A 56,972-nucleotide genomic window follows, 5' to 3' on the forward strand; every position below is an offset into this window, starting at 1 on the left:
GCGCCCGCCGGCACCGCCGAGGTCTGGGAGCCGCCGCCCGAGAACTGGCCGATGGCAAGCGGAATCGCCACCCCGGCCAGCAGCACCACAGCTGCTGCGACCGGCAGCCAACGCGGCAGCCTGGGCCGTCCGCGGGCCGCGGTCGGCAGCGTCAAGGGCTCGAAATCAGGTTCGTCGGCATGGTGCCGGAGTCCTTCGCGGAACGCCCGTTCGGCGCGGTCGTCGCGGGTTTCGTTCGGCTCAGTCATCGGTGCCGTCCTCGATCAGTCGGGTGCGCAGCCGGGTCAGCGCGCGGTGCACGTGCGAGCGGGCGGTCGCCTCGGGACAGCCCAGGATGGCGGCGATCTCGGCGTACTCCAGGTCGTCGTAGAAGCGCAGCGCGACCGCGGCCCGCTGCAGCGGTGGCAAGCTCTCGCACAGCTGCCAGGCGAGCTCGGCGTCCGTCACTCCGGCGGCGTGGTCGGGGGTGACGGCATGCAGCTCGTCGCTGACCTGTTCGCGACCGGTGCGGCGCCAGCGGCTGATGCTGGCGTTGACGATGCTGCGTTTGACGTAGGCGTCGACGCCGCCGCCGGCGCTGACCCGTGCCCAGCGCGGGTACAGGCCGAGCAGGGCGTCCTGCACCAGGTCGCGGGCGTCCTCGGCGTTACGGGCGATCAGGTAGGCGAACCGCTGCAGCGCGACCGACCGAGTGGCCACGTAGTCCTCGAACCGACCCACGGTCACCGGCGCCTCCTGTACCAGCGTCATCACCTGCACACGCGGCAACCGAGTGCGGCGTTGCAGCGACCGGGCATGATTCTGCCATCCAGTTTCGCACCGCCACGCTCACATCCGGGTCGAAGGAGACGCCATGCTGCTGGCCGAGGACATCCTGCTGCTCGCCACCGAGGACGCCACCGGCAAGAAGCTGGCCCGCTACACCGACCTGCTGGTGGCCGGCGGGTTGCTCAGCGACCTGGCATTGGCCGGCAACGTCCGGCTGACTGAGCCGGGCGAGTCGGTCCGGAAGAACCGGATGGTCGTCGTTCCGGACGCCGCCTGGCCGGCCGATCCGCTGCTCGGCGAGGCCCTGACCGCGCTCGGCGGCAAGCCGGCCTGGTATCCGTCCATGGCGGTGGAGCGGCTCGGCCGCAAGCTGATCGACCACAAGCCGGTGGACGAGTTGTACCAACGTCTGGCGCGGGCGGAACTGGTCAGCCGGACCTCGCACCGGGTGCTCGGCCTGGTGCCGACCACCCGCTGGATCAGTGTCGACGGACGTTACGAGGCGGCTATGCGGGAGCAGTTCGACGCGGTGCTGCTGTTCGACGCCGCCCCGGACCCGCGGATCGCGGCGCTGGTCGCCCTGCTGACCGGTGCGGGCGTGCTGGTTCCGGTCGTCGCTCGCGGACGCAACGTCGACCGCCGGGCGCTCAAGCGGCAGGGCAAGGCGCTGCTCACCCAATACTGGGCCGCCCAGGCGATGCAACGCGCATTCCAGAACCGGGACGCCGCCGCGGCCGGCTGACTCCCGCGCCCCGCTCGCCCTGAAATCGGCCACCCACGAACCAGTGCCGCGAGGGATCCCGAAAATCCACTGGTCGATGCCAAGGAAGCGGGCGACACGCCGGCGCCGAGCAATCGACCCGTGGATTTTCGGGATTGCCTTCGACCGCCGCCCAGCCTGGGGCTCAGTGCCCGGCCAGCGTGGCCACCAGGATCGCCTTGATGGTGTGCAGTCGGTTCTCGGCCTGATCGAACACCAGGGACGCCGGGGACTCGAAGACCTCTTCGGTCACCTCGAACACCTCGCTTCCGGTCTCGGCCAGGATCTGCTGCGAGACCGTGGTGTCGAGGTCGTGATAGCTGGGCAGGCAGTGCATGAACTTCACGTCCGGGTTCTCGGTGCGCTCCAGCAATTCGGTGGTCACCCGGTACGGGGTGAGCAGTTCGATCCGGTCGGCCCAGACCTGTTTCGGCTCACCCATCGACACCCAGATGTCGGTGTGCACGAAGTCGACGCCCTTGACCGCCGCGACGTCCTCGGTGACGGTCACCCGGGCACCGGTGGTGGCACCGATCCGTCGCGCCGTGGCGACCAGTTCGGCTTCGGGCTGCAACCCCGCGGGTGCGACCATCCGGACGTCCATGCCCATCATGGCGCCGGCGATCAGCAGCGAGCGGCCCTGGTTGAACCGGGCGTCCCCGATGTAGGCGAAGCTGATGTCGCGGTCCTCCAGTCCGGACGACTCACGCATGGTGAACATGTCGCACAGGCTCTGGGTCGGGTGCCATTCGTCGGTCAGGCCGTTCCAGACCGGCACGCTGCTGTGCTCGGCCAGGGTTTCCACGATCTGCTGGCGCGAACCCCGGTACTGAATGCCGTCGTAGAACCGGGACAGCACCCGCGCGGTGTCGGCGATCGATTCCTTGTGCCCCATATGGGCGCCGGTCTCGTCGAAATAGCTGACGTTCGCGCCCTGGTGATAGGCGGCGACCTCGAATGACGACCGGGTCCGGGTGGACGGCTTCTCGAAGATCAGCGCGATGGTCAGGCCGTCCAGCCGCTTGACCTCGCGCCGAGCATTCCGCGCCCGCTTCAGCTCGGTGGTCAGGTCGAGCAGCCCGCGCCATTCGGCGGGGGTGTAGTCAAGCTCCTTGAGGAAATGACGCTGGCGCAGGTTCACGGCGAGCCCATCTGTCGGTCGATTCGATAGGAGAACTCTGCCATGACAGAATTGCGTCATGCTCATGCGATTCCTGTTCAGTGCGGCCGCACTCGCGTTCGCCACCTGGGTGTTGCCGGGAATCAGCATGACGGCGAGCGAACCCTCGACCGCGTTCCTCGGGATCCTGGCCGTCGCGATCATCTTCGGCGTGGTGAATGCGCTGGTGAAACCGCTGTTCGCGTTCGCCTCCGCGCCGCTGCTGCTGCTCACCCTCGGGCTGTTCCTGCTGGTGATCAACGCGCTGATGCTCTGGCTCACCTCGTGGCTGGCCGGGCAGCTCAACCTGGGCTGGCATGTGGACGGCTTCTGGTCGGCGTTCTGGGGCGCGATGATCGTCTCGATCGTGTCGTTCATCCTGAACTCGTCGTTCACCTCCCGCAGCGAAGTCAATCGCTGACGTGGTCGAGGTCGTCTTCGTCTGCTGGGGCAATATCTGCCGTTCGCCGATGGCCGAGCGGGTCGCGCAGGGCTGGGCCGAGCGGGAGGGCCTCCACGGCGTCCGGTTCACCTCGGCCGGGACGTCCAGTGAGGAACTCGGGGAGCCGATCGACAGCCGCGCCCAGCGCGTCCTGGCCCGGGCCGGCTACTCCGCCGGCGGGCACCGGGCGCACCGGATCAGCGCCGCCGAGATCCGCGACGCCGACCTGGTGATCGCCCTGGAGGACGTGCACCTGCGGATCATGCAGCGGCTCGTCCCGGACGCCGGCAACCTGGCCCTGCTCACCGACTTCGACCCGGACGCCGAGCCCGGCTCGGGCGTCCCCGACCCCTGGTACGGGTCCGCCGACGGCTTCAACGGCACGCTGGCGGCGATCGAGGCGGCCATGCCCGGCGTCCTCGACCGGGTCCGGGAGCTCCAGGGCTGACGCCCTCCGGCCGGTCGCCCTGCCGGTGACGGCGCGGCGTGGCAGGCTGATCCCATGCACATCCTCGTTGTCGACGACGATCAGGCCGTCCGGGACTCGCTGGCCCGCTCGCTGCAGTACTCCGGCTACGAGGTGACCGCCGCCGGAGACGGCCTCGAGGCGTTGGCCCGGCTCTCCGCGCTGCGTCCGGACGCGGTCATCATGGACGTGATGATGCCGAGGCTGGACGGCCTGGAGACCACCCGGATGCTGCGTTCCACGGGAAACGATGTGCCGATACTGGTGCTGACCGCCCGGGATGCCGTGAACGACCGGGTGGACGGCCTGGACGCCGGCGCCGACGACTACATGGCCAAGCCGTTCGCCCTGGACGAGCTGCTGGCCCGGCTGCGTGCGCTCACCCGCCGCTCCAAGCCGGCCACCGAGGAACCGGCCGACAGCGAGCTGCTGACGTTCGGCGACCTCTCGCTGGATCCGCAGACCCGGGAAGTGCAGCGCGCCGGGCGCCGGATCAGCCTGACCCGCACCGAGTTCGCCCTGCTGCAGACCTTCCTGGAGCATCCGCGCAAGGTGCTCGAGCGCGGCTGGCTGCTCAACGAGGTCTGGGGTTTCGACTTTCCCACCACCGCGAACTCCCTCGAGGTCTACATCGGCTACCTGCGACGCAAGACCGAGGGAGAAGGTGAAAGCCGGCTGATCCACACCGTCCGCGGCATCGGATACGTGCTGCGCGAGACGCCCCCGTGACCAAATGGCTGAACCGGCTGCTGGCGATTCGCGAGTGGCCGCTACGGGACCGGCTCGCCGTTCTGGTGGCTGCGGCGGTCGCGTCCGCCGTCGCCCTGACCGGCGTCGCCGCCTGGCTGATCACCCGGGTGACCGTCTACAACCAGCTCGACAGCGAGCTGGTCGATGTCGCCGCGGTCACCGCAAACTGGGTTGCGGTCGACATCGAAGGCATGGGCGGACTTGACACCAACGCCCTGAAGGCGGCCAACGTCACCGTCATGCTGGTGCGGGCCGACAACCGGGTGAGCACGCTGCCCGGTGCCACGGTCAGTCTGGTGGCCGGTCCCGAGGAGTTCTCGGTCGCCCGCCGGCAGCAGGGCTCGTCCGCACGCACCGGAGTGGCGTCCAACGGCCAGCCGTACCGGATCGTCGCGGTGCCGCTGAAGGCCGGTACCGAAAGCTACGCCCTGGTGCTCGGCCGCCCGCTGGAGGCCACCAACAACATCATGGCGACGCTGGCCTGGTCGCTGGCGATCTTCGGCCTGCTGGGGGTCGGGGTGTCCAGCGCGATCGGCTTCGTGATCGCCCGGTCGGCGCTGCGGCCGATGCGGCGGCTCAGTGAGGCCGTCGCGCATGTCACCGACACCGGCGAGCTGACCCCGGTCGCGATCGAGGGCAGCGGTGAGGTGGCCGACCTGGGTCGCTCGTTCAACACCATGCTCGACACGCTGCAGTCCTCCCGCGAGCGGCAGCGCCGGTTGATCGCCGACGCCGGGCACGAGTTGCGCACCCCGCTCACCTCGCTGCGGACCAACGTCGAGTTGCTGGTGGCGGACGAACGCAGCCGGATGCTGCCCGAGGGCGCGCGCACCGACATCCTGCGCGACATCGCCGGCCAACTGGGCGAGTTCACCACGCTGGTGGGCGACCTCGTCCACCTCAGCCGCGAGGACGTCGTCCAGCCGCACCCCGAGCCGATCGACCTCAGAGACGTGGTGCGCAGCGCCATCGCCCGGGCCAAGCGCCGCGGACCCGCACTGAGCTTCGATGTCGAACTGAACCCGTTGTACCTGGTCGGCGAACCGGATTCGCTGGAGCGGGCGATCACGAACCTGCTGGACAACGCGGTGAAATTCTCGCCGCCGGGCGGCACCGTCCACGTCCTGCTCGAGGGCGACCGGTTGCGAATCTCCGACCAGGGCCCGGGCATCCCCGACGACGAACTCCCGCACGTCTTCGACCGGTTCTGGCGTTCGCCGTCCGCGCGGAACACCCCCGGATCGGGCCTCGGCCTGTCGATCGTGGCGCAGACCACCAAGGCACACGGCGGCTGGGTGAAGGCCGGCCACTCCGCCGAGGGCGGTGCGGAGTTCATCCTGCGGCTTCCCGGCAGCCCGACGCCGCCCGAGGACGAGGTCTCCGATGACGAATCGACCATCCTGTTGCCGAAGGTCGCCCAGTAGCGCTGCGGCAGCGATTCCGGTCCGTGGGGGACGGTTCTTTCGGTCCATTCGGACGCCGCGGCACGCACGCCGTTCGGTGGAGGTCCCCCGGGGAGGCGCTAGTCGTCGGTGTCAGCCTCGGCCGGCGCGACCGGACGCCGGACGGCACCGAAAGTGAAGCTGTGCACAGCGACCTTCGCGGTCGGCGGTGCGGACGCTGCCGCCGGTTGGGACGGCTCCGGCCGGCTGCCGGGCTGGACGGGACGGACCGGCTCGCCCAGCGCTGCCCGGACGGCGTCCCCAACCGCACTGTTGGACGGCTGGAATTTGCGGGTCTCGGCCATGCTCCGAATCCTAACCCCGACGATCAGGGCAACCGGACGCCGTGCCGTGCGGCGGCGTCCGCCACCGCGAAGCGCGAAGCGACACCGAGCTTGGCCAGGATCGCCGACACGTGGTGACCGGCGGTCTTCGGCGAGATGTGCAGCCGGGCGGCCACCCCGGCGTCGGTGAGGCCGGCCGCGATCAGCGCCGTCACCTCGAGCTCCCGCTGGGTGAGCCCGGCCGGGTTCGCCACCGTCTCGGGACGCGGCCGTCGCGGCATCCGGCCCGGGTCGAGCGCACGCAACCGCGCCGCCGCCGCGTTCGCCGCCGGACGGGCACCGAGGGCGTCCAACCGGATGAGCGCGGCGACCAGGTCGTCCGGGCCTCCGTCGGCGAGTGCCAGCGCCGCCTCATAGGGGACGCCGATCGCGTCCCAGGCGGCAGCCGCCGCGGCCAACTCGCCTCGGACGTGCGCGGCGAACGGCTCGGCCGCCCGGCCGGGCAGCTCCATCAGCTCCCCGGCTCGCCACAGCCAGAACCCCAGTTCGCCGATCGGCCACCGCTGACGCAACTCGACCGCGCGCCGGTAGGTGTCGGCGACCAACTCACCGATCCGCTCCGGCTCGGATCTCAGCCATGCCGACTCGGCTTGCGCCGCGGCCACCGGCCACAATCGCTGGAGGTCGCCGGTTCGCTCAGCCAGCTCGCCCGCCTCCCGCAGCAGCTCCTCGGCACCCGCCGCGCCGGAACGGGTGGCGACCCGGCCCAGGACGACCAGCGCGACGATCCGAGCAATCACGTTCGGATCGTCTCGGACCGAGTCGGCCAGCGCCGTCGCGGTCGTCCACTCACCCTGCTCGAAGAGCGATCGGGCGAGCCAGGCGGTCGCGTAGGCGGCACTGTGGTCGAGGTCACGGTCGGCACACCAGTTCAGCGCGGTGCGAAGCCAGCCGTCCGCCTGCCGGTACCGCCGCACCTCGCCGGCTCCCGATCCGAGGTTGATCAGCGCGTTCGCGACCCCGATGTCGTCGCCGAGCCGCTCGGCGAGCCACCGGCTCTGCACCAGCGGCTTCTCGGCGGCGTCCGGGTCGACGAACCACAACGCCGAACCGACCGCGTTGAGCGCACCCGCCCGGGTCCGATCGTCGCCGAAACGGTCGGCGATCTCGGCAGCCCGGTGACCCAGCTCGATCGCCTCGTCCACCTCGCGGGCCAGCATGTGCAGCTGCGCGCCGATGCTCAACGCCACGGCCAGCGCCGCACTTTCCGCCCGATCGTCGAACCCGCCGATCGCTTCCCGGACGGCAGCCCGGGCAGCCTCGCCCCGGCCCTGGGCCCACAGTCCCCGGGCGGCCATCGCCAGCGCGCGGCCCTCGTCGTCGGGACGCCGCAGGTCGCGCCAGATCGCCCGGGCCCGCCGGCACGCGTCCACGGCGCTTCCGTCGTCGACGAACGCGGCCCGCTCGCGGGCCAGGGACTCCCAGGCGAGAGCGGCCGTCTCGGCGGCCAGCGCGCCGGAAGCGAGGGCGCGTTCGTACTGACCCGCCGCGGAGCGGTGTGCACCCTCCCGCGCGGCCGCTCCCGCGGCGTCGATCCCGTACCGCGCCGTCCGGACGTCGTCGCCGGCCCGTTCGGCGTGATGGGCCAGCCGGGCCGGGTCCGCGCCGCGTTGTTCGAGTTCGACGACCAGCCGCCGGTGCAGCTGTGCCGCGGCGGCGGGCGGCACCGAGTCCTCGACGGCGCGGCGGGCGAGTTCGTGGCGAAACGCGATCCGACCCGGACGGCCGCGCAGCAGCCCGCTGCGTAGGCACTCGTCGAGCGCTTCGGCATCGACCTCCGCCGCACTCAGCACCAGGTCGACCTCGACCTCTGCCCGCGCGATCAGCGCGGCCGCATCCAGTGCGTGCCGCGCGTCCCGGCCGAGCGCGCCGGCCCGGGCCAGCACCGCCGCCCGCACGCTCGACGGCACCGCCGCGGCCGAGTGCGCCTCGACCAGTTCGGTCACGAAGAATGGGTTGCCGGCGGTCGTCGCGTAGATCGCGTCGGCGTCCAGGCCGCCGGCCAGCATCGCCACCGAGGCCCGTCCGAGCGGTCCCAGCTCGATCCGGCGCACGGCCGGGATCGTGGCCAGCCGGCCGAGCGTGCCGGTGAGCGGATGATCGCGATCGAGCCCGTCATCGCGTCCGGTGACGATCACCGCGGCCCGGGTGGCATCGATCCGGCGGCCGAGGAAGACCAGCAGGTCGCGGGTCGCGTCGTCGGCCCAGTGGACGTCTTCGATGACCACGACGGCGGGTGGACGCGGGGCGGTCAGCTCCGCGAGCGCCGCCGCGAACCTGTCGTGCTTGGCCACCTCGGCGGCCATCACCGCGGCGAACTCGCTGCCGGCGGCGAGCGCGATGTCGTGCAGCGGGGCGAGCGGACGCGGTGTGCTCAGCGCGTCACAGGCGCCCCAGAGCAGCCGGAGACCCGCCGGGCGGTGCCGGGTCGCGGCCCGGACCAGCGAGGTCTTGCCGATGCCCGCCTCGCCCAGTACCAGGGTGAGCGATCCCTCACCGGCCCGCGCCTGGTGCATCCGCGTCCGCAGCGCATCGAGCTCAGCCGTCCGCTCCAGTAGTGCGGGGGCCTCCCCGCCGCTCGCCCGCGCACCGGCCACGGTCAGTTGCCGAGCGTGAGGTAGGCCATCGAGCCTCGCCGCCGGACCGGTACGCCGAACAGGTCGGCCAGCTCGTCCGCCGTCCGCGGCCTGGCCAGCTCGCCGAGTCGATGCAGCACGCCCAGATAGCGCGTCCCGACCGGGGTCGCCGCGACCAGCGAACTGGCGAACAGCCGCCCGCCCGGCCGCAGCTGGGCGCGCAGACCGTCGACGAACGGCGCCACGTCCTCGACCAGGTGCAAGAAGCCCAGGCAGAGCACGGTGTCGAACCCGCCCGGCGGGAACGGCAGCGCGAAGGCGTCCGCCTGGACGAGCCGGGTGCCGGACCGGGGACGTCCGGCCACGGTCAACCGCTGGGCGGCCAGCGCGAGCATGCCGCGGGACCGATCGGTGATCACCAGCGGACGCGGGCTCGCCAGGTAGGCCTCGGCGGACGCCGCGCACGTCCCGGCTGCGACCTCCAGCAACGGGCCGTCAGCCGACGCGACCGCCTCCCCGGCGAACGCCGCGTAGTCAGCCGGGTCGGTGCCCCAGGCCAGCCGGTTGTAGAGCCGCGATCCCACCATCGCGTCATAGGTCGCCGCACCGCGGTCGTAGACCGTTTCCGGAGCGTCCCAGGCCGACTCGATGATCGGTTCCGAACCCATCGCGCCACCTCCCGTCGCCCGTCGCGGCGTCAGCCTACGCCGCTGCCATGACACCATGGCTGCGATGACCGACCTGCCCGGCAACGCCGACTGCCCGTGCGGCGGCGGACGCTACGCCGACTGCTGCGGACCCTATCTCCGCCGCGAATCCTGGCCACCCACCGCCGAGGCCTTGATGCGGTCCCGCTACACCGCATTCGCGCTTGTGGACGCCGACTACCTGATCCGCACCTGGCACCCGCGGACGCGTCCGGACGCCCTGGAGCTCGATCACCGGGAGTGGACCGGGCTGGAGATCACCGAGCGGGTGGACGGCGGCCCGGACGACCTGATGGGCATCGTCGGCTTCATCGCGCAGTGGCAGGCCGGCGGACGCCGCGGCAGCCAGTCCGAACGCTCGGCCTTCGTCCGGCGCGGCGGACGCTGGGTGTACCTGGCCGCCACCCCCACCGACGAGTAGGACGGCGGCCACCGCCCCGGTGGTGCAGCCGACCGCGCTGACCGGTGGCCGGGGGCCGGCTGACCGTCACCTGAACATTTCCTTGCCGCCCGGGGTGCGCGGCGGGTCGCCTGCTACCTTGTGCCCGGGTGACGGGATCAGTTCGGGGGACCGTGACCTCCGCCTGATGCCATGCTGCGGTCCGGCCCCTCCTGATCCACCCCCTCCCGAACAGGACAGGAAGCGACCGATGGCTGATCCGACCATTGCGGCGCGCCATGACGAGCACATCCGCCGGCCCGGGTTCCGCTGGGCGCGACGGGCCGGAGCACTGCTGATCACCGGTGCCCTGGGCCTCGGCCTGACCGCTGCCGCCACCCCCGCCCAGGCGGCATCCCCGGCATTCTGCAGCGACGGCTCCCAGCCCTATGTCCCGGTCAGCGAGGTCCGCGGCTGGGCGGAGGGTCACGCGGTGCGCGGCAAGACGGTGACCCAGGGCACCACCCCCGAAGGATTCACCGGCAGCTACATCGGCTTCGTCGCCGACGCCCTCGGCAAGGGCAAGGACCTGCTGGTGTTCCGGTTGAAGAACCCGACCATCGACGGCAAGGCCGGGATCAAAGGCGCCGGGATCTGGGAGGGCATGTCCGGATCTCCGGTCTACGACAAGGCGGGACGCCTGATCGGCGCGGTCGCCTACAGCTTCAACGCCGAGAATCTGCCGATCGCCGGAGTCACTCCGGCGGAGTACATGAAGACCATCGGGAGCACCGCGCTCGAGCAACCCGCCCAGGTCCGGCTGACCTCGGCCAACCTGGCCGCCTCGCCGGCCGCCGAGCGGCTCGCCGGCACGGCTCTGACCGGACGTGCGCTCAGTCAGCTGAAGACCGTCAACCTCGCCGGTGGCGCCGGGGCCAAGCAGAACGCGTTCGTCAATCGGACTCTGGCCCGGACGCCGAAATCGGCCGCCGCGGCGTCCCGGCTGCGCAGCGGCTCGTTCATGGCCGCGCCGCGGCAACTCGCCGCCGCCAAGCCACTGGTGGCCGGGGGCAACATCTTCGTCGGATACACCAGCGGCGATGAGCCGGTCGGCGCACTCGGCACGGTGACCGCGATCTGCGGCAAGACGGTCTGGGCGTTCGGGCATCAGATGGACCTGGCCGGCAAGGTCACGCTGCTGATGTCGAACGCCTCCGCCGCGATGATCGTGCCGGACGGTGCCGGCATCAAGGGCTCCTACAAGCAGGTCTCCGAGATCTACGCGCCGGTCGGCATGATCACCCAGGACCGCAATGCCGGCATGCGGGGCAGCATCGGCGCAACCCAGGGATTCCCGCTGACCGTGCGGGTGAAGAATCCGGGCGGAGCCGTCGTCGGCGACTACGCCGCCACCATCGCCGACCCGGACGCGGCCGCGTCCGCCGTCGCCACCCTCACCGGCCAGGCCGCCTTCGAGCAACTCGACCAGGTGGGTGCGGGAACCGGAACGGTCAACTGGACGATCGGCTACCGGCGGGCAAACGGGCAGACCGGCACGATCGCCAACTCCCAGGTGATCAGCGACCGGTTCGCCTTCCTCGACGCCATCGGCACCCCGCCGGCGGACGACGTCTGGGCGATCACCAACCAGAACCACGAGAAGGCCTCGATCACCCGGGTCGACATCACCGTCACGCTGCTTTCCGCGGACGCCATCGCCTATCGGGCGGTCAAGATCCAGCGGCTGAACAACGGCACCTGGCGCGATCTCGCCGGCACGACGATCAAGACCCGGACCGGCTATTCGCTGCGTCCGGTATTCCAGGTGCTGCGCAACGGCAGGCCGGACGGCACCGCGGCGGGCAAGCCGTTCGAGGTGACGCTGCCTGCCGGGGCCCGGACCAAGGGTTCGCTGAAGGTGGTCGCGGGCAGCCTGGCCGACGGCTCTGCCGGTTGCGGGACCGACGAGGACGGCGAGATCGTCTGCCCGGACTGGTCGGAGCCGCCGAGCCGCAGCTTCGCCGAACTGGTGGCGATGCTCGATTCGCAGACCTCGAACGCCGAACTCACCCGCCGGCTCACCTACCAGGTGAAGAAGGGCTCCAAGAGCATCGTCCGGCACTGGGGCGGGCTCGGCGTGACGATCGGGAGCACGTCCGCTTCTTTCACCATCAAGAAGTAGCGCGCTCGCGAGCCAGCGGATATGGGCGAGGCGTAGTTGCTCTTGCTACTACGTCCGCCTAGACTTCCCTCACGTGATCGAACGTCTGGTCGAACTCGGCCTGAATCAGTCCGAGGCACGGTGCTACCTCGCGCTTCTGCAGCACCCTGAGGCCACCGGGTATGAGCTCGCCAAGTCGGCCGGACTGCAGCGGGCGAACACCTACGCGGCTCTGGAATCCCTGTGCGAGAAGGGGTTCGCCAGCCGGACGACGACCGACTCGCCGGCCCGCCATGTCGCGGTGCCGCCGGCCGAAACCCTGGGCCGGCTGAAGCGGCAGACCGCCCGCCGGGTCGACACCCTGATCGCCGACCTCGCCGTGTGGGCCGCGCCCCAGCCGACGACGGCGATCACCGCCCTGCACGGCCACGACGCGGTCGCAGACCGAGTCCTGGCGCTGGTCGACGCAGCCCGCGAGCGGGTGGCGTTGTGCTGCTGGTCGGACGACCTGGGCTGGCTCACCGACGCCCTCCGTGCCGCCGCGAACTCGGGCTGCCGGGTAGTGGTGAATGTCTTCGGTGACGGCGATCTGGACGTCGGCGAAGTGTTCCGGCACGAGAGCCCCGATCGCACGGTCGGCGGACACCTGCTGTTGCTGGCGGTCGACTTTCGCACGGCACTGGTGGCCACCCTCGACGAACACCCGCAGGCCTTGCAGACCGATCAGCCGGCGCTGGTCCGCCTGGTAGAGAAGCTGATCCGCGACGAGGCCTACCTGGCCGCCATCTTCGAACACCACCGGGACGCCCTGGAGCAGAGCTTCGGGCCGCACCTGGTCGATCTGCGTTCCCGGCTACTGCCTCCTGACGAGGCCGATCGGCTGGTCTCTGTGGTCGGCTTCGGCGCGGCCGACCACACCCTTTCCTGACCATTCCGTTCCCCACCGTCACCCTTCCACGAAGGAGAACCATGCCTGCCATCATCGTTGTCGACGCCTTCTGGGGCGATTCCGGCAAAGGCAAGGTCACAGCCCATCTGGCCCGTCGGCTGGACGCCGCGCTGGCCGTCCGGGCCGGCGTCGGAACCAACGCCGGCGCCAGCTTCACCCTCGACGACGGCACCCTGGTCAAGCAACGCCAGCTGCCCACCGCCTGGGTCAACCCCCGCACCAGGCTGGCCGTCGGCCCCGGCGTGCTGGTCGATCCGGCCATCCTGGCCGACGAACTCCAACGTTTCGGTGTCGCCGACCGGACGATGGTCGACCCACGCTGCGGGATCATCACCACCGACGATCTCGCCGAGGACGCCGCCGACCCCTTCCTGCGCAAAGTCGTCGGCACGTCCGGTAGCGGCGTCGGACCGGCCCGCGCCCGTTACGTCAACCGCAAGGCGCAACAGGTCCGCGAACTCACCGAGTTCACCGGGCTGTGCGGAGATGTGGCGTTGGAAGCGAACACCCGCTCGGCCGCCGGCGAGGTGGTGCTGATCGAAAGCGCGCAAGGCACCCAGCTCTCGCTCTCGTTGAGCTTCGAATACCCCTGCACCACCGTGAAGAACTGCACCTCCGCCGCCGCGATCGACGACGTGGGCCTGAGCTGGCGACAGGTCGGCGAGGTGGTGCTGGTGGTGAAGGCACTACCGACCCGGGTCGGGGAGGGCCCGCTCCCCCACGAAATGACGCACGAGGAGGCCGTCCGCCGCGGGATCGCGGAGTACGGGGTCAACACCGGACGCCCACGGCGCAAGGCCACCCAGATCGACGCCGACCTGCTGCGCTACGCGACGATGGTGAACGGTCCGACTCAGATCGCGCTCACCTTCGCCGACCACATCGACCCGGCGGTGAAGGGTGTCCGAAGCCCCGAGGGGCTGACCGCCGAGGTGCGACGAGTGATCGATGAGGTGGAGCGGATCACCGGCTGCCCGGTCACCATGGTCGACACCGGGCCGCTGCTGAACGACATCGTCGACCTGTAACCCCAGCCGGGTTCAGCCGGCTCGGGCGGCCCGCTGGCCGCTCACCATCCCCTGGTCAGTTCCTTCACGACCGCGAGCAGCAACGTCTTGGCCTTCGCCCGGGTGGGTGCGGTCACCGACACCTGGATTCCGGTGACTCCGTTGACCGCCGCCGCCCGACCCATCACCTTGCCACCCGCAACGGGCCTGGTGACACCGGCACCCCGCCGTACACCCAGGTCAACGGCCTTCGCCGTAGAGGTCCCGCCGGCAGGCACCAGCGCCGGCTCCACTTGGATCTCGCGAATGGCCGACTCCGTGTTGAGCCCGCCCATCTCCACCGTGTAGGTGAGGACGCCATTGCTCAGCGTGTAGCTGCAGTGGTCCAGGATCGGGGAGAAGCCGCCCCCGGGCTCGGCTTCCGGAGCGGTTTCGGTCACGGTCGCACCCGACAACGTCTCGGCGAGCGCCTCATCGATCAACCTGCAGTGCGTCTGGAGTGCGGTCGGACTCGCGGAGGGGCTGGACGTCGGCGAGGAGCTGGACGCCCGGACGTTCGGCGCACCGCTCGCGGCTGGACCGGACGAGGCGACGAACCCGCAACCGGCCACTGCCAGCAGGGCCGTGGTGCACACCAGGGCACTGAAGCCGCGACTGACGCGACGCCCGGGGGTCGCGACCGAAGGTCGAATGAAGGCGATCATCTGGACTCCAAACCCTCTGCGCTGCCCACCTGGGAACCGACACTATTGCATCGGTGCACCTCGGTGGGCAGCCTCGACTCCGCCGCCACGAACTGTCATCTCGACGAGACTGTTCAACGGCGGTACTGGCACGGCGGTGCACCCGGACTGGATGTCGGCACTGCGCTGCTCAACCGCATCGACGCCGTGCAGCGGAACAGTGACCTCACGTTCCACGACCGGCCGGCTGACCACCCCACCCCGGTACGGCATGATCATCGGCCTTCGTCGAGGCAAGATCGGCCAACGCCAGTCGCCGCCCGGCAACCTCGGCGGCGCGGCGATCCAGTTCGGTGAGTTCGTCATTGATGCTCTGCACCTCACGCCAGACCTGGGTGCTGCGCGGCCACCGCATTCCGCTGAGTCGGCTCTGGTGGCGGGCTGCGGCGAGAACCTGCGCAGCGAGCCTCCGATCGCCTTGGGCGCCGAGTAGCAGTCCGTGCAGGGTGAGGGTGCCGGCGGCCTCTCGGACGCCCAAGGCCAGGTGGTGATCGATGGCTCGCTGCGACCAGATCAAACCGTTCTGGGGCTGTTGGGTCAGCAAGCCGAGGGTGGCACCCACCGCGGCCACCAGCCAGGCCACATAGAGGTTCGACAGCTCCAGCGCCCGGGCGTAGGCGGCTTCGGTGCGCGGAAGTAGCAGTTGCGGGTCGGCCTCATCGAGGCTGACCAGCAGTTGCGCGACATCCGCCATCAGGTCGTGCAGCGGGTCTTCCGTCGTGGCCGCGACCCGTCCGACGCCAGCGGCCGCGCGGCGGCCGAGTTCGACATCGCGGGTTCCGCGGGCCGTTGACGTGACGGCAAAAAGAGCGTCCCCCAGCACCAACGCCTGGTCCGCGTCGAACGCGTCGAGGGTGAGCTGGTCGACTTCTGGCACGAATTGCACGGCGAGGTGACCGCGTCCGGTCAGGCCCAGTGCGCAGGCGTGGCTGAGACCGGCCAACAGACGCTCGGCCTCGCCGGCGACCGGGGATCCGGCTGCCAATCGGGTGTTGCGCGCCCACTCTGCGACCAGGCCGCGGTAGTACCAGTAGAAGCCGAGCCGGGTTGCGGCCCGCACCCCCAGCGCGCTCGGGCACCGGACCAGCTGTTCGTCGAGAAGGTGTCGGACGACTGCCAGGTCGGCATCGATCCGTGCTGACCAGGCCCGCTCCCCAGGTGTACCGACCCGGGGGCGGCTGCCGATGAGTTCGCCCGCGTAGGCGTCGGCGCGGTGTGCCTGAGCGCTGCGCAGCCCAGGCTCGGTGCCACGACGGGCGTGCGCACGGATCGGGCTGAGTTGCTGAAACCTCGTCGGCTGCGCGCCCGAACCATGCAACGGAATCAAGAGCGAGCGGTGCACCAGGGTCGCCAGCTGGTCGTGGACGTCGGCCGGATCCTGCCCGCTGATCACGGCGGCCGCGTGCGAAGTGATCGGACCCGGCACGGTCGCCAACGCCAGGTGAAGGAGGTGCGCCGGCTCGTCCAGCCGCGACACGCTCTGCTCGATCAGGTCGCCGAGACTCGCGCCGGCAACGGCGTTCGGCCCGATCCTGCGCAAGCCGGACGCGTCGGCTCGCACCTGGAGGACGATCTCACGCAGTCCGAACGAGCGAGTGCGGGCCGCCGCCAGTTCAATGGCCAGCGGGAGACCGTCCACCGCCGCACAGATCTCGGCCACGATCGCCCGCTCGCCCGGCTGGACCGGACGGCCCAACGCCTGCGCCCGGTCGATGAACAGATCGACGGCCGGGTCATCGCGCACCTCGGTCACGGCGACTTCGCCGCCGGAGTCGGCGGCAGGTGTGGGCAGCGGCCCCAGCACCCAGGTGCGCTCCCCCGGCACGCCGAGCGGCTGGCGGGCGGCCACCACGATCCGCGCTTGGAGATCCTCCTCGATCAACTCATCGATCAGTTCCGCCACCTGCTCGACGACATGATCGCCGTTGTCGAGCACCAGCAGCAGATCACGCATGGCCAGGTGCGCCCGCACCCCGCCCACGACGCTCCCCTGCACGGCCGCGCCCAGCCCGAGCCCGGTCGCGACGCGCTCGACCACCTGCTCGCGGTCCCGCGCCGAACTCAGATCGACGAAGCAGACCCCGTCGGTGAATCGGTCGGCGAACTCGTGTGCCGCCTCCACCAGCAGCCTGGTCTTACCGACGCCGGGCGGGCCGAGCACGGTGAGCGTGACCCCCGGCCGAGTCAGGTTCGCGACGGCGGCCAGTTCCTGCTGCCGCCCGAACAGTGCGGTGCGCCGCCGGGGCGGCCCAGCGATGAGTCGCGCCGGAGCCTCACCCCGGCTTCCCCCGGTCTTGGGGCGCAACGCAGGGTCGTCGGTCAACACTTGGCGGTGCAGCTCGCGCAGGTCGCGGCCCGGTTCCACGCCCACGCCGTCGGCCAGCAGCGTCCGGACCGTCCGGTACGCGGCGAGGGCCTCGTCAGTGCGACCCAATAGGTGCAGCGCCCGCATCCGCAGCGCCCATGGCCGCTCCCGCAGCGGTTGCTCGGCGATCAGGGGCTCCACGACACTCAGAGCACCCTCCGGCCGGCCCAGTTCCAGCCGGCATTCGGCCCCGCGCTGGCGCAGCTGCAGCCGCAACTCGTCCAACCGAGCGGACGCGGTCGCAGCCCAGGGCAGGTCGCTGTGCGGCGTCCAGGGACGTCCGCGCCAGCGGCCGATCGCCTCCTCGACTCGGCGCAGCGCCGCCTCGAAGTCGCCGGCGGACTGCAGGTCGCGGCTGAGCTCGGCGTCCTCCTCGAATCGCAACGAATCCACCGCGGAAGCCGGTGCGATCAGCCGGTAGCAGCCAGCCTCGTGAACCAGCACCCGAAACGGCTGCCGCGGGCCGCGGTCCGGCTCGAGCGACCGGCGCAGCCGGAACACATGGCTGGCCAGGGTGGCCTCGGCCCCGGCCGGCGGCGACTCACCCCAGACCGCGTCGATCAGCGCGTCGACACTGACCGCGTGATTGGCGTTGATGAGCAGCAGCGACAGGACGGCAGTCAGCCGGGGTGTGTTGAGCGGCAGCGGCAGGTCGGAGCGCAGCACCTCGACGGGACCCAGATCGCGATATCGCAGGGCGGCGGCCGGATGTGACATCAATAGCCCTCTTCGACATCGACCACCGCACGTGCGGCTTGAAATCAGATTGAAACGGGTCCGGGCAGTATACGAGCGGTCCGGGCGCGCGGCAGACCGCGCCCGCTGAGGAGGCACCGTGTCAGCAGCGACATCCACCGCCAAGCGGCCCACCAAAGCGTTCGTGTGGGGCTACAACAACACCGGCGAGCTCGGTCTGGGCCATGCCGCTCGGATCGCCACGCCGGCTCCCGCCCTACTGCCGGCCGGCATCGTCGACCTGCAGGGCGGCGCCAGTTTCAGTGTGGCGCTGACCGTTGCCGGCGAGGTGTACACCTGGGGCGGCAACCAGCACGGCCAGCTCGGGGACGGCACGACCATGTCTCGGCGCGAGCCGCGCCGGGTACGCCTGCCGGGCGGAGCCAAGGCGGCGGCCATCGCGGCCGGCACCGATCATGTCCTGGTGCTCACCACGCATCGGCGGGTGGTGGCGTGGGGCCGCAACCACCGCGGCCAGTTGGGCTTCGGCCATACCGACGACCGCAGCACTCCACAGCTGATCACGCTGGAGCCGGTCAAGAAGGTGGCCGCCGGCGACGGCATCTCAGTCGCGATCTCGATGGCCGACCGACTGATCTGCTGGGGCCGCAACCACGCCGGTCAGTTGGGCCTGGGCGACAGCGCCTCCCGCGCCATCACGAAGCCACGGTTGGCGACCCAGGTCGAGACCCGTGTGATCGCGGTCGATGCCGGGTTTCGCCATCTGGTGGCGTTGACCTGGTCCGGTCAGATTCTGATGCTCGGCACAGACCCCTCCGGACGGGCACTGACCCGCCGGCTTCAGCTCAAGGCGGCGTGGGGCCTGGTGCAGGCGATCAGTGCCGGGGAGGACCACACGGTGGCATTGACCAATCGGGGCACCGTGCTGGCCTGGGGAGCCAACGATCTCGGCCAACTCGGGGTGGCCGGGGCGGCCTACCGCAAGAGTCCGGTAGCGGTGCGGCTGGCGGAATCCAAGGGCCGGGCCGTCGAGGTCAGAGCGGGGCATCGGCACACCCTGGTGCGGACCAACCGGCATGAAGTGTTCGCCTGGGGGGACGGCCGCTTCGGGGCGGTCGGTACCGGTCGCGCCGCCGCACTGGCCAGCCAGCCGACGCCTGCGCGGGTGCCGCGGCTGTCCGGCGTGACTTCCGCCGTCCTGGCCGGTGGCGGCTACACCAGTGCGATCCTGGTCGACCGCGGCCCCGCGGTCACCCTGTCGCTGAAACCGGACCGTACGACCACCAAGCAGGGGAGTCCCGTCCGGTTCGACGTGCGGCTGTTGGACGCCTTCGGCACCGATCTGGGACGCGCCCCCGGCACCTCGCTGTCCGCTCCCGGCGCGACGGTCAAGGAATTGACCGTGACGCCCACCGCGGTTGGCTCGCTGGTGGTCATCGCCCGCTCTGGACGGCTGACCGGGCGGGCCACGCTGAAGGTCACGAAAGGCGGGAAACGATGATCACCAAGGCACCGGTCGCGGTCCCGGACGCGGCCGCCGCGGCAGTCGGCGACCCCGAGGCTCCGTTCCGGCGACCGGGTGAGTTCGGCCGCCGCTCGATGCTCGCCGGCCTGCTCGGCGTGGGCGTCGGGTTGTACCTGAACGGCTCGTCCTTCGCCACGCCGGTGGCTCGAGCCGCGACGCCCAGGCCCGCGCCGGGCCGGTTCGGCGCCATCAACGGACCCAACGCCGTCGCGGCCAGCTGCGAACTCACCGATGACGTGTTCTCCACAGCCGACGTCCTGATCGGCGCCGACGACGAACTGCTGCCGTTCTTCAACCCCACCAGCGGTGTGACTGAGGCGCTGGTGTTCAGCAACGGGTCGCTGAACCATCTGCATCGAGATCCGACACAGGCCACCGGCTGGGCCTACGCCCAGTTCGACCTCCAGGGCGTATTCACCTCCGTCACCGATGTGGCGATCGCCGCCAACGACGAGCGGGTGTACGCCCTGATCTTCGGCTCACCCGATCCGCAGGACAACCCGGACGGGTCACCGTACTGGCTCACCTGGCTGAACGACGCCACCAGCTGGAACCAGGGTTTCGTGGCCGATGTCGCCTACGCGGATCTACCGCATGATCCAGGGCCACTCAAGGGCGGGGTCTCCACGCAGGGACAGCCCTACTTCTACACCACGGTCGCGGCCCCCGCGCCGGGCGGCGGCCAGAGCACCCAACTGGTGGCGTGGGTGGCCAACGGCAGCGACACCGATCCGCTGGACTTCTATCCGCTGCTCACCCCGCACAACACCAAGCCGGTGCAGGACGTCCTGGTGCTGTTCGACACGGCGAGCCAGAACACGGTCGGCTCGGCGTTGGTCCTGAACACCGACGGCACCCTGAGCGTCTACGCACAGGTCGGACCGTTCTTCGACTACCTGCCGATGACGGTGATCGGAGGGATAAGCCAGCTGCTGTGGGCCTGGACGCCGCCCAACAGCAGTACCGGACAGCCCGGCGCCGCCTTCCAGGGCGAGATCGATACGTTGGGCGGCGAAGGAACCTTCTTCCTGGACGGCACCGCGCGGCTGATCAGATTGGCCGACGCGCCGGCCTCCGGGCCCAACTCGGTGGTCGTGTGGTCGCGTGGCGACCTGTACACGGTCAACCTGCTGGACGACGACGGCAACCTGGCCTGCGTGCACGAGACCAGCCAGGGCAGCTGGGCCGCCCCGCTGAGTCTCACCTCAGGGGTACCGGGCAGCCCTCAGCCGGGCCTGGTGGGCGTCTTCGGGGTGCCCTTCGACCCGACCCAGGCAACTCTGTTCGCCGTGGGTGCCGACGAGACCCTGAGCGTGCTCACCCTGGACGACACCGGCTGGACGCAGACGCAGGTGCGGCAGAACGCCTCGGACGCGGTGCCCATGACCTGCTATCGACTCACCATCTCCTTGCTGGACTCCGTCGGCAACCCGGTGCGGAACGGTCAGGCCCAGGTGGGCACCGACCGTCTGGTCGGGCTTTGGCAGGATGTGGGCAGCACGATTCTCATACCCGGGAGTCCGGTCACTCTGACCGCCGACCTCCGCGGGCAGATCGTCCTCAGCGTGCCGGCCGAAGAGCTGGACTCCGCCGTGCTCACCGTGCAGGCCCTCGACGACAACGGGCGACCCAGCGGATCGCCGCTTTCGGTGGCCGGCGACTACGACGTGCGCAACTTTCTGGGAGGGTCCGCGCCGCTGACCGATCTCGGCACCCTGCAGGCCGGCACCCTCACATCTGCCACAGCCGACGGGAAGCCGCTGCTGCCGGGCCTCCACCCCGGCGACGCCGGCGCGTTGGTCACCACCCTCGCCGCAGCAGTTACCGCCGGGCGCGGTCAGGCTCCCGCGGCCGGGCGACCGCGCGCCTTCCGGCTGGAGCGTCACGCCGGCCGGCTAAGGGCGGCGTCCTCGGCCGACGCGAAGAAGTTCGGTGTCACGACCGTGGCGGCGGCGTCCCTCGGCACGTTGTTCCACAGCCTCGGCCACGCACTTCGGCACGGCCTCGCGAAGGTGCAGTCGGCGGTGATCCGCTGGGCCGACGACCTGAAGCAGTGGGTGGTCGATCTGGCCACCGACCTGAGCGAGTTGGCCACCTATGCCATCAACGACATGCGTGACGCGTTTCACGTGATCGGGGGCTGGTTCAGCACACTCGGCGCCGACATCGTCAAGATGGTCAACTGGTTGAAGCGCGAGATGCTGGAACTGCTGACGTCCGTCGGCCAGAACGCGACCACCATCGGCACCATGCTCAGCGCCGGGGCCACCCAACTGGGCGGCATCATCGGCGGCGTCGAGAAGCAGGTCGACACCTGGTTCAGCGACCAGGAGGCGACGGTCAACGGCTGGATCAGCGACCTCTCCAAGGCCATCGAGCAGGCGACCTTCGGGCAGTCCCAGCCGCCGACGCCGCCGCCGTCCGACACCGGCAGCTCGACCGCCCTGACCAACGTGTCCAGCAACTTCCAATGGATCATGAAGGTGGCCAACGACTGCCCTGGCATGTGGCTGTACCACAAGCTCAGCCAGTATCTGCCCGTCGACCCCGGCCCCGACCTGACCGGCGTTTTCGACGGTGTGCTGCAGGATCTGACCGCCGCCTGGAAGGACAGCGTCGACCTCGGGGCAACGATCGTACAGACGCTCTGGACGTCTCTGAAGGACATCGCGTCGAAGGACGACATGACCGAGCAGAACGTGTCCGAATGGTTCGGATACCTGCAGGCCATCGTCGATGACGTCCTGGACCTCTGCAACAAGATCGCCGACGCGGTGCTCGACTTCACGCTGGCGGCGTTGGCCATCCTCGACCGGTACCTGGCGTACCAGTGGTCCATCCCGTCGGTAGATCCCGTCCTGAAGCTGATCACCGACGAGCTGCACGTCGACGCCACGATCAGCCTCAACCGGCTGATCAGCCTGTCGGTCGCGTTGCCGGTGACGCTGGTCCGGGTCGCGTCCGGACACAATCCGGTGTTCAAGCCCAGCGCCGCGGCGGCCGCGACGTCCGACGACGGGGACTCCTACTGCTACCTAGTGGCGGCCGTCTCGCAAGCCTTCTGCCTTGTCGCCGACGTGATCGGCGACGTGCAGCTGCTCGTCCCAGAGGGCGGCGAGGTACGTCCGCAGCAATCGGGCATCATCGACTATTTCGACATCATCTGCCCGTTGCTGCAGACGATCCTGACCATGCCCGGCCGCGACGGGAACCTGATCTGGAACGGGTTGCCGACCGACACCAACGAGCCGGGCCTGCTTCCTCCCGCGATTTACACCGCGGTGATGACCCCGCTGTTCAAGATCGCCGACAAAGCGAAACCGACGGCCTCCCCCGACCCCGACACGATCAACTACTACGACAAGGCTCCTGCCGCCGCCGATCCGCTGTCGCAGTATTACGGGCCGCTCGTCAGCAGTCTGAGCGCAGCCGCCAACTGCGTGCTGAGCGCCCGGTACGGCTACGTGAACACCGACAACAAGACCGATGCGATCCTCGGCGCGGTGTTCGGGAACACGTCGAATCTCGTCTCGCCGTTCACCACCTGGTGGCTGAATGTCTCGACGGAGGACGCGGCTGTGGCCATCAAGGCAGTGATCGACATCGTCGGCGGCGTCGGCGCCTGCGTCATGTACGGCAAGAGCGCGTGATGAATCACGCCGGAAGGAACCTATGGACCAGGCCGTCTTCCTCGGCATGGTGGCTGCCGGCCTGCTGCGGAATCTCGGCTACACGCGGCGAGGCGCAACGGCCACCGACTGGCACGCGCCGCAACTCACCGCCAGCGACTCCCGAGTTCGCAGGGCCACCCGGGCACTGACCGGCGCAGCCGCGACAGTCCCCTGGATGCTCCATGGCCTGCACCACGCGGCAACCACGACGTTTCCCGGCCTACCGGGCACGGGACTGAGGATTCAGCCGGCGCCGCCAGGCCGCGTGTCGAATGATGAACAGGCCGACCAGACCGGACAGCGTCACGCTGCCTGCCAGCACCCACAGCAGCAGTGCGGCATCCACCTCTGCGATGACCGGCACCACCAACAAGAAGGCGGCGGCCGCTACCCTGGCGACCGCGTAGGTGAGCCCAACCGCGGTCGAGCGCACCTCGGCGGGTAAGAGCAGCAGACTCCACACCTTGTAGATCGCTTCGCCGGCGAAGGCGTTCGACAGGCTGTACAACAACACCAGGACGACCATCGACCAGACGGCCGTACCCCCAGAACTCGCGCCGGCCGCGTACGCCGCAATCTGCAGGAGCGCGGCCACAACGAAGAGGCGGTCGCGCCACCGCGAATCAGCCAGCCGCACAAACGCCAAGGCGATAGCCAACGACGGCGCGAACGACACCAGCACCAGCCCGGTCGCCTGCGACTGCGTGAGGCCGGTGATGGTCACCAGAAAGTACGTTCCGAAGCTGCCCAGGGTGGTCGCCGCGGCATTCCAGCACAGGTAGAAGGCGCCCGTGGCCAGCAGCGGCAGCAGAACGGCGGAGCGAGCCAGCCCGAGCCGTCTCGCTCCGACCGACCGGACGGGGTCCGGCGAGGGCATCCGGCTCCCGACAGCAAGGCGCAGCATGAGAGTGACCATGGCCACCGCCACCAGGTGCAAGGTGAGCACCTGGGTTCCGGCAAAACCCAAACCCGAGACCGCGAACCCCAGCCCGTAGGTGAACAACACGCCCGCGATCCACAACACCTGGGTGAGCGCGGCCAGTCGTCCCCGGCCATGATCTGGCGCAGCGTCGGAGATCACGGCGAGCGCGGTGGGCACGTCGGCTCCGGCGGCCAGGCCGACCACCACGACGCCAGCGACCAACACGCCCGGCGAAGGTGCCAAGACGATCAGCACCGCGCCAATTGCGAAGACCAGCAGGTCGACGGTGAGCACGCGGAGGCGGCCGAACCGGTCGCCGAGCCGTCCACCGATCAACGCGCCGATCGCCACCGCATACGCCAGCCCCGATCCGAGGATGCCCACCTCCCATGGGCCAAGCGCAAAGTGGTCACGCCATACCGGAAGCGCGATCGCCACCGAGATCAACATGGCTGCGTCGAGATAGAAGGCCATGCCTGCGGCGAGGGCATGTCGCCAGAAGCGGGCCGGGATGGATGTCTCCACTACTGCCGCTCGCTCTCGGCCCCGCAACCCGTGGGCGACCACAGACCGGCGCTGCCATGGCCGCTGGGCGCGTGGGTGTAGGTCGATGAGATACCTCCGCTTGGCATCGCCGACTCGCTGGGAAGCCGACGCAGCGCACAGACGGCTTGGTCGAAGCCGGCGACGACTTCCGGGTCGTCGCCACAGGCCCCGATGGGTGAGGCTCACCCCTTCGCCTCTCGGGTGACCGGGCAGTCCATCATGCACTCCAGCACGTCGGTTCGTTCCTACGCAAGGCGAGGGTCCTCGCCTCCGCCACTTCTCCCAAGCCACTGGTGGAACCCGCAGGCTATGAATCACATCCGTGTAGTTGTCCCCCGCTGTGGAAACGGCTGTGGATAACTCCGGTAGGCCGGTCAGAAGGCTTTCGACAGGCTCGACCGACGAGGCGGTCCTCAGTTCTCCAACGGCCGGTTCGTGGCCAGCAGGTGCCGCATCCGGTCCTGGTTGGCAGGCAGCACCACCAGTTCCAGAGCCACCTCGATCTCACGGCGGAGCAGTTCGGCTTCGGTCACCGGCTCGTCGCCGGTCAGCATCGATGCCAGCGCCCCGACGATCCGCCGGTCGGTGGCTGAGGCGTCCGACCACGAGGCGTCCAGTGGTTCTACCCGTGGGCTGTGCAGCGCGAACACCTCGGGTTCCGGACGCCGCGGCCGGCCGACCAGTTCCAGCGCGGACGCCTTGGCCTCCTCGAGCACCCGGGCGCCGTTCATCACGATCTCGTCGGACGGCAGCAGCAGCCCCTCGGCCTGCGCCTCGAATGCCGAGCCGCTGATCGCCGAACTGGACGCCAACGCGAACGCTCGCGCCGCGGCGTCCGGCACACCCCGTAGTGACGCGCGGATCAAGGTGCGGGTCACGCCACCCCAGGCCGGGATCAGGCCCACCTTGCGCTCGGGGAAGCCGGCGTACAACTCGGCGCCCGCGACCACGTGGTGCGCGGCCAGCATCAACTCGCAGCCGCCGCCCAGGGCCAGCCCGCGAGCCGCCGCCACCACCGGGAAGGACGCCGCCCGCAGCCGGGCGAACGAGCGCTGCCCCAACTCGGTGAAGCGCCGCAACTCGTCCGGATCGTTGCGCTCGGCCAGGGACGCGAACACATTCAGGTTGGCACCGGCCGAGAAGGCGCGCGGATGGTCGGTGCCGATCACCAGCGCCGCGAACTCCCCCTTCGCACCCAGCTCGAGGGCACGGTCGATGATCTCGAAGACCCCCGGTTCGCAGACGTTCATCTTCGTCTTCAGGGTGAGGCAGGCCACCCGGTCGCCGAGGTCGACCAGGGCCGCGGAGTCGTTCTCCACCAGCACCCCGGACGCCTGCGCCACCGTCAGCGGACCCGGCGGCAACTCGGCCACCGAGCCGTCGGTGGCCAGGACCGCTCCCGGCCGGGGGTAGAAGCCTCCGGCAGCGCCGGCCTGCCGCAGCAGGGCGGGCACGGCGCGTCCCTCAGCTTCGAGCCGTCCGGCCAGCCACTCCACGCCGACCGTATCAGCGAGTTCGAACGGACCCGCCTGCCAGGCGTAACCGAGCTTCATCGCGTCGTCGATCAGCCCGACCTGCTCGGCGATCTCCGGCGCGGTGACGCAGCAGTACTCGACGAACTCACGCAGCACCGTCCAGGCGTAGCGGCCGGCCGGGGAGTCGGTCTCGCACACCGCGCGTAGGCCGCGCACCTCCAGCGCCGGGTCGGACGGCGTCCGCCGTGACCGGTAGTCGAAGGTCTCGGTGTCGATCACCTCGTCGACAGGGCCTTCGGGGGTTTTGCGGCGGCGGGTGAAGCCGCCGGGGCCGCGCCGTCCGACCAGTCCGCGCTCCAGCAGCCCGGTGAAGGTGGTGTTGGTGGTGATGTCGAAGCGGTGATAGGCGTCGTCGGCGGGCAGCAGCCGCAGGAAGCTGGTCCAGATCGACGGCACCAGGTTGATCCCGACCAGGTCGAACAGCCCGAACACGCCGGTGCGCGGCGTCCCGAATGCCCTGGTCATCACCGCATCCGCGGTCTCGATGTCGACTTCGCCGGCGAGTGCCTCGGCCGAGGCGACCGCCATCCAGAAGTTGCCGATCCGGTTGGCCAGGAAACCCGGGGTGTCGCGGCAGCGCAGCACCGTCTTGCCCAGCTGGTGATCGCCGGCGCTCGCCAGTCGCTTGCTGACTTCGGCGTCCGTCGACGGCCCCACAACCAGCTCCAACAAGGGCATCTGCCGGGGCGGGTTGAAGAAGTGAGTGATCGCGAAGTGGGCGACGAAGCCGGCGTCCCGGCCCTCGACCAGGCTGGCCAGCGGAATCGTGGAGGTGTTCGAGGTGACCATGGTGTCCGGGCCGCGGTGGACTTCGATGGTCGCGTACAGGTCCCGTTTCACAGTGAGGTCCTCGAAGACCGCCTCGATCACCCAGTCGGCGTCGCCGTAGGCAGCCACGTCGTCCACCACGTTGCCGGGCGTCACTCGCTCGGCGAAGACCGGCAGCATGAAGCCGCCGGATTTCAGCTGCCGTCCGATCGCCTCCCGGGCCAGTCGTGAGCGGTCCTCGGTCTCGCCCTCAGCGATGACGTCGAGCAGGTGCACCCGCACCCCCGCGTTGGCCAACTGCGCCGCGATCCCGGACCCCATCGCTCCCGCGCCGACCACGACCGCCTGCCGCACGTCCGTCGCACTCATCGACACCTCCTCGGGCCTGCTCCCGATCGTAATGGCGAATAGACCCCTGCCTAACTACCTGTGCCCTCCCGCATGTGGGAGGGCACAGGTAGTTAGGGAGGGGTTTGGCGACCGGCTGTGACCGGACAGCCGGTACGGGCTGGGCCGAGATGGTTGACTCGACCCATGAAGGTGAACCTGGTGCTGGGTGCCGGCGGCGCGCGCGGCTTCGCCCACGTCGGGGTGATCCAGGAGTTGCAGGCCCGCGGTCATCAGATCGCCGGAGTGGCCGGCACGTCGATGGGTGCCCTGGTCGGTGGGGTGTTCGCCGCCGGCGGCCTGGACGGCTTCACCGACTGGGTGCGGACACTGACCCGCAGCGACATCGTCCGGCTCACCGACCTGACCCTGGGCGCGCCGGGCCTGATCCGGTTGCAGCGGGTGATGCGCGAACTACACCGCTTCGTCGGCGATGTGCGGATCGAGGACCTGCCGATCCCGTTCACCGCGGTCGCCACCGACATGGACGCCGAACGCGAGGTCTGGTTTCGCAAAGGGCCGCTGGTGGCGGCGATCCGGGCCTCGATCGCCATTCCGGCGGTCTTCACCCCGGTCCGGATCGGCGAACGGCTGCTGGTGGACGGCGGCCTACTGAATCCGCTGCCGGTGGCGCCGATGATGGACATGCCGGGCGAGGTGAGCGTCGGGGTGTCGCTGTTCGGACGACGTCCGGGCCTGCACCTCGGCCTGCCGAGCAAGGAGTCCTCGGACGAGGCGAGCGCCGACCATGCCGAGATCGCGGTCGACGCCGGCGAGCCGTCCTGGACGGAACGACTAGGGCATTCGCTGGCCGGATCGTGGCCGGGACGGAATCTGAGCAAGCTGCTCTCGCCGCCGGAGGCCCCGCCGAAGGAGTTCGAGGATCTGCCGTCCGACGTCAATCTGGTCGATCTGCTGGGCCGGACGCTGGACGTCATGCAAGCCCGGATCGAGATCGCCCGGACTGTGCTGAACGCGCCCGAGGTGATGGTCTGGGTGCCGATGGACGCCTGCGCCATTCTCGACTTCCATCGAGCCGACGAGATGATCGAGCTGGGCCGGCGCAGCGCCCTGAAAGTATTCGACCGGATGGGATTGTGAGCGTGGAGACGAAGCTGGACGCGGTACGGATGATCGCGTCCGACATGGATCACACCTTGCTCGACGAGCATGGCGACCTGCCGCCCGACTTCCATCACTACCTGCGCCGGCTGAGCGCGGCCGAGGTCACCTTCGTCGCGGCCAGCGGGCGTCCGCTGAACCGGCTGAAGCAGATGTTCCCACCGCGCGAGGGCATCGGCTACGTCGGCGACAACGGCGGCACGGTCAGCTACGGCGACACGGTGCTGTTCCAGAGCCTGCTGGCTCCGGAGCACTACCGGGCGATGGCTGCGGTCACGCTGACGTCCACGCCGGGCGTGCCGGTGGTCAGCGGGCCGGACACCGCTTACGTGTCCAGCAGGCATCGTGAGCACGAACCGTACCTCGGCACCTTCAATCCCAGGATCGTCTTCATCGATGACTTCGCCGGGCTGGACGCCGCCGTCGACAAGTTCAGTGTCTACCTGCCGACCGGCGAGAGCCGACGGTATTGCGACGAGGTGTTCGCACCGGCCTATGCCGGCGACTTCTCGGTCACCGTGGGAGGGCCGCTCTGGGTGGACATGATGAACGCGGGCGTCCACAAGGGCCACGGTGTCCGGGTGCTGGCGGCGCACCTCGGCCTGCAGCGCGAACAGCTGATGGCGTTCGGCGATGCCGCCAACGATTTGGAGATGCTCGACGAGGTGCACCACAGCTATGCGGTGAGCAACGCCTACGAAGAGGTGCGACAGCGAGCCCGGTTCCTCGCCGGCTCGAACGCCGAGCACGGCGTGCTGACGGTGATCCGGCAGGTGCTGGCTGCCCGTGAGGGCTGATCTGCCGCGCCGCTCGAAATCTGTCGGCGGTGTGGGTAAGGATGAGAGGTACGCCGAAAGGAGCAACGATGACTGTGAGGAAGAACAAGGACCGGGGCAAGGAGCCCTACGTCCTCGACATCGAGAAACGGACGACTGACAACGACAACTTTCGCACCACGTTGTGGACGGGCAAGCATCTGCAGCTGACCGTGATGTCGATCCCGGTCGGTGGCGACATCGGGCTGGAGGTGCACCCCGGCAACGATCAGTTCCTGCGCCTCGAACAGGGCAAGGGCCTGGTCGAGATGGGTCCGAAGAAGAGCGAACTCAGCTTCCGCAAGGAGGTCGAGGACGACTGGGCGATCCTGGTGCCGGCCGGCACCTGGCACAACGTCACCAACATCGGCGACGAGCCGATGAAGGTGTACGCGCTGTACGGTCCGGCCGACCATGTCCCCGGCACCGTCCATCCCACCCAGGAGGACGCCGAGAACGACCCTGCCGAGGATTGATGACCCGCTGATCGAGGTGTCGTTTCGCCGGTTGAGCCTGTCGAAACCCGGCGCCAGAGTCGAAACCCGTTGCCGGATGGGTCTCGACAAGCTCGACCAACAATGACTAGCACTCGCTACGGGACGAGCACCCGCTGAGGCCGCCCCGGGTCCGACGTCGATCGTCTGGGGCTGCCCCGGCGGGGTTCGGCGCGGGTCGCCATCGTCCCAGCTCCGGCCAGTCCGCGGCTCAGGACGGCAGCGCAACCGGCCGCCAGAGCGATCAGCAGGCCGGCCGGTCCGACCAGGGTCAGCAGCCAGGGCGCGAGCAGTGCCCCGGCCATGGCGGCGGCCACCAGCGCAGCGTCGGCGATGCCGAGCGCGACTGCGGTGAATGCTGCCGGCGCACCGACCTGCAACATCCGGGTGGTGCGGCACTCGATCGCCGTCAACCCCGCGCCCGCAAGGGCCAATGGCACCGCAGCGGCCACCCAGCCGGGACTGACCGCGACCGCCACCAGCGGCAGCACCACGAGCAGGTGCGCCGCGACCGACACCGGCAGCCGGCCCACCGTCCGGATCAGCACGGGGGCGGCCAGTGATGCGAAGCCCTGCAGCGCGGTCAGCCACCCGAACTCGTTGACACCGGCGCCCCAGTGGCTCTGCGCCATGGTCAGTAGGGCCACCCCCAGCACGCCGATCACCGCATTGAGCATCATCACCGTGCCGATGGCGCGCCGGACCACTCGCAGCGCCAGCACCTGCCGCACACCGTCGCGCAGCCGTGGCCGATCGACCCGCGGGCCGGGATCGGCGAGGCGACGCGGCAGCACCAGCAGGGCGGCCGCCATCAGCGGCAGGCAGCCGGCGACCGACCACCCGACGCCGGCCGGCAGCAACAGGCCGCCCACCGCCGGCCCCACCACGAACCCGCTGATCTCCCAGGTGACCAGCGCATTGGTGTCCCGGTCCGGCCGCCGCGAGACCTGCGGGATCAGGGCGGCGAGGCTCGGGAACGCGGGCACTCCGGCGGCGACCGTCAGCGTCGCCGCGATCACCGCCGGCCAGAGTGATCCGGCCAGCATGAACGCCGCACAAACGGTCAACAGGCCCAACCTTGTCGCCGTCGACACCCGGACCGCGAACAGCCGTCCGATCCGGTCGCCGATGCCGCCAAGGACCGCCGAGAGCAGCACGCAGGGCGCGAACCGGGCCGCGCCGAGCAGTCCGAGTACGGCGGGATCGTCGCTGACCTGCCACCCGCAGGCCAGCAGTGCCGGCCACGGCAACCCGACCGCGACCCCGGCCAGGGCATGGCTCAGCACCATTCGCCGTGCGGGCGAGGGCCTGGCGGTGCCGGTCATGACGATCCTCTCGAACGAGAGGAAGAGCCCGCCGAAGCCGGCCTGATGCGTCGATCAGGGCCAAGGATTGGCGACACAGCCGCGCAGGTCGGCGCTCTGCGGCATCATCACCGGCGCCTTCCTGCCTTTGCCGGCACACCCGGCGGCGTCTTTGCCGAGGAACTGTCCCATTGCGTGATTGACCAGATAGGTGCGGTAGCCGGCGGCGTCCCCGGCGTAGGTCGCCGCCGCCGACTTCCAGCGTTCGGCGCTGATCACCACCGTGTTGCCCTTGGTGCAGGTGTCCGCGCTGCCGGAGGATCCACACAGGGTGGCGGCCGTGCCGGCGCTGGCCAGGTACAGGGTGACGGTCGCCTTGGCCTTGCCGACCAAGGCGAATCGGACGTCGCCGTCGCCCGTCCAGCTGCGGGGGTCGTTGAGCACGCCCGCGATCGTCTTGGCGGCGGAGTCGGCGCCCAGCTTGGCGCTGGTCTCGACCGCCACCGCGTACCGGGTCAGTTTCCCCTGCGAGCCGGCGGCGGACGCGGTGACGCTCGCCCAGTCGAAGTTGCCGGACGCCTTGATCGTGCTGCGCGGTGAACTCGACGCCGTCGTCGTCGGGGTGCCGGACGGGGTTGCCGAGGTGCTGGCGCTCGGCGACGGGCTTGCGGATCGGCCGCCGCTGGGAGACGGCACCGGCATGGTCGGCACACCCGCGCGCTCCACCGGCACCGACATCGCCCGGACGCCGAAACCGACACCCACCAACGCCGCGACCACAGCCACGATCAGGGCGATCCGCCCCCAGTTGGGACGTCGCCTCGCACCTGCCGGTCCAGTCACCGGTTCACCCTAGTTGCCGCCGGCCCGGCCGCGGCGCTCACCTCGCCGAGGACCGCCGGGTCGGCCGCCGGGGAATGCTCAGTCCGGCGACACCTGCCAGCAGGCCCCCGGCGGTGGCGATCCAGGCGGCGTCTCGGGCGGAGTAGCCGTCCACCACCTGCCCGGCCACCGCCGCGCCGGCCGCGACCCCGACCACGCCGACCGTGCTGAGCACGGTCATCACGGTGGAGAGCCGCTCGGGCGGCGAGATCCGCTCGGCGTAGGCATAGCCGGTGACCAGGGTCGGACCGACCATGATGCCGATCAGCAGGCAGGCCAAAGCCATCGTGGACGCGTCCCAGGCCACGATCAGCAGCGGCGAGAAGACCGCACAGCCGAACCCGAACACGGTGATCCGGGAAGCCATCGACCAACGCACCGGCAGTCGGTTGCTGAGCAGGCCCATCGACGCGCTACCGACCGCCATCGCACCGTAGACGGCACCGGCCACCGCCCCCTCACCGCGGACCGTGAAGAAGGCAGCGATGCCGGTCTGGGAGCCGCCGAACAGGACGCCGACACCGCCGATCGCGACCGCCAGCGGGATCAGCACCCGCCAGTCGACCCGGTCGGCCGACTCGGCGTGCCGCTGCCGTCCGTGACGCGCGGGGCCGAGCGCGGAGGGATGCAGCGCGAAGCCCACCTGGCCGATCCAGGCCAGCGCCACCACGGTCAGCAGCGGCGCGGGAGCGGCCACCGCGGCCAGGGTGGTGGCCAGCACCGGCCCGATCACGAACCCCACCTCGTCGATCGCGCCCTCCCAGGCCATCGCGGACGCGGTGAACGGCAGTCGGTCGTCCCGGGACGCGGCGGCCTGCGACCACCGGGAGCGTGCCATCGCACCCAACTGAGGATTCGCGAAACCGGTCAGGGCGGCGAGCGCCAGCACGACTCCCAGCGGAACGTCCGGTGTGCACCAGAGCAGGAACCCGCCGACGGCCGCCGTTTGGACGACGGTGGCCGCGATGCCCACCACCCGGTGCCCCCACTGGTCGGACAGGTGTCCGATCAGCACCGCCCCGGCCGCGCCGCCGAGGCTGAGCGCCGCCGCGGCCAGCCCGGCCAGGCCGAAGGAGCCCAGCCGGTGGTGCGCGTAGAGCAGCAGAGCCAACGGCAGCACCGAGGTCGGCAGCCGTCCCAGGAAGCCCAGAACGGCGAACGAGGCGCCCATGCTGCGCAACAGCACCCGGTAAGGCAGATGCTGCGGCATGGACACCTCGGGGCAGGAAGGGACGCAAACGCACAACGAGGCGGGGAGAGCTCCCCGCCTCGTTGTCGTGCTGGAGGTCAGGCGGCGACGACGTCCACGTTGATGTGGGCGACCACGCCGCTGGTCAGCTTCAGGCCGACGGTGTGCGAACCGACGGACTTGATCGGCTTGGCGATCTCGACCGAGCGCTTGTCGACGGCCGGACCACCGGCCTTCTTCACCGCCAGGACGATGTCGGCCGGGGTGACGGCGCCGAACAGCTTGCCGTTCTCGCCGGCGTTGGCCGGCAGCGACACCGCGAGCTCTTCGAGCTGGGTGCGGATCTCTTTGGCATGCTCGACATTGCGGATCTCGCGGGCGTCACGAGCCCGCTTGATGCCGTCGATCTGCTTCTCGGCGCCCTTGGTCCACTTGATCGCGAAACCGCGGGGCAGCAGGTAGTTGCGGCCGTAGCCGTCCTTGACCTCGACGATCTCGCCGGGGATGCCGAGGTGGTCGACGGCAGCGGTCAGAATGAGCTTCATGCGTCCGTTCTCCCTTCTCAGCGAGCGGTCGAGGCGTACGGCAGCAGGGCCAGCTCACGCGCGTTCTTGACGGCGATCGCGACCTTGCGCTGCTCCTGGACGGACAGGCCGGTCACCCGGCGGGCGCGGATCTTGCCCCGCTCGGAGATGAACTTCCGCAGGGTCGCGGTGTCCTTGTAGTCGATGTGGCCGATGCGCACGGACTTGGCCGGCGCGACCTTCTTCTTGTTCACAGGCTTGCGCTGTGCTGGGGCCATTGTGGTGCTCCCTTTCAGTGAGCCCGGCCGGAGCCGGAATGACGTGGATGAGTTGGGGCGAGTCGCCGGTCAGGCGGTGCCCGATCGGACCCGAACGCTCAGAACGGGGGCTCGTCGCTCTGGGCCTGCGCCCAGGGGTCGTTGCCGGCCGAGCGGTTGTTGCCGCCGCCGGAGGACCACGAGTCGTTCCCGCCCTGCTGGCCACCCGAGTTGCCGCCGGAGTAGCCACCGCCGGCGTTGCCGCCGCCGGAGTAGTTGCCGCCACCCCCGGAGGAGCGGGTGACCTTGGCCGAGGCGTACCGCAGGGACGGGCCGACCTCGTCGACATCGACCTCGAAGACGGTGCGACGCTCGCCCTCACGGGTTTCGTAGGAACGCGACTTCAACCGTCCCTGGACGACGACCCGCATGCCCTTGGTCAGCGACTCGGCGACGTTCTCAGCCGCCTGCCGCCACACCGAGCAGTTCAGGAACATGGCGTCCCCGTCTTTCCACTCCTGGGTCTGACGGTCGAACGTCCGCGGCGTGGACGCCACGGTGAAGTTGGCCACCGCAGCCCCGGACGGGGTGAAGCGCAGCTCGGGATCGGCCGTCAGGTTGCCGACGAGGGTGATTGTGGTTTCGCCTGCCATGACTGTGTTCTTTCGATCGAGGTACTGGTCACTCAGAGCCTGTCAGCTGCCGCTGACAGAAATCTCTAGCGGGTGTCGGGCCGGATGACCTTGGTCCGCATGATCTGCTCGTTCAGGGTGAACTGGCGGTCCAGCTCATTCACGTCGGCAGGCTCAGCGGTGATGTTGATGACGGCGTAGATGCCTTCGGACTTCTTGCGGATGTCGTAGGCGAGCCGACGACGGCCCCAGATGTCCAGGTTGTCGACGGTGCCACCGGCCTTGGTCAGGCCGGCGAGCGGCTTCTCCAACAGGCCGTTCACCTGACGGTCGTCGACGTCGGGATCGATGATCACCATGACTTCGTATTGGCGCATACGCGAACTCCACCTCCTCTGGTCTCGAGCGGCCATGAGCATTTCCCATGGCAGGAGGGCGTGTGCAAACGGTGCCGGAAGGCACCAAGGACTAACCTTAGCGGCCGCCTCGTCCGGCAGCGAATCGGACGACCCTGAGACTCCCACGGACGGCGGCCGATCCCGCCTACCCTGCTGATACCCGCCCCCGAGAGTTGCCGAGGACGCCATGCGCATCCGAAACCTGATCGCCGCCGCCTGTGCCCTGCTGATCGCACTGACCCCGATCGGCATCGCCCGGGCGGCCAGCAACCCGCCGCCACCGGCGGCCCTGGAGACCCCCGGCATCGATGCGCACCTCGGCTACCAGCCCCAGCAGAGCTGCACACCGTCGGCCAAGCGCGGCACCACGGCCCTGCTGAAGGCCCTGATCAAGAACTGGGGCGGCTCGTCCTGGGGCATCTCGCGGTTCTGCACCAGCGGCGGAACCTCCGAGCACAAGGAGGGCCGCGCGCTCGACTGGCACATGGACTCGCGCAAGGCCAAGGACCGCGCCAAGGTCGACCAGATGATCAGGTGGGTGACCGCCAACAACGGCGAGGTCGCCTACCGGCTCGGGATCATGTACATCATCTGGAACCAGAAGATCTGGTCCATCTACTACCAGGAGCTCGGCTGGCGGAAGATGGCCAGCCGGGGATCCTGGACGGCCAACCACAAGGACCATGTGCACATCTCGCTGTCCTGGGACGGCGCGATGGGCCAGACCTCGTGGTGGACCGGTGCGGTGCTGCGGGTGCCGAACCAGGGCCGGTGCGGCACCGGGTCCAATGCGGCCTGTGTCGACCAGGTCAAGCGTTCGTCGTCGTCCTCGTGGCCCAAGGTCACGGTGGGGCCGTTCCGGCCGTACCCGTCCACGGTCCCCGCGATCGCCGGCAGCGCGCGGGTTGGCCTGACCCTGGCGGTGGTACCCGGCACCTGGACGCCTCCGGGCGCGACCTTGTCCTACCAGTGGCAGCGGGCCGGCAAGGCCATCCCGGACGCCACCGCCGAGCGGTACCGGATCACCGCGTCCGACCTCGGCAAGGCGATCAGGGTCAAGGTGAGCGCCACGCTGGGCAGCACGACGGTGAGCAAGACCTCCGACAGCACCACCAACACGGTCGCCGGGGTGCTGCCCACCCCACGTCCGGTGGTGACCGGGCAGAGTCAGTTCGGGTCCCCGCTGACCGGCGCGCCCGGCGACGGCTTCCCGGACGGCACCACGTTCGCCTACCAGTGGCAGCGCGACTCCAAGAACATCGCCTCGGCGACCGCGGCCAGCTACACGCCGACCAGCAAGGACGTCGGGCACGCCGTCCGTCTTCGCGTCCGGGCCAGCGCGACCGGGTACGCCACCGTCTCCACCTACTCGGTGGCCCGCACCGTCCAGCCCCGGGCGTTCACGGCCGCGCCGACCCCCGTCGTCAGTGGGGACCCTCTGGTGGGCGGCACGCTGCGTGCCACCCCCGGGGTCTGGCAGCCGACGGCGTCGCTGTCCTACCAGTGGTACCGCGACGGCAAGCAGGTGAGCGGCCAGACGAAGTCCAGCTACCGGCTGGGCAAGGCCGACCTGGGCAAGCGGGTGCACGTCCGGGTCCGCGCGACGTTGGCCGGTTATGCGACCACCAGCACCTACTCCGAGCCCACCGCGAAGGTCGGCGCGGCCCGCTGAGAGGCTGCCGGGGCCCCGTGCCCGGCGCAGGGTGCGGCCGGCCGACGGAAAGTGTCAGGGCGTCCCGTTAGGCTCAGGCCCATGATCGCGATGGGTGCACATGTCGACTCCGCCGACCCGATCGCCGAGGCCAGGGCGCGCGGTGCCGGGCTCAGCCAGTTCTTCCTGGGCGACCCACAGGGCTGGAAGGGTCCACAGGTCGGCTACGCCGGCGGCGCGGCCGCGCTGAAGGCCGACGCCGAGGCCGCCGGTATCGCGCTGTATGTGCACGCGCCCTACGTGCTGAACGTGGCCAGTACCAACAACCGGATCCGGATCCCGTCCCGGCAGCAGCTGCACAAGCAACTCCTCGCCGCCGCCGAGATCGGTGCCGCGGGGGTGATCGTGCACGGCGGTCACCTGAACGCCAAGGACGATCCGGAGGTCGGCTTCAGCAACTGGTTCAAGGCGGTCGACGGGCTCGACATCCCCGTCCCGTTGCTGATCGAGAACACCGCCGGCGGCACCAACGCGATGGCCCGGCACCTGGAGCGGATCGACCGGCTCTGGGCGGCCATCGGCGCCTCGGCCAACGCCGACAAGGTCGGTTTCTGCCTCGACACCTGCCACGCCCACGCCGGCGGCAACGAGTTGCTCGGCCTGGTCGACCGGGTCCGCGCGATCACCGGGCGGATCGACCTGATCCATGCCAACGACTCCAGGGACGCCTTCGACTCCGGCGCCGACCGGCACACCAACTGGGGCACCGGCCAGTGCGACCCGGACGGTGTTCGTGACGTGATCCGCTCAGCCGGGGCGCCGGTGGTGGTCGAGACCCCCGGCGGTCCCGACGAGCACCGCGCCGATCTGGCCTGGCTGGCCGAAGGACTCTGACCCCGCCCGGATCAATCTGGACGCTCGTTGGTCGCCAGATCCTTGGTCTGCAGATAGGCAACCACGGCGCGAGTGACCTCGCGCCGCACCACCGGGTCGGTGGCCATCGCGGCGATCGAACCGTGCACCAGCAGATGGGCGATCCGCGCCGCCTGCTCCGCCTCGGCGCGGTCCAGGTGCGGCAGCCGGACGCCGAGGAGGTCGGCGATGCGTCCGTCGAGGGCGTCCTTCGCCGCCGCGATGGGCGCCAGCGCGGCCTCGGGAAGCGCGGCCAGAGCGAACAGTTCGGCGAACGCGGGTCGCTCGGCCGCCAGCCGAACCAGTGGGTCGAGCACCCGTTCGGCCAGCTCGGCCAGCGGCACCGCGGCGGGGTCGAGCCCGGCCAGCGCTTCGTCCTGCGCCCGCTCCAGCTCTCCCGCGAGCCGTTCGCCCAGTGCGGCCGCGATCGCAGCCTTGTCGGCGTAGAACTGGTACAGCGAGCCGGGTGAGATCCGGGCCTGGGCAGCGATCGCGTTGGTCGTGGCCCGCTCGTAGCCGACGTGGGCGACCACGACTGACGCGGCGTCCAGGATCTGCGCCATCCGGGCGACGCCGCGAGCCGTCCGAGCCACTTCGCGAGCCATCACCGGCATCGTAGATCAAGCCCTTGCCAGATACGAGCAACTACTCGTATCGTGATTTGCGAGCAAAAGCTCGCGAACGGGGGTCGAGATGAACGACAGCACACGGCAGCTGGGCCCGCTGCAGGTCAGCCCACTGGGACTGGGCTGCATGGGAATGAGCACCGCCTACGGGCGACCCGACGAGGCCGCGTCGAAGGCGACCCTGCAACGGGCGCTGGAACGCGGCGTGACCCTGTTCGACACCGCCGACATGTACGGCCACGGCGCCAACGAGAAGCTTCTCGGACGCCACCTGCACGGCGTCCGCGACAGCATCGTGCTGGCCACCAAGACCGGCATTCGCACCCTTCCCGGGCTGGGGCTGCCGATCGGACTGGACGCGTCCCCGGCCCGGATCGCCCGCGCGGCGGAGGCCTCGCTGCGCCGGCTGCGCACCGAGGTGATCGACCTCTACTACCTGCACCGGGTGGACCCGCGGGTGCCGATCGAAGAGAGCATCGGGGCGATGGCCGAACTGGTCCGCGCCGGCAAGGTCCGCGCCCTCGGCGTGTCCGAGGTGACCGCCGACGAGCTCCGCCGCGCCCATCGCGAGCATCCGATCGCGGCGGTGCAGCTGGAGTGGTCGCTGTTCTCTCGCGAACCCGAGCACGCCGTCGTCCCGACCGCCCACGAACTCGGCATCGGTGTCGTCGCCTACTCGCCACTGGGCCGGGGCATGCTCACCGGGTCGCCCGCCGCCACCACCCGGATCGGGCTGATCGACTACCGGCGGCTGCTGCCCCGGTGGAACCGGCGCAACCTGGCCGAGAACCTTCGCCAGGTCGAGGTCGTCCGAGCGGTTGCGGACGAGCTGGGCGCCCGTCCCGCTCAGGTCGCGCTGGCTTGGCTGCTCGGCCACGACCCCGCGGTGGTCCCGATCCCGGGCACCAAGCGCCCGGCCTACCTGGACGAGAATCTCGCCGCGCTCGACCTCACCCTGACCGTCGATCAGCGCGAGCGGTTGGACCGGCTGCGGGCCGTGGGCGACCGCTACCGCTCCGGATCCGGCGTCCCGTCCCGCTGAGCGGCCCGCTTGCGGCGCTTCCCTTCATGCATCGCCGCCACCCGGGCCACCGGGATGGTGTGGCCCTCGGCCACCACCTCCGCCGGCACCTGCTGCGGCGCCGGCAGCAACTCCGCCCACCGGTCGGTGCCGCCGAGCAGCGCCGGCGCCGTCCTGATCGTGAACCGGGCCGGGTTGGCTTCGGGCAGCTCGTCCCAGGCCACCGGAAAGGACACCGGGGTGCCGGGACGCACCCGTGGGCTGTAGGCGCAGGCCAGTGACGCGCCGCCGGAACGGGTGGCGTCGATGAACACCCGGTCCCCGCGGTCGGCCTTGAGGAAGGCAGTGGTAGCCAGGGCCGGGTCGAGTCGCTCGGCCCGAGCGGCCAGCGCCCGGGTGGCGGCGGCCGCGTCCGGCAGCGCGAGGTCCCGCACCGGCACGATCACATGGACGCCCTTCGAGCCGGACGTCTTCACCGCGGCCGCCAGCCCGGCCTCGGCCAGCGCCTGCCGGACCAGCAGCGCCGTCCGCACGACCGGCGCGAACCCGCTGTCGGCCGGCGGATCGATGTCGAGCACCAGATGCGTCACTCGTCCGGCCAGGATCTCGGTGTGCTCGCCGGACTCCGGCAGGATCACCGTCGGGTGGTACTCCACCGCCCGCTGGTTCGCCAGCCAGAGCAGCGTGCGCCGGTCCTCGCAGAGCGGGTAGCGGATCTCACGATGCCCGGCCTGTGACCAGACGATCGTGCTTCGCACGTAGTCGGGGGCATGCTCGGGCAGGTTCTTCTGCATGAACGGCCGCTGCCCGGGCCGCACCCGGAGCACCGACAGCGGCCGGCCGGTGAGTTCGGCCAGGATCGGCTCCGCGACCGCGTCCAGGTAGTCCACCAGCTCGCGCTTGGACGCCTCGGCGCCGGTGAACAGCGGTTGGTCCAGATTGGTCAGTTCGACGCCGTCTCGCAGCTCGACCTGTCGCGCCCGTGTCATCGACCCAGCCTGCCACCGGACTTCCGGGGACGCGCCCAGTGGACGAACGAGGCGCAGACAGGCAAGTCATCGCGGCGTTAGCCTGTGGCCCGTGACTCGAATCATCTACGTTGCGGCCCCCGAGGGCCAGACCGGTAAGTCCGTTGTCGCCTTGGGGTTGCTCGACACGCTGCTGCGCGAGGTCGAGTCGGTCGGCGTGTTCCGTCCGCTGGTGACCGCCGGCGCCCGCGACGACATTCTCGAAATGCTGCTGGGCATTCCCGGGGTCAATCTCTCCTACGACGAGGCCGTGGGCATCAGCTACGACGAGATGCGCACCGACCCAGAAAGCGCGCTGACCACCATCGTGGAGAAGTTCGGCCGGATCAGCCCCCGGTTCGATGCCATCGTGGTGCTCGGCTCCGACTACGCCGACGTGACCAGCCCGACCGAGATGGCGTTCAACGCCGACATCGCCGCCAACCTGAACGCCGCGCTGCTGCTGGTGGTCAACGGCTACGGACGCGATGTCCGCGAGATCCGGGACGCCGCCGAGTCGGCGCTCAGCGAGTTCACCGCTCACCACGTCCAGACCATCGGGGTGATCGCGAACCGGGTCGATCCGGCGATCCTGGACGAGACGTCCGAGGCGCTGCGTCAGCTCACCCATCTGGTGGTCGCGGCGCTGCCGGCTGAGCCGCTGCTGATCGCGCCGACCCTGCGCGCGCAGTTCGAGGCTGTCGGCGCCTCCCAGGTGCTGGGCAACCCCGACCTGCTCGACCGCGAGTCCCAGGACGCCATCGTGGCGGCCATGACCTTGCCGAACGTGCTGTCCCGGCTGGTCACCGAGGCCACCGTGCTGATGCCCGGCGACCGTTCCGGCGATCTGCTGCCCGGGCTGATCCTGGCCCACCACTCCGGCTCGTTCCCGCAGCTCACCGGGATCATCCTGACCGGCGGCTACCCGATTCCCGAGAACGTGGTGAAGCTGTTCGACGGCATGCACCTCGACCTGCCGATCGGAATGACCGACAAGGGCACCTACACCACCGCGAAAGATGTCTTCAACACCCGGGGACATTTCACCTCCTCGCCGCGCAAGGTCGAGACCGCGCGGCGGATCTTCGCCGAGCAGGTCGACTCCGCCGAGTTGATCAAGGCCCTCGAGGTTCCGCCGGCCAGCGTCGTCACCCCGTTGATGTTCGGCTACCAGCTCAACGAGCTGGCCCGCCGCGACCGCCGCCGGATCGTGATGCCGGAGTCCTCCGACGACCGCATTCTCGAATCGGCCGCCATCCTGCTGCAGCGCGGCGTCGCCGACCTGATCCTGCTCGGCGATCCGGTCGAGATCAAGACCCGGGCCTCGGCGATGGGCTGGGTGCTGGACGGCGCCGATATCGTCAACCCGGCCGACACCGAACTGGTCGAGCGGTTCGCCGCCGAATACGCCACCCTGCGCGCCCACAAGGGCGTCACCATCGAGCAGGCCCGCGAGAAGATGAAGGACCTGTCCTACTTCGGCACGATGATGGTGCACCTCGGGATGGCCGACGGCATGGTGTCGGGTGCGATCAACACCACCGCGAACACCATCCGGCCCTCGCTGGAGTTCATCAAGACCAAGCCGGGCGTGAAGGTGGTGTCGGGGTCGTTCCTGATGTGCATGACCGACCGGGTGCACGTCTACGCCGACTGCGCGGTCAATCCCGACCCGACCGCCGAGCAGCTGGCGGACATCGCGATCAGTTCGGCCGAGACCGCGGTCGCCTTCGGCATCGAGCCGCGGGTGGCGATGCTGTCCTACTCCACCGGCAGCTCCGGCTTCGGCGCCGACGTCGACAAGGTGCGCCAGGCGACGAAGATCGTCCGCGAACGGCGTCCGGACATCGCACTGGAGGGTCCGATCCAGTTCGACGCGGCCGTCGACCCGGACGTGGCGAAGACCAAGCTGCCGGACTCCCCCGTCGCGGGCAAGGCGACCGTGTTCATCTTCCCCGACCTGAACACCGGCAACAACACCTACAAAGCGGTGCAGCGCTCGTCCGGTGCGGTCGCGATCGGGCCGATCCTGCAGGGCCTGAAGAAAGCCGTCAACGACCTGTCCCGTGGCGCACTGGTCGACGACATCGTGAACACCGTGGTGATCACGGCCATCCAGGCCCAGACCCCAGCCAACTGACGTCCACTCCCAAGGAGCCCCAGAACATGAGCACGCCCATCCTGCTGCTGAACGCCGGATCGTCCTCGATCAAGTACCAGGTCATCGACGCCGACGACGAGAGCGTCCTGGCTTCGGGCCTGGTCCAGCGGATCGGAGACGAGTCCGGCACCATCGACCACACCGTCGCCGGTGAGACCTTCCATCAGGAACGCGGCTTCCCCAATCACGGGCGGGCCCTGAAAGTGATGGTGCAACTGTTCGAAGAGCACGGCCCGCAGCTGTCCGAGGTGGTCGCGGTCGGACACCGGACCGTGCACGGCGGCGCCGCGTTCCGCGAGACGACGCTGGTCACCGACGAGATGCTGGACGCCCTACGCGAGCTGTCGCCGCTGGCGCCGTTGCACAACCCGCCGGCCATCGCCGGCATCGACGCCGCCCGCAGCGCGCTGCCGGATGTGCCACACGTGGCCATCTTCGACACCGCCTTCTTCTCCACCCTGCCCGCCGAGGCCTACAGCTACGCGCTGGCCCGCGACGTCGCCCAGCAGCACGGCATCCGCCGCTACGGCTTCCACGGCACGTCGCACAGCTACGTGTCGAAGAAGGTGGCCGAGGTGCTCGGCCGGCCGTACGAGGAGCTGAACCAGATCGTCTGCCACCTCGGCAACGGCGCCTCGATCTCGGCGATCCGCGGTGGCGTCGCGGTGGACACCTCGATGGGCCTGACCCCGCTGGAGGGACTGGTGATGGGCACCCGCAGCGGTGACGTCGACCCGGGCCTGCACGCCTTCCTGGCCCGCCAGGTCGGCATGAGCATCGACGACATCGACACCCTGCTGAACAAGAAGTCCGGCATGCTGGGGCTGTGCGGGGCCACCGACTTCCGCGACATCAATGACCTGATCGCAGAGGGCGACCCCGACGCCACACTGGCCTTCGACGTCTACGTGCACCGGCTGCTGCACTACATCGGCGCCTACCTCGCCGTACTCGGCAGCCTCGACGTGATCACCTTCACCGCCGGCGTCGGCGAGAACAACCCGGCGCTGCGCAAGGCCGTGATCGACCGCCTCGCCGGGTTCGGCTTCACGCTGGACGACGAGGCGAACGCGGTGCGTTCCAAGGAACCGCGGGCGATCTCCACCGCCGACTCGTTGGTGACCGTTCTGGTGGTGCCGACCAACGAGGAACTGGCGATGGCCCGGGAGACCAAGGCGGCCGTCGGCGCCTGAAGGCGGTTGCTCAGGAGGCATCCCGCGGATGCACCACACTCAGGCCGGGGGCCTGGGCGAAGTCGCGATCGAGAGTGACGATCCGGTCAAAACCGGCCTCAAGCGCGGTTGCGGCGTGCAGCGCGTCTCGGCCGCGCAGCGCGGAGGCCTCGATGATGCCCAGCGAGCGCCGGAATACCGTCGCGGTCAGGTCGTGCAGGTGCAGCACCGCGAGCAGGGTCCGGGTTTCGGCCAGCGCAGCCTCCCGACCGGACACCCGCATCCGATGGAAGAGATACTCCTGCATCGCCTCGATGCTCGCGTGCAGAGCGACGCCGCCGCGGGTACAGCCGTCCAGAAATTCGCGACTGGGTCCGCGATCCGGGTGGGCTCCCCCGGCCGCGAGTAGCAGCACTGAGGTGTCGACGAACCAGCCGCGCCTCATCGGCGCGGCCCCGCCAGGTCCTCCTCGATGCCGGCCTTGATCTCCGACCAGTCAACTGCCGGACCGGAAGGCTCAGCCGTCAGGTCAAGCCACACGCGGAGATTCGCGCCGCGGTCGTCGGCCCCCAGGAAGCGGTAGTCGATCGCCTCGCGAATGACGGCGGCCACGCTGCGACCGCTCCGCTCGGCCTCGGTCTGCACCAGGGCGTAGCGCTGTTCATCGAGCAGCAACTGCAGCCGACGATCCATCACCGACATACACATACATTAGCATGTGTTGAAAGCGCGTCAGTCCTCGACGCCGGCGATCACCGTGCGGATGCCGAGATGGTCGGTGCGGGGGACGTCGAAGGTCGAGAACTCCGTGGCGGTCAGGTCGGAGGTCACCAGGACGTGGTCGATGGCGATCAGCGGCGGAAACCGCCGGTCGGACGGCCACGTCCGAACGAACCCCGCTCCGGCCAGGTCGGCGGCGCTGCGGAAGCCGTCGTCGTACAGGCGGCGCATGGTGAGGTGATCGTCCACGGCGTTGAAGTCGCCGGCCACCACCGTCGGGACGCGCGGATCACGCTGGGCGAGCCAGGAGCGGAGCTGCTCGGCCTCGCGGGCCCAGAACCCGGCCGGACAGTACGGATTGCAGGGGTGCACCCCGACCACCCGCAGCGCCCCCAGCTGCGGCGTCCGCACCGTGGCCGCCCACTGCTGGAAAGAGCTTTCCGGGAGCTTCTGGGACGCCACGATCGGGTACCGGGAGAGGATCAGCGAGCCGCCGTTCAAGTCGCGCATCGCCGGGGTGGCGTACGGGAACTCGGCGCGCAGGCTCGCCGGCAGCTGGGCCGCCCAGCCGGGCTGGGCCTCGACGAAGACCACGATGTCCGCACCCGTGACGGCGCGCGCCACCGCGGCCTGGTCAGCCGACTGGGCGACGTTGAGGCTGGCGATCGTCACCGTCCCGGTGCCGACCGGGCGGCGGTCCGCGATGAACGCCGGGCCTTCCCAGGCCACGGTTGCGGCCAGACCGGTCGCGCACAGCAGCGCCAGGGTCGCCACCGCCGGTCGCCCGGACGACCGTGCCCGGACCGACCGGACCGCGGCGATCCCGAGGAACAGCAGTGCGGGCAGCCAGAAGACCAAGCCGTAGGGAATGAACGAGGCAACCTTGGCCAGCTGCTCGGTGCTGGGTGCAACGACGCGCAGGGCGGTTGCCGCAGCGGCCGGCAGCGCGGCCAGCACCCCCAGCGCGATCAGCCAGCCCTGCCCGCGAAGGCGGCGGGTTCTGGTCGGGCGGGCCGGGGGCGTCGAAGTCACGGGGTCAAGGGTGCCGGATCGGACCAAGTGAACCGGTGCCGGTCCAGCGTGGCCACGCTGCCTAGGGAAGCACTGATCAATCATGTCCCGGCTGCGGCGCACTCGGCGGGCGATCTGCGGCCCCCAAATCTTGCGCCGTACGTCCAGTACGCCCACAAGATCTGGGGACCACAGCTCCTCCCGCCGACCACGTCCTCGCTCGGAACAGCATTGATCAGCACTTCCCTAGAGCAACTCGAAGGCCGAACCGTCCCGTGCGCTCAGCTGGCGGACGGCGGCCACCCCGCGTCCGTTCAGCATGGCCGCGTCGCAGATGATGTGCAGCACCCGGGCGACCGCGGCGTCCGGCAGCCGTGGGGTGCGCCCGATCGCCAGCGCCAGGTCCGAGGTGTGCACGATCAACTCGACGGTGCGGGTCTCCAGGTAGTCGGAGAACCGCATCGCCCCTAGCAGGGTCATGATCACCGGATCGCCCTCGGTGGCCGCGATGGCGACCCGCAGCCGTTCGATCATCGTCTCGACGACCTCGGCCGGCTCGTCGCCGAGCTCATGCCCGGCCGTGATCCCACGTTCGGCCACCGCATCGTGGATCGAGGAGTCGATCAGGTACCCGGCCGCCAGGTACTCGGCCGCCGACCGCAACTCCACCGGCCCCGCCGGCTTGCCCAGATAGTCCAGCGCCGTCGAGACGGCGCGCGCCGTGTGCCCGACCAGGGAACGGACGTCCCACACCCCCAGGCCGGGGTGCTCCCACGCGTCCTGGGGGACTTCGCTGACCAGGGCGACGAACGCCTCGGCCGCGTCCAGCATGGTGTCCGCATTGTCCATGCCTGAGACTACTGCGATGCTGTGGCGACACGCTCGCCGTGTCGGCAACCGCTCGGCCGGGCGTCAGCCGGCGTTTCACTGGTCCACCGACATCCGGCCTTCGTCGGTACCGGCGTAGGTATGGGTGGATTCCCACAGTGTTGCCGCGCCGGCTTTGGCCGATGCCGACAAGGATCAGGCCACCCCGGTGTTGGAAGCTACAGAACTCCTGGCCAGGCCCGCGCCATGGGTGCCAGGACGGGCGGCCTCCCGTATCTTGATCTGCAGCCGGCGCGACGTCCGGTCCCCTAGGGTTTGCCTGCACGTAACTGGATGACTCGCGGTACAACTGGATGACTCGATCTGGCGGAAGGGACGTGGTGGCTGAGGACAACACCAACCGGTACTCCTCCGCCGGTGGCGCCGCCGGCCGCTTCGTCGCGCAGCAGTTGGTGATGAAGCCGTACATCTGGTCGGCGTTGCACGTCCACGAGCACGGACGTCGCAACCTCGACACCCTGAAGCCGCCGTTCATCGCCGTCGCCAACCACTCCAGCCACCTCGACGCGCCGCTGATCATGGGCTCGCTGCCGCGTCGGCTGAGCCGCAATCTGGCCGCCGGCGCGGCCGCCGACTACTTCTTCGACAAGTGGTACACCGCCGCCGCCACGCGGCTGTTCTTCAACGCCTTCCCGGTGGACCGCAAGGGCCTGCGGAACCGCAAGGGGATGGCCGGCATCCTGCTCGGCGACGGCGTCCCGCTGCTGCTCTTCCCGGAAGGCACCCGGTCGCGCACCGGTGCGATGAAGAACTTCACCCCGGGCCACGCGGCACTGTCGATCAGCCGCAACGTGCCGGTGCTGCCGATCGCCCTGGTCGGCGCCTTCGCCGCGATGCCCTACGGTGCGACCCGGCCGCCCTCGGGTCGTCCGCATGTGCACGTGGTGTTCGGGCGTCCGCTGAAGGCTGCGCCGGGCGAGATCGCGCACCAGTTCGCGGAGCGGATCTACCGCTACGTGGTCGAGTTGCACGACTCGACAGCCCGGGCCTACGGGATGCCGACCCAGGCGGACTTCCACCGGGCGGTGGCCCTGCGCAAGGCCGCCACCGAGCAGGCGCAGCTCGCTCAAGCCGAGGCCGCCAAGGACGCCGAACCTCCCACCGACAGCTGACCTCGACCGGTTGCGCGGCTCTGCAGATGCGGAGAGCCGGGTCGTGGACGTTTCCCCCTGCGTCCGTCCGACCCGGCTCGATCCAGCCTTCGCCACATCCGCAGGTCCCCCTCCGGTTCGCGTCCCCCCGAATCGCGTCTCCGGCCCTGCTCTGTGGCGGCTCGTGCCCCCCGGCACGAGAAGAACTCTGCCCGAGCAAGCTCAACCGGCGCTGCCCGGAACCTCAAGAAGCGCCCAGGATCGGCTCCAGACTCAGGACGCGACGCCGGCGTCGTCCAGCCGCTGCCGGGACATGAACCGGAACCGGTCGCCACGGAACTTCGACGCCGTCCATTCGACGACGTTGCCGTCGGCGTCCCAGCCGGTGCGGTGCACCAGCAGCATCGGCAGCCCGGTGTCGACGCCGAGCAGGTCGGCGGTGACCGGATCGGCCAGCGCCGTCTCGACGATGTCCTCCGCGGTGACCACCACCGCCCCGTACTCCTCGCGCAGCGTCCGGTAGAGCGAGCCGTGGCTGGCCAACTGCTCGGCGAGCCCCGGCATCGGACGCGGCAGGTACGCGACCTCATGCGCGAGCGGCACGTCCAAGGCGGTCCGCACTCGCTCCACCCGCTGCACCGGTGCCCCCGGTTCCACGCCCAGATGGGCGGCCAGCTCGGCGTCCGCGATCACCTCGGCGATGCCCAGCAGCACGCTGCCCGGACGCCAGCCGTCCATCGCCAGGTCCTGGGAGAACGAGCTGAGCGGACGGACCCGCATCATCTTGGGCTGCGCCACGAAGGTGCCGCTGCCCTGGGTGCGCACGAGTCGTCCGTCGACCACCAACTCGGCGATGGCCTGCCGCACCGTCGTCCGCGAGGTGTCGAACCGGGACGCCAGCTCACGCTCGGTGGGCACCGCGGCACCCGGCGGCAGGTCGGCGATCAGCTCGAGGATGGCCTCTTTGATCCGGTAGTACTTCGGAACCTTCACAACCGCCTCCTTCAGGTGTGGACTCGATGTCAGAGGACCACGGTATTGGACTAGACCAAAATCGGGCAAAGCCTTGACGCCTGGATTGGTCTATGCCAATCTTGAGCCACTGGTCTATACCAATCGACCAGCCGCACCGTCCACGCTTAGGAGACCTCATGAGCATCGCCGACGGGACTTCGACCAAGAAGTCCGGACCGCGCATCCCCGGGTTCGCCCAACTCCAACGGCTCGGCAAGAGCCTGATGCTGCCGATCGCCCTACTGCCCGCCGCCGGCATCCTGCTGCGGCTGGGCCAGCCCGACCTGCTCGGCCAGATCAAGACCCCGATCATCGGGCCGTTCTTCGAGGCGATGAGCGCCGCCGGCGGCGCGATCTTCGCCAACCTCCCGCTGCTGTTCGCGGTCGGGGTCGCGATCGGCTTCGCCAAGAAGGCGGACGGCTCGACCGCGCTGTCGGCGGTGGCCGGCTACCTGGTCATCGACGCGGTCTTCACGAACATGTCCCCGGTGGTGCTGGCCGGCGTCACCGACGCCAAGGGCGACCAGGCGATGATCAACTACAGCGTCTTCGCCGGCATCATCGTCGGCCTGGTCACCGCCTGGCTGTTCGACAGGTACCACAACATCCAACTGCCCGCGTATCTGGGCTTCTTCGGCGGCCGTCGCTTCGTGCCGATCGTCGTCTCGCTGGCCAGCCTGATCATCGGCTTCGGGCTGAGCTACTTCTACCCGATCTTCGAGAGCGGCCTGACCGGCGTCGCCACCTTCATCGCGGGCTCCGGCGCGTTCGGCGCCTTCCTCTACGGCTTCGCCAACCGGATGCTGATCCCGATCGGCCTGCACCACATCCTGAACACCTACATCTGGTTCATCTACGGCTCGTACACCACCCCCGGCGGCGACGTGGTGACCGGCGAACTGACCCGCTTCGCCAACGGCGACATGTCCGCGGGCCTGCTCACCTCCGGTTTCTACCCGATCCTGATGTTCGGTCTGCCCGCGGCGGCCCTGGCGATGATCCACGTCGCCAAGCCGAAGCAGAAGAAGGTCGCCATCGGCATCCTGTCGGCCGCCGGCCTGACCGCGTTCCTCACCGGCGTCACCGAGCCGCTCGAGTTCGCCTTCATGTTCGCCGCCTTCCCGCTGTACGTCATCCACGCGCTGCTGACCGGGCTCTCGCTCGCCATCGCCTACCTGCTCGACATCCACCTCGGCTTCTCGTTCTCGGCCGGCCTGATCGACCTGGTGCTCTACGGGACGGCGCCCGCCGCGCAGAACATCCCGCTGCTGGTGGGCATGGGCCTCGCCTTCTTCGCGCTCTACTACTTCATGTTCCGGTTCGCCATCGTGAAGTGGAACATGCGCACCCCGGGTCGCCAGGACGACGCCGACTTCGAGGCTGAGCAGGCCGCGAACCTGACCGACGACGGTGGTTCCGCTGCCGGAGGTTCCGGTGGAGCGGCGCTGGCCAAGGCCGAGCAGCTGATCGCCGCCTTCGGTGGCCGCGCCAACCTGGTGAACACCGACGCCTGCATCACCCGGCTGCGGATGGAGGTCGCCGACAAGGCCCGGGTCGACCAGGCCCGGCTCAAACAACTCGGCGCCGCCGGAGTGATCGAGGTGGGCAACAACGTCCAGGCCATCTTCGGCACCCAGGCCGAGGCGCTGAAGAACGACATCCTCAGCGCGCTGGCCGCCAACCCGGCCGGTCCGGCCGTCGCGGTCGACACCTCCGCCCCTGCCGCGGCCGAGGTCGCTCCGGCGGCCGCCGCCGTCGTCGAACCCACCACGATCCTGGCCCCGGTGCCCGGGCGTCCGGTTGCTTTGAAGGACGTCCCGGACGCCACCTTCGCCCAGGGCATCGTCGGCTACGGCCTGGCCATCGACCCGCCGCGCGGTGTGGTGCAGGCGGTCGCCCCGATCGGCGGCACCGTGCTCACCCTGTGGCCGCACGCCTACGTGATCGTCACCCCCGAGGGTGTCGGCGTCCTGGTCCACCTCGGCCTGGACACCGTGCAGCTCAACGGCCAGGGTTTCACCGCTCACGTCGCCCAGGGCGACGTGGTGGAGGCCGGCCAGCTGATGATCACCTTCGATGTCCCGGCTGTCGAGGCCACCGGCCGCAACCCGATCATCCCGGTCGTGGTGATGGACTCCAAGCAGGGCGACATCGCCTTCACCGACGCCGTCATCGGCGGCGAGCTGAACGCCCTCGACGCCATCATCACCACCCGCTGAACCACCCCACGACAAGGAGAGACAACCTCATGGAGATCGTCATCTGCCCGGACGCGGCCGCAGCCGGCACGCTCGGCGCCGAGGCCATCGTCACCCTGGTGAAGGGCAAGCCGGACGCGGTGCTCGGCCTGGCCACCGGGTCGTCCCCGCTGGCCATCTACGACGAACTGGCCGCCCGGCATGACGCCGGCCAGGTGTCGTTCGCGCAGGCCCGCGGGTTCACCCTGGACGAATACGTCGGCCTGCCGGCCGAGCATCCGGAGACCTACCACAACGTCATCCGGCGGGATTTCGTCAACCGGGTCGACTTCGGTGCCGATGCCGTGCACGGCCCGGACGGGCTGGCCACCGACATCCCGGCGTTCTGCGCGTCCTACGAGGCGGCGATCGCAGCAGCCGGCGGCGTCGACCTGCAGATCCTCGGGATCGGCACCGACGGGCACATCGGGTTCAACGAGCCCGGCTCGTCGCTGGCGTCCCGGACCCGGATCAAGACCCTCACCAGGCAGACCCGGGTGGACAACGCCCGGTTCTTCGACGGCGACATCGACCAGGTGCCGACGCACTGCATCACCCAGGGCCTGGGCACGATCATGGCGGCCCGGCACGTGGTGCTGGTGGCCAGCGGCACGGCCAAGGCAGAAGCCGTCCATCAGCTGGCTGAGGGTTCGGTCAGCGCGTTGTGGCCGGCGACCATCCTGCAGCACCATCCGCACGTCACGGTGCTGCTCGACGAAGCGGCGGCGAGCCGGCTGCAACTTGGCTCGTACTACCGCGAGACCTACGCCGCCAAGCCGGCCTGGCAGGGCCTGTGAGCGCCGGCACCGGCTGAGAGGATGCACGCATGTTGATCACCGCTGAGCGGATCGTCACCGGCACCGAGGTGTTCAGCCCGGGCTGGCTGGAGGTCACCGGCACCGTGGTCACCGCGCTGGGCTCAGGACTGGGCGCGGGGGTGCCTGCGGGCACCCCCGCGTACGCGCTGGGCGCGGTCACCGTGGTACCCGGTTTCGTCGACATACACACCCATGGCGGCGGATCCGGAGCCTTCCCCGACGCAGTCCCGGAAAGTTCGCTGGCCAGTCGCGACCTGCACCGCCGGCACGGCACCACGTCGATGATCGCCTCGCTGGTGTCTGCGCATCCGGCCGAGTTGTTGCGGCAGGTGGGAGTACTGGCCGAGCAGGTCCAGGACGGTCTGCTGGCCGGCATCCACCTGGAAGGGCCGTGGCTCTCGTCGCAGCGCTGCGGGGCGCACGAGCCCACCGCCCTGCGCGATCCGGAGCCGTCCGAGATCGACCGGGTGTTCGCCGCCGGCAAGGGCACCGTCCGGATGGTCACCATCGCGCCCGAACTGCACGGCGCGCTGCCGGCGATCCGCCGCATCGTGGACGCCGGGGCGGTGGCCGCGATCGGCCACACCGATGCGTCCTATGAGCAGGCCCGAGCGGGCATCGCGGCAGGGGCCCGGGTGGCGACCCACCTGTTCAACGCAATGCGCCCTTTGCACCACCGCGAACCCGGACCGATCACCGCGCTGGTCGAGGATCCGCGGGTGACGATCGAACTGATCAACGACGGCGTCCACCTGCACCCGGCGCTGTACCGGAACGCCACCAAATGGGTCGGCCCGGACCGGGTCGCCCTGATCACCGACGCGATGGCCGCGGCCGGCATGTCGGACGGCGCCTACAGCCTGGGCGCACTGGACGTGGAGGTGACCAACGGCGTCGCCCGGGTGGCCGGCACCAACACGATCGCCGGCAGTACCGCGACCATGGACCGGGTGTTCCGAAACGCCGTCCTGGGCTCCGGCCTGGAGCGTGCGGCCGCACTGCGACTCGCGGTGCAGCAGGCCAGCGTGAATCCGGCCCGCGCCCTGGGCCTGGCCGCCGGCGACCTGGTCGCCGGCGGGCCTGCGGACCTCGTGGTACTGGACAAGGACCTGCAGGTCAGCGGCGTCCTGCATCAAGGCGCGTGGGTGGCCGGCGTCCAACAGTCGCGCCGCTGATCCGGCAGCCGGGATCAGCCCCTCCGATCGCGCGGAGCGCGCGGGAACCGACGTGTGGCGGCTGTCGGGCCGAAAGCAACGTCGAGCGCGGGGCCGCTGACGGGACTACACTCGCCAGCATGAAGCGGCGCTTGGTCGACATGTGGGACAGCCTGGTCGACATGTGGACCAGCTTTATCCACCTGCTCACTGGTGGATCGAAACATCATCGTGCGCTGTTGGCGGCGCTGGGCCTCCTCTGCGGTCTGTTCACCACCCAGGCCCGGCCCACGGCGGGGCTGACGCTCGGCATTGCCGCGGCGGCCCTGGCGGCGCTGCTGTTCTGGCGCAAGCGAGCCCCGCGGTGGGCTGGGGTGCTGGCCGGTGCGGCGATCGGCGTCGGCGTATCGCTCCTCCTCACCCTGTTCGCGGCCCTGGGTGGTACCAGGCCCTGACGTACCCTCCGCGTACCGCGGGAGGCGCGTTCTCAAACCGCGCACCGAAAGCAGTCATGAAACCAACTCGCGAGACCGTCCGGCTGATCGCCACCGACATGGACGCCACCCTGCTCAGCGGCGAACCGCGTTCGATCAGCGTTCGGACCCGGACCGCCCTCGACGCGGCCGCGGCCGCGGGCATCAGGGTGCTGGCGGTGTCCGGACGGCAGCCCTACTCACAGGCGACCTTCGTCCAGGGCACACCGCTGGCCGACCTCGGGATCGGCAGCAACGGAGCGGTCGTCGCCAACCTCGGCACCGGCGAGACACTGGCCGAAGAGGTCCTCGAGCCGGACGCCCAGACCGCTTTGACCTACGCCCTGCGAGACATCTTCCCCGACGTCAAGGTGGCCACGTTCCGCAACGGCGGGAACACCGTCCGGGCCCAGTTCGGCTATTTGGAGGCGATCGCCGGCAGGCAAGCGCCATGGCCGCCCGACCAGCAGGTGGTCGCGCTCGACGAGGTGCTCGGCGTGGGCGCGGTGAAGCTGGTGGCGAAGGTGCCCGGCGTCCCGGTCGACCAGGTCTACGCCGCGGCCGTCGCACTGGCCGTGCCCGGCTGCCAGCCGACCATCTCGGGCGCCTCCTGGCTCGAGGTTTCGCGTGCCGGCGTGACCAAGGCGTCCACCCTGGCGAAGGTGGCTGCCGGGCTGGGCATCGACGCCGCCGAGGTGGTGGCCATCGGCGACAACGTCAACGACGTCGAGATGCTGCGCTGGGCGGGCTGCGGTGTGGCCGTCGCCAACGCGACTCCCGAGGCGCTTGCCGCCGCCGACCTGGTCACGGTGTCGAACGAGCAGGACGCGGTCGCTCGGCTGATCGAGGACGTGTTGTCCTCGTAGGCTCCGCTTCGCTGACCGCAGCCGCGGTGGCAACGGCTGCTAGGTTCTGGCCATGCGGCACGAGATCACCCTGAAGGACGTGGCCGCGCACGCCGGAGTCTCACGGACGACGGCGTCCAATGTGATGACCGGAGGTGGCCGGTTCTCCACCGACACCCGCGAGCGCGTCTATCGCGCCATGCGCGAACTCGGCTACGTCTACAACCGCAGCGCGGCCACTCTGCGCACGCAGCGGACCCGCACCGTCGGGGTCGTCGTCACCCACATCGCCAGCCCCTTCCACGCCGAGCTGCTGGTCGGTCTCGAGGCGGGACTCACCGCCGCCGGTTTCCTGCTGCTGGTCGCAACCACCGCCGATGATCCTGCGCGGCAGGAGGTGCTGGTCGCCGAGCTGCGCGAGCAACGAATCGCGGCGCTGGCCATCGTGCCGGCGACCGGAACCTCGCCGGTCTTCGTCGAGCGTCTTGCCGAAGCCCGCGTTCCGCACGTCCTGATGACCCGCTACCTGCCCGGAGTGACAGCGCCCTACGTCGGTCCCGATGACGTCCTCGGCGGACGCCTGGCCGCAGAGCATCTGGTCGCGCACGGCTGCCGCACCTTCGCCTACGTCGGGGGGCCGGCGACCATGGTCTCGCGGAGCGACCGCCGCCGCGGCATCGAGCTCGGGCTTTCGGGCGCCGGCCGCCAGGTCCGCGAGCTACGCGACATCCCGGGTAGTTCGAGCGGCGCGGGCGGTGTGCTGATCGGCAAGCAGCTCCTGGCCGCGGGCCCACTGCCGGACGCCATCGTCTGCCACAGCGACAGCGTGGCCTTCGGCGTCTACCGCGCGCTCCGGGCCGGCGGCCATGCCCGCGGCGTCCGCATCATCGGGTACGACGACGTCCGGACCGCTGCATTGTGGGAGCCGCCGCTGACCAGCGTCGCCACCCACCCGGTCGCTCTGGGCCGAGCATCGGCCCAATTGATCCTGGAGCAGATCGGCGTCGAGCCCGAGGACGACGCCCCGGACGGTCCTCGGGTGGTTGCGACCGGACTGTCGCGGATCTATCAACCCGAGCTGCTCGTCAGAGAGTCCTGCGGCTGCGCATCGGGCTGGTGAGCCTTGACTGTCACACCTTCCGCCTGCCAATCTGACCGTCGTTGGCGAATCGATCCCTCACAACGTCGCGATGACCTAGTGTGACCGTTGATGGATCGATCCCTCAACCAGCAGTGCTGACCGCGCGGCAACGACAGCCGCGTCCCCGTCAAGGAGTGGTAAGGGCGCGAGATGTCCTGCCGCTCAGGGCAGCTCCGCCGTAGATATCGATGCTTCAAACCCGGACGAAATTTACTTGAACTCGTGAATAGAAGAAGGAGTGACAACTGATGGCTGACTTCAAGAAGGGCATTCAGACCTTCGGTAGATCCCTGTTGCTGCCGATCGCGGTCCTCGCCCCGGTCGGCATGATCATGGGACTGGCGAACGCTCTGACCCAGGCCTACCTGATTGAGAAGGCTCCCTGGCTGGGCAACGGGGTCCTTCAGCAGGTGCTGAAGAGCCTGCAGACCATCGCCCAGGTGGTTTTCGACAATATTCCGCTGTTGTTCGCGATGGGCGTTGCCTACGGCATGAACAAGCGGGACAAGGGAATTGCCATCTTCGCCGCCGTCATCGGCTATCTGACCATGATCATGACGATCAACGTCTACCTCACGCTGACCGGCACCCTGATCAAGGACGCCACCCAGATGGCGGCGGCCGGCCAGGGCATCGTGCTGGGCATCCAGACGCTGCGACTCGAAGCGGCCGGTGGCATCATCGCCGGCCTGCTGGCGGCCTTCTGCTGTGACCGGTGGGGTGCCAAGGAACTGCCACTGGCCTTTGCCTTCTTCGGCGGCAAGAAGTTCGTCGCGATCGTCACCTTCCTGCTGATGATCCCGCTCGCGGCGGTCCTGCCGCTCGTCTGGGGTCTTTTCACCCAGTTCCTGATCTTCATCTCGCCGGTGTTCATGAACGACACCTTCGGGGTGGGCCTCTACTGGATGGCGCATCGACTCTGTATTCCGTTCGGCCTGCATCACGTCCTGGCCTCCATCGTGCGATTCACCTCCGCCGGCGGCGTCTACATGATCGACGGTCAGCCGTTCACCGGCATCCTGCCCGCCGCCAACGAGATCCTGTTCAAGCAGGGACCTGGCACCCAGGCCTGGACCGAGCACGGCCCGAAGGTCTTCGGCTACCTCGCCACCGGCCAGATGCTGACCACTCTGTTCCGCATTCCGGCTATCGGCCTGGCGATGTACCACACCGCATTCAAGGAGAACAAGCAGATCGCGAAGGCCGCGATCCTCACGGTGGTGCTGACCGCCTTCCTCGGCAACATCACCGAACCGATCGAGTTCTCGTTCCTGTTCATCGCCCCTGGCCTCTTCGTGTTGTACGCGGCGCTGTGCGGGCTGCTCGCACTCCCCCTGCAGTTCCTGCACATCACCATCGGATACATCCGCGGGACGATCTTCGACTTCGGCATCTTCGGATTCCTCTACGACGACACGAACTGGCTCAACCTGGTCATCCTCGGCCTGATCAACTCGGTGGTCTTCTACTTCGTCTTCCGTTTCGTGATCACCAAATGGCAACTGGAGACGCTCGGCCGGGAGAAGGCGATGGGCGATCGCACACTCCTGCTCGAGAAGCGCTACGACGACATCGCCGAACTCGTGATCATCGCCCTGGGCGGCAAGGAGAACATCAAGAATGTGGACAACTGCGTCTCACGATTGCGCGTCGACCTGGTGGACAACGACAAGGTCAATCAAGACCTGCTGAAGGACTCCGGCACGAGCGGAATCTTCTTCCCACAGAAGGGCCACATACATGTCGTGTTCGGACCCTACGTGGAGTTCGTCCGCAACGCGGTCGACGCCCACATGAAGAAGTAGGGGCGATTCGTGGCGCTGACAGATTCAAGCAGCAGGACGCTCGACGATCACGGCATCAGCCAGCTGCTGTCGAAAGAGGTCAAGCTCCAGACCTGGCTGGACGTCGAAGCGGCGTTGGCGGTGGCTCAGGCCGAGCACGGCGTCATCCCGCGCGAGGCGGCCGAGAACATCAAGGCCAACGCCAGGTACGAGAACCTGGACCTGGAACTGATGGACGAGATCTACCGCACGGTCGGTCACGGCTTCGTGCCCTTCGTGAAGGTGTTCGTCAAGGCGTGCGACCCCGAGGCCGGCAAGTACATCCACTTCGGCAGCACGACCCAGAACATTCAGCAGAGTTCGCAGAGCATCATCCTGAAGCAGGTGAACCGGAAGTTCCTGGACCTCACCAAGCAGATCCTGCTCAACTTGGCCGACCTCGCCGAGGCGCACGCCGACAGCGTGATGGCCGGACGGACCCACGGCAAGCACGCGATCCCGATCACCTTCGGGTACAAGGTCGCCACCTGGATGTCGGAGATCCTGATGAGCGTGGAGCGG

The 56,972-nt window shown here is 69.6% G+C and carries 52 protein-coding genes (2 of these 52 running past the window's edge); 28 read left to right on the plus strand and 24 right to left on the minus strand.

Annotated features, from left to right (window positions below; genetic code table 11):
- Positions 1-248, minus strand: partial view of a hypothetical protein gene (locus QM711_RS18160; protein ID WP_415101930.1) — the 5' portion only. Its footprint begins 904 nt before the window's first position; 248 of the gene's 1,152 nt are visible here — the first part of the coding sequence; the start codon lies at positions 246-248; its stop codon lies off the left edge, out of view.
- Positions 241-750, minus strand: coding sequence for a SigE family RNA polymerase sigma factor (locus QM711_RS18165; protein WP_415101932.1), 510 nt, complete (start codon positions 748-750; stop codon positions 241-243). Before QM711_RS18165 ends, QM711_RS18160 begins: the two co-directional genes overlap by 8 nt.
- Positions 751-853: 103 nt before the next feature.
- Here QM711_RS18165 and QM711_RS18170 point away from each other — a divergent pair, with 103 nt between their 5' ends.
- On the plus strand, positions 854-1,510 hold the full coding sequence (locus tag QM711_RS18170) for a GOLPH3/VPS74 family protein (protein ID WP_415101934.1): 657 nt from the start codon (positions 854-856) through the stop codon (positions 1,508-1,510).
- Between the two features lie 163 nt (positions 1,511-1,673).
- On the opposite strand, the gene argF is transcribed toward QM711_RS18170, so the two are convergent.
- Positions 1,674-2,729: an ornithine carbamoyltransferase gene (argF, locus tag QM711_RS18175; protein WP_415102315.1), complete on the minus strand. Its 1,056-nt coding sequence runs from the start codon at positions 2,727-2,729 to the stop codon at positions 1,674-1,676.
- Between argF and QM711_RS18180 the strand changes: the two genes are divergently transcribed.
- The 4 genes from QM711_RS18180 to QM711_RS18195 are packed head-to-tail and all read left to right on the plus strand — an operon-like array spanning position 2,728 to position 5,769.
- Positions 2,728-3,108: a phage holin family protein gene (locus QM711_RS18180; protein ID WP_415101936.1), complete on the plus strand. Its 381-nt coding sequence runs from the start codon at positions 2,728-2,730 to the stop codon at positions 3,106-3,108. The genes argF and QM711_RS18180 overlap by 2 nt on opposite strands.
- Position 3,109: 1 nt before the next feature.
- Positions 3,110-3,577 (plus strand): low molecular weight protein-tyrosine-phosphatase, encoded by a 468-nt coding sequence (locus QM711_RS18185; protein WP_415101938.1) that lies wholly within the window; start codon positions 3,110-3,112, stop codon positions 3,575-3,577.
- Between the two features lie 54 nt (positions 3,578-3,631).
- Complete coding sequence (locus QM711_RS18190) at positions 3,632-4,324, plus strand: response regulator transcription factor (RefSeq protein WP_415101940.1); 693 nt, start codon at positions 3,632-3,634, stop codon at positions 4,322-4,324.
- Positions 4,321-5,769, plus strand: coding sequence for a sensor histidine kinase (locus tag QM711_RS18195; RefSeq protein WP_415101942.1), 1,449 nt, complete (start codon positions 4,321-4,323; stop codon positions 5,767-5,769). Before QM711_RS18190 ends, QM711_RS18195 begins: the two co-directional genes overlap by 4 nt.
- A gap of 98 nt (positions 5,770-5,867) precedes the next feature.
- Here QM711_RS18195 and QM711_RS18200 read toward each other — a convergent pair whose 3' ends face one another.
- From QM711_RS18200 to QM711_RS18210, 3 genes are read right to left on the minus strand one after another with little or no spacing between them, the layout of a single operon-like run.
- Entirely contained in the window at positions 5,868-6,092 is a 225-nt protein-coding gene (locus QM711_RS18200; protein ID WP_415101944.1) for a hypothetical protein, read from the minus strand.
- A 23-nt stretch (positions 6,093-6,115) separates the two neighbouring features.
- The gene (locus QM711_RS18205; protein WP_415101946.1) at positions 6,116-8,728 is read right to left on the minus strand and encodes a helix-turn-helix transcriptional regulator; all 2,613 of its coding nucleotides are present in this window, start codon (positions 8,726-8,728) and stop codon (positions 6,116-6,118) included.
- A 2-nt stretch (positions 8,729-8,730) separates the two neighbouring features.
- Positions 8,731-9,375 carry a class I SAM-dependent methyltransferase gene (locus tag QM711_RS18210; RefSeq protein ID WP_415101948.1) on the minus strand — a complete coding sequence of 215 codons (645 nt, stop codon included), beginning with the start codon at positions 9,373-9,375 and terminating at the stop codon, positions 8,731-8,733.
- A 64-nt stretch (positions 9,376-9,439) separates the two neighbouring features.
- Here QM711_RS18210 and QM711_RS18215 point away from each other — a divergent pair, with 64 nt between their 5' ends.
- The 4 genes from QM711_RS18215 to QM711_RS18230 all read left to right on the plus strand — a co-directional run bounded on the left by QM711_RS18215 (position 9,440) and on the right by QM711_RS18230 (position 13,931).
- Entirely contained in the window at positions 9,440-9,835 is a 396-nt protein-coding gene (locus QM711_RS18215; protein WP_415101949.1) for a YchJ family protein, read from the plus strand.
- Positions 9,836-10,064: 229 nt separating this feature from the next.
- Positions 10,065-11,975 carry a hypothetical protein gene (locus QM711_RS18220; RefSeq protein WP_415101951.1) on the plus strand — a complete coding sequence of 637 codons (1,911 nt, stop codon included), beginning with the start codon at positions 10,065-10,067 and terminating at the stop codon, positions 11,973-11,975.
- 73 nt (positions 11,976-12,048) lie between these two features.
- On the plus strand, positions 12,049-12,882 hold the full coding sequence (locus QM711_RS18225) for a TrmB family transcriptional regulator (RefSeq protein ID WP_415101953.1): 834 nt from the start codon (positions 12,049-12,051) through the stop codon (positions 12,880-12,882).
- Between the two features lie 41 nt (positions 12,883-12,923).
- Positions 12,924-13,931: an adenylosuccinate synthetase gene (locus QM711_RS18230; protein ID WP_415101955.1), complete on the plus strand. Its 1,008-nt coding sequence runs from the start codon at positions 12,924-12,926 to the stop codon at positions 13,929-13,931.
- Between the two features lie 41 nt (positions 13,932-13,972).
- On the opposite strand, the gene QM711_RS18235 is transcribed toward QM711_RS18230, so the two are convergent.
- On the minus strand, positions 13,973-14,614 hold the full coding sequence (locus QM711_RS18235; protein ID WP_415101957.1) for a hypothetical protein: 642 nt from the start codon (positions 14,612-14,614) through the stop codon (positions 13,973-13,975).
- 205 nt (positions 14,615-14,819) lie between these two features.
- A complete protein-coding gene (locus QM711_RS18240; RefSeq protein ID WP_415101959.1) occupies positions 14,820-17,735 on the minus strand; it encodes a BTAD domain-containing putative transcriptional regulator in 2,916 nt (971 codons plus the stop codon).
- A 118-nt stretch (positions 17,736-17,853) separates the two neighbouring features.
- Between QM711_RS18240 and QM711_RS18245 the strand changes: the two genes are divergently transcribed.
- Both QM711_RS18245 and QM711_RS18250 read left to right on the plus strand, forming a co-directional pair.
- On the plus strand, positions 17,854-19,215 hold the full coding sequence (locus tag QM711_RS18245) for an RCC1 domain-containing protein (RefSeq protein WP_415101961.1): 1,362 nt from the start codon (positions 17,854-17,856) through the stop codon (positions 19,213-19,215).
- Positions 19,212-22,889 carry a hypothetical protein gene (locus tag QM711_RS18250; protein WP_415101963.1) on the plus strand — a complete coding sequence of 1,226 codons (3,678 nt, stop codon included), beginning with the start codon at positions 19,212-19,214 and terminating at the stop codon, positions 22,887-22,889. Before QM711_RS18245 ends, QM711_RS18250 begins: the two co-directional genes overlap by 4 nt.
- A 241-nt stretch (positions 22,890-23,130) precedes the next feature.
- On the opposite strand, the gene QM711_RS18255 is transcribed toward QM711_RS18250, so the two are convergent.
- Together QM711_RS18255 and QM711_RS18260 are read right to left on the minus strand one after the other, a co-directional pair.
- Positions 23,131-24,306 (minus strand): MFS transporter, encoded by a 1,176-nt coding sequence (locus QM711_RS18255; protein WP_415101965.1) that lies wholly within the window; start codon positions 24,304-24,306, stop codon positions 23,131-23,133.
- A gap of 485 nt (positions 24,307-24,791) precedes the next feature.
- A complete protein-coding gene (locus QM711_RS18260; RefSeq protein WP_415101967.1) occupies positions 24,792-27,050 on the minus strand; it encodes a 3-hydroxyacyl-CoA dehydrogenase NAD-binding domain-containing protein in 2,259 nt (752 codons plus the stop codon).
- Positions 27,051-27,215: 165 nt separating this feature from the next.
- Here QM711_RS18260 and QM711_RS18265 point away from each other — a divergent pair, with 165 nt between their 5' ends.
- From QM711_RS18265 to QM711_RS18275, 3 genes are all read left to right on the plus strand, one after another.
- On the plus strand, positions 27,216-28,169 hold the full coding sequence (locus QM711_RS18265) for a patatin-like phospholipase family protein (RefSeq protein WP_415101969.1): 954 nt from the start codon (positions 27,216-27,218) through the stop codon (positions 28,167-28,169).
- 2 nt (positions 28,170-28,171) lie between these two features.
- The gene (locus tag QM711_RS18270; RefSeq protein ID WP_415101971.1) at positions 28,172-28,987 is read left to right on the plus strand and encodes an HAD hydrolase family protein; all 816 of its coding nucleotides are present in this window, start codon (positions 28,172-28,174) and stop codon (positions 28,985-28,987) included.
- 68 nt (positions 28,988-29,055) lie between these two features.
- Complete coding sequence (locus QM711_RS18275) at positions 29,056-29,481, plus strand: cupin domain-containing protein (RefSeq protein WP_415101973.1); 426 nt, start codon at positions 29,056-29,058, stop codon at positions 29,479-29,481.
- Between the two features lie 116 nt (positions 29,482-29,597).
- Here QM711_RS18275 and QM711_RS18280 read toward each other — a convergent pair whose 3' ends face one another.
- The 7 genes from QM711_RS18280 to rpsF all read right to left on the minus strand — a co-directional run bounded on the left by QM711_RS18280 (position 29,598) and on the right by rpsF (position 34,664).
- Positions 29,598-30,824, minus strand: a complete 1,227-nt coding sequence (locus QM711_RS18280; protein ID WP_415101975.1) for an MFS transporter — start codon at positions 30,822-30,824, stop codon at positions 29,598-29,600.
- A gap of 54 nt (positions 30,825-30,878) precedes the next feature.
- Positions 30,879-31,646, minus strand: a complete 768-nt coding sequence (locus tag QM711_RS18285; RefSeq protein ID WP_415101977.1) for a DUF3152 domain-containing protein — start codon at positions 31,644-31,646, stop codon at positions 30,879-30,881.
- 37 nt (positions 31,647-31,683) lie between these two features.
- Entirely contained in the window at positions 31,684-32,895 is a 1,212-nt protein-coding gene (locus QM711_RS18290; protein ID WP_415101979.1) for an MFS transporter, read from the minus strand.
- A gap of 77 nt (positions 32,896-32,972) precedes the next feature.
- A complete protein-coding gene (gene rplI / locus QM711_RS18295; protein ID WP_415101981.1) occupies positions 32,973-33,419 on the minus strand; it encodes a 50S ribosomal protein L9 in 447 nt (148 codons plus the stop codon).
- 17 nt (positions 33,420-33,436) lie between these two features.
- Positions 33,437-33,676 carry a 30S ribosomal protein S18 gene (rpsR, locus tag QM711_RS18300; RefSeq protein ID WP_415101983.1) on the minus strand — a complete coding sequence of 80 codons (240 nt, stop codon included), beginning with the start codon at positions 33,674-33,676 and terminating at the stop codon, positions 33,437-33,439.
- Positions 33,677-33,774: 98 nt separating this feature from the next.
- Positions 33,775-34,308, minus strand: coding sequence for a single-stranded DNA-binding protein (locus tag QM711_RS18305; protein WP_415101985.1), 534 nt, complete (start codon positions 34,306-34,308; stop codon positions 33,775-33,777).
- Between the two features lie 65 nt (positions 34,309-34,373).
- Positions 34,374-34,664: a 30S ribosomal protein S6 gene (gene rpsF, locus QM711_RS18310; RefSeq protein ID WP_415101987.1), complete on the minus strand. Its 291-nt coding sequence runs from the start codon at positions 34,662-34,664 to the stop codon at positions 34,374-34,376.
- 208 nt (positions 34,665-34,872) lie between these two features.
- Between rpsF and QM711_RS18315 the strand changes: the two genes are divergently transcribed.
- A complete protein-coding gene (locus QM711_RS18315; RefSeq protein WP_415101989.1) occupies positions 34,873-36,357 on the plus strand; it encodes a hypothetical protein in 1,485 nt (494 codons plus the stop codon).
- 81 nt (positions 36,358-36,438) lie between these two features.
- Complete coding sequence (locus tag QM711_RS18320) at positions 36,439-37,230, plus strand: deoxyribonuclease IV (RefSeq protein WP_415101991.1); 792 nt, start codon at positions 36,439-36,441, stop codon at positions 37,228-37,230.
- Between the two features lie 11 nt (positions 37,231-37,241).
- On the opposite strand, the gene QM711_RS18325 is transcribed toward QM711_RS18320, so the two are convergent.
- Positions 37,242-37,853 carry a TetR/AcrR family transcriptional regulator gene (locus QM711_RS18325; RefSeq protein ID WP_415101993.1) on the minus strand — a complete coding sequence of 204 codons (612 nt, stop codon included), beginning with the start codon at positions 37,851-37,853 and terminating at the stop codon, positions 37,242-37,244.
- Between the two features lie 88 nt (positions 37,854-37,941).
- Here QM711_RS18325 and QM711_RS18330 point away from each other — a divergent pair, with 88 nt between their 5' ends.
- The gene (locus tag QM711_RS18330; RefSeq protein WP_415101995.1) at positions 37,942-38,916 is read left to right on the plus strand and encodes an aldo/keto reductase; all 975 of its coding nucleotides are present in this window, start codon (positions 37,942-37,944) and stop codon (positions 38,914-38,916) included.
- On the opposite strand, the gene QM711_RS18335 is transcribed toward QM711_RS18330, so the two are convergent.
- Positions 38,883-39,884, minus strand: a complete 1,002-nt coding sequence (locus QM711_RS18335) for a DNA polymerase domain-containing protein (RefSeq protein ID WP_415101997.1) — start codon at positions 39,882-39,884, stop codon at positions 38,883-38,885. The two genes, QM711_RS18330 and QM711_RS18335, sit on opposite strands and share 34 nt — an antisense overlap.
- Before the next feature lie 91 nt (positions 39,885-39,975).
- Here QM711_RS18335 and pta point away from each other — a divergent pair, with 91 nt between their 5' ends.
- Together pta and QM711_RS18345 are read left to right on the plus strand one after the other, a co-directional pair.
- On the plus strand, positions 39,976-42,042 hold the full coding sequence (pta, locus tag QM711_RS18340) for a phosphate acetyltransferase (protein ID WP_415101999.1): 2,067 nt from the start codon (positions 39,976-39,978) through the stop codon (positions 42,040-42,042).
- A 26-nt stretch (positions 42,043-42,068) separates the two neighbouring features.
- A complete protein-coding gene (locus QM711_RS18345) occupies positions 42,069-43,256 on the plus strand; it encodes an acetate/propionate family kinase (protein WP_415102001.1) in 1,188 nt (395 codons plus the stop codon).
- A 10-nt stretch (positions 43,257-43,266) separates the two neighbouring features.
- Here QM711_RS18345 and QM711_RS18350 read toward each other — a convergent pair whose 3' ends face one another.
- The 4 genes from QM711_RS18350 to QM711_RS18365 form a co-directional block, all read right to left on the minus strand.
- On the minus strand, positions 43,267-43,680 hold the full coding sequence (locus QM711_RS18350) for a type II toxin-antitoxin system VapC family toxin (protein WP_415102003.1): 414 nt from the start codon (positions 43,678-43,680) through the stop codon (positions 43,267-43,269).
- Complete coding sequence (locus QM711_RS18355; protein ID WP_415102005.1) at positions 43,677-43,937, minus strand: hypothetical protein; 261 nt, start codon at positions 43,935-43,937, stop codon at positions 43,677-43,679. The genes QM711_RS18350 and QM711_RS18355 overlap by 4 nt, the downstream gene beginning before the upstream one ends.
- Before the next feature lie 30 nt (positions 43,938-43,967).
- Positions 43,968-44,987 (minus strand): endonuclease/exonuclease/phosphatase family protein, encoded by a 1,020-nt coding sequence (locus tag QM711_RS18360; RefSeq protein WP_415102007.1) that lies wholly within the window; start codon positions 44,985-44,987, stop codon positions 43,968-43,970.
- A gap of 225 nt (positions 44,988-45,212) precedes the next feature.
- The gene (locus QM711_RS18365; RefSeq protein WP_415102009.1) at positions 45,213-45,815 is read right to left on the minus strand and encodes a maleylpyruvate isomerase family mycothiol-dependent enzyme; all 603 of its coding nucleotides are present in this window, start codon (positions 45,813-45,815) and stop codon (positions 45,213-45,215) included.
- A gap of 332 nt (positions 45,816-46,147) precedes the next feature.
- Here QM711_RS18365 and QM711_RS18370 point away from each other — a divergent pair, with 332 nt between their 5' ends.
- Positions 46,148-46,966: a lysophospholipid acyltransferase family protein gene (locus tag QM711_RS18370; protein WP_415102011.1), complete on the plus strand. Its 819-nt coding sequence runs from the start codon at positions 46,148-46,150 to the stop codon at positions 46,964-46,966.
- A 252-nt stretch (positions 46,967-47,218) separates the two neighbouring features.
- Here the strand turns inward: QM711_RS18370 and QM711_RS18375 are convergent, their stop codons facing one another.
- Positions 47,219-47,938 (minus strand): GntR family transcriptional regulator, encoded by a 720-nt coding sequence (locus QM711_RS18375; RefSeq protein ID WP_415102013.1) that lies wholly within the window; start codon positions 47,936-47,938, stop codon positions 47,219-47,221.
- A 158-nt stretch (positions 47,939-48,096) separates the two neighbouring features.
- Here QM711_RS18375 and QM711_RS18380 point away from each other — a divergent pair, with 158 nt between their 5' ends.
- The 8 genes from QM711_RS18380 to QM711_RS18415 all read left to right on the plus strand — a co-directional run.
- Complete coding sequence (locus tag QM711_RS18380) at positions 48,097-50,178, plus strand: glucose PTS transporter subunit IIA (protein WP_415102015.1); 2,082 nt, start codon at positions 48,097-48,099, stop codon at positions 50,176-50,178.
- Between the two features lie 29 nt (positions 50,179-50,207).
- A complete protein-coding gene (nagB, locus tag QM711_RS18385; RefSeq protein WP_415102017.1) occupies positions 50,208-50,993 on the plus strand; it encodes a glucosamine-6-phosphate deaminase in 786 nt (261 codons plus the stop codon).
- 29 nt (positions 50,994-51,022) lie between these two features.
- The gene (nagA, locus tag QM711_RS18390; protein ID WP_415102019.1) at positions 51,023-52,189 is read left to right on the plus strand and encodes an N-acetylglucosamine-6-phosphate deacetylase; all 1,167 of its coding nucleotides are present in this window, start codon (positions 51,023-51,025) and stop codon (positions 52,187-52,189) included.
- A 119-nt stretch (positions 52,190-52,308) separates the two neighbouring features.
- A complete protein-coding gene (locus QM711_RS18395) occupies positions 52,309-52,623 on the plus strand; it encodes a hypothetical protein (protein WP_415102021.1) in 315 nt (104 codons plus the stop codon).
- Positions 52,624-52,679: 56 nt separating this feature from the next.
- Positions 52,680-53,507: an HAD family hydrolase gene (locus QM711_RS18400; protein WP_415102023.1), complete on the plus strand. Its 828-nt coding sequence runs from the start codon at positions 52,680-52,682 to the stop codon at positions 53,505-53,507.
- Positions 53,508-53,559: 52 nt separating this feature from the next.
- A complete protein-coding gene (locus QM711_RS18405; RefSeq protein WP_415102025.1) occupies positions 53,560-54,606 on the plus strand; it encodes a LacI family DNA-binding transcriptional regulator in 1,047 nt (348 codons plus the stop codon).
- A 269-nt stretch (positions 54,607-54,875) separates the two neighbouring features.
- A complete protein-coding gene (locus QM711_RS18410; protein ID WP_415102027.1) occupies positions 54,876-56,432 on the plus strand; it encodes a PTS transporter subunit EIIC in 1,557 nt (518 codons plus the stop codon).
- Between the two features lie 9 nt (positions 56,433-56,441).
- Positions 56,442-56,972, plus strand: the 5' end (the start) of a protein-coding gene (locus QM711_RS18415; RefSeq protein ID WP_415102029.1) for an adenylosuccinate lyase family protein. It continues 822 nt past the right edge of the window; the window shows 531 of its 1,353 coding nt (coding positions 1-531); the start codon lies at positions 56,442-56,444; the stop codon falls past the right edge of the window.

This window comes from Micropruina sp. (assembly GCF_047602385.1).
GTDB lineage: Bacteria > Actinomycetota > Actinomycetes > Propionibacteriales > Propionibacteriaceae > Micropruina.

What these genes read in the sequence shown, in the direction of transcription:
- QM711_RS18165 (WP_415101932.1), bottom strand. Translation starts at nt 750, where the DNA reads ATGACGCTGGTACAGGAGGCGCCGGTGACCGTGGGTCGGTTCGAGGAC.
- QM711_RS18170 (WP_415101934.1), top strand. Translation starts at nt 854, where the DNA reads ATGCTGCTGGCCGAGGACATCCTGCTGCTCGCCACCGAGGACGCCACC.
- QM711_RS18180 (WP_415101936.1), top strand. Translation starts at nt 2,728, where the DNA reads ATGCTCATGCGATTCCTGTTCAGTGCGGCCGCACTCGCGTTCGCCACC.
- argF (WP_415102315.1), bottom strand. Translation starts at nt 2,729, where the DNA reads ATGACGCAATTCTGTCATGGCAGAGTTCTCCTATCGAATCGACCGACA.
- QM711_RS18190 (WP_415101940.1), top strand. Translation starts at nt 3,632, where the DNA reads ATGCACATCCTCGTTGTCGACGACGATCAGGCCGTCCGGGACTCGCTG.
- QM711_RS18200 (WP_415101944.1), bottom strand. Translation starts at nt 6,092, where the DNA reads ATGGCCGAGACCCGCAAATTCCAGCCGTCCAACAGTGCGGTTGGGGAC.
- QM711_RS18210 (WP_415101948.1), bottom strand. Translation starts at nt 9,375, where the DNA reads ATGGGTTCGGAACCGATCATCGAGTCGGCCTGGGACGCTCCGGAAACG.
- QM711_RS18215 (WP_415101949.1), top strand. Translation starts at nt 9,440, where the DNA reads ATGACCGACCTGCCCGGCAACGCCGACTGCCCGTGCGGCGGCGGACGC.
- QM711_RS18220 (WP_415101951.1), top strand. Translation starts at nt 10,065, where the DNA reads ATGGCTGATCCGACCATTGCGGCGCGCCATGACGAGCACATCCGCCGG.
- QM711_RS18230 (WP_415101955.1), top strand. Translation starts at nt 12,924, where the DNA reads ATGCCTGCCATCATCGTTGTCGACGCCTTCTGGGGCGATTCCGGCAAA.
- QM711_RS18235 (WP_415101957.1), bottom strand. Translation starts at nt 14,614, where the DNA reads ATGATCGCCTTCATTCGACCTTCGGTCGCGACCCCCGGGCGTCGCGTC.
- QM711_RS18240 (WP_415101959.1), bottom strand. Translation starts at nt 17,735, where the DNA reads ATGTCACATCCGGCCGCCGCCCTGCGATATCGCGATCTGGGTCCCGTC.
- QM711_RS18250 (WP_415101963.1), top strand. Translation starts at nt 19,212, where the DNA reads ATGATCACCAAGGCACCGGTCGCGGTCCCGGACGCGGCCGCCGCGGCA.
- QM711_RS18255 (WP_415101965.1), bottom strand. Translation starts at nt 24,306, where the DNA reads ATGGCCTTCTATCTCGACGCAGCCATGTTGATCTCGGTGGCGATCGCG.
- QM711_RS18260 (WP_415101967.1), bottom strand. Translation starts at nt 27,050, where the DNA reads ATGAGTGCGACGGACGTGCGGCAGGCGGTCGTGGTCGGCGCGGGAGCG.
- QM711_RS18265 (WP_415101969.1), top strand. Translation starts at nt 27,216, where the DNA reads ATGAAGGTGAACCTGGTGCTGGGTGCCGGCGGCGCGCGCGGCTTCGCC.
- QM711_RS18275 (WP_415101973.1), top strand. Translation starts at nt 29,056, where the DNA reads ATGACTGTGAGGAAGAACAAGGACCGGGGCAAGGAGCCCTACGTCCTC.
- QM711_RS18280 (WP_415101975.1), bottom strand. Translation starts at nt 30,824, where the DNA reads ATGACCGGCACCGCCAGGCCCTCGCCCGCACGGCGAATGGTGCTGAGC.
- QM711_RS18290 (WP_415101979.1), bottom strand. Translation starts at nt 32,895, where the DNA reads ATGCCGCAGCATCTGCCTTACCGGGTGCTGTTGCGCAGCATGGGCGCC.
- rplI (WP_415101981.1), bottom strand. Translation starts at nt 33,419, where the DNA reads ATGAAGCTCATTCTGACCGCTGCCGTCGACCACCTCGGCATCCCCGGC.
- rpsR (WP_415101983.1), bottom strand. Translation starts at nt 33,676, where the DNA reads ATGGCCCCAGCACAGCGCAAGCCTGTGAACAAGAAGAAGGTCGCGCCG.
- QM711_RS18305 (WP_415101985.1), bottom strand. Translation starts at nt 34,308, where the DNA reads ATGGCAGGCGAAACCACAATCACCCTCGTCGGCAACCTGACGGCCGAT.
- rpsF (WP_415101987.1), bottom strand. Translation starts at nt 34,664, where the DNA reads ATGCGCCAATACGAAGTCATGGTGATCATCGATCCCGACGTCGACGAC.
- QM711_RS18315 (WP_415101989.1), top strand. Translation starts at nt 34,873, where the DNA reads ATGCGCATCCGAAACCTGATCGCCGCCGCCTGTGCCCTGCTGATCGCA.
- QM711_RS18320 (WP_415101991.1), top strand. Translation starts at nt 36,439, where the DNA reads ATGATCGCGATGGGTGCACATGTCGACTCCGCCGACCCGATCGCCGAG.
- QM711_RS18325 (WP_415101993.1), bottom strand. Translation starts at nt 37,853, where the DNA reads ATGGCTCGCGAAGTGGCTCGGACGGCTCGCGGCGTCGCCCGGATGGCG.
- QM711_RS18330 (WP_415101995.1), top strand. Translation starts at nt 37,942, where the DNA reads ATGAACGACAGCACACGGCAGCTGGGCCCGCTGCAGGTCAGCCCACTG.
- QM711_RS18335 (WP_415101997.1), bottom strand. Translation starts at nt 39,884, where the DNA reads ATGACACGGGCGCGACAGGTCGAGCTGCGAGACGGCGTCGAACTGACC.
- QM711_RS18345 (WP_415102001.1), top strand. Translation starts at nt 42,069, where the DNA reads ATGAGCACGCCCATCCTGCTGCTGAACGCCGGATCGTCCTCGATCAAG.
- QM711_RS18350 (WP_415102003.1), bottom strand. Translation starts at nt 43,680, where the DNA reads ATGAGGCGCGGCTGGTTCGTCGACACCTCAGTGCTGCTACTCGCGGCC.
- QM711_RS18355 (WP_415102005.1), bottom strand. Translation starts at nt 43,937, where the DNA reads ATGTCGGTGATGGATCGTCGGCTGCAGTTGCTGCTCGATGAACAGCGC.
- QM711_RS18365 (WP_415102009.1), bottom strand. Translation starts at nt 45,815, where the DNA reads ATGGACAATGCGGACACCATGCTGGACGCGGCCGAGGCGTTCGTCGCC.
- QM711_RS18370 (WP_415102011.1), top strand. Translation starts at nt 46,148, where the DNA reads ATGACTCGATCTGGCGGAAGGGACGTGGTGGCTGAGGACAACACCAAC.
- QM711_RS18380 (WP_415102015.1), top strand. Translation starts at nt 48,097, where the DNA reads ATGAGCATCGCCGACGGGACTTCGACCAAGAAGTCCGGACCGCGCATC.
- nagB (WP_415102017.1), top strand. Translation starts at nt 50,208, where the DNA reads ATGGAGATCGTCATCTGCCCGGACGCGGCCGCAGCCGGCACGCTCGGC.
- nagA (WP_415102019.1), top strand. Translation starts at nt 51,023, where the DNA reads ATGTTGATCACCGCTGAGCGGATCGTCACCGGCACCGAGGTGTTCAGC.
- QM711_RS18395 (WP_415102021.1), top strand. Translation starts at nt 52,309, where the DNA reads ATGAAGCGGCGCTTGGTCGACATGTGGGACAGCCTGGTCGACATGTGG.
- QM711_RS18400 (WP_415102023.1), top strand. Translation starts at nt 52,680, where the DNA reads ATGAAACCAACTCGCGAGACCGTCCGGCTGATCGCCACCGACATGGAC.
- QM711_RS18405 (WP_415102025.1), top strand. Translation starts at nt 53,560, where the DNA reads ATGCGGCACGAGATCACCCTGAAGGACGTGGCCGCGCACGCCGGAGTC.
- QM711_RS18410 (WP_415102027.1), top strand. Translation starts at nt 54,876, where the DNA reads ATGGCTGACTTCAAGAAGGGCATTCAGACCTTCGGTAGATCCCTGTTG.